Origin of the sequence: Methylohalomonas lacus (assembly GCF_024808875.1) — a bacterium.
Taxonomy (GTDB): Bacteria; Pseudomonadota; Gammaproteobacteria; order Methylohalomonadales; family Methylohalomonadaceae; genus Methylohalomonas; species Methylohalomonas lacus.
Genome location: NZ_JANUCT010000002.1, coordinates 172,830 through 213,659, shown reverse-complemented (window position 1 = coordinate 213,659; position 40,830 = coordinate 172,830). Strand labels below are relative to the sequence as shown.

Genomic DNA, 40,830 nt, shown 5'->3' with positions numbered 1-40,830 from the left:
CCCGCCGACTGGAGCACCGCACCGGCCGTGCCGGCCTCGGTCACCAAGCCGTAGCTCACCGTCGAGACACTGTCGCGCGCGCTCACCACGAGGGCGCCGTTGTTGACCGTCACCACCTGGGCATCACTGCCCGTCGCCGCACTCACAATGCCGGCCTCGTTACCCGTGTTGGCCGAGTCGGCCGCACCCTGCACCGTCAGACCGGCAGCACCTAATTGATTCAGATTCTGGACAACTACCTGCTGCTCGCCAGCAGTATCATTAGTACTCACCAGGGCGCTGGCACCTTGGCCCTCACCACCCGTGATTGTCATATATTCACGCGCATTAATGTCCTGCGCCAACGAGGGAGAGCCGGAGCCCACTCCATCCGCTGTAATAGCTGCATACTGCCCCGTACCTAGGCCGCCGGTGACTTCAATAAAGCCCTCGACATCAATGAACTGACTGGCTGCGCCGGCGTTATCGGCGAGGATTTCAGCATAAGCGTCGGTTGCCGCCGTGGCGGTATCGGCCTCGACGGTCAGATTGCCGCCGACCAGGATGGACTGCGCCAGATCGGCGCCGGCATCCACGCCGTTGGACGTGATTTCAGCGTAGGCGGAGTCATCATTGCTGAGACCGCTGCCACCAAGGATGTCCAGGTTACCGGTAACGTCGACGGACTGGCGGCTCACCGAAGTGACTTCGGCATAGGCGTCACTACCCGTGCCGCCACCAACTTCCATGTTTGCGCCGACGAGGATGTCCTGGAGGGCGCCCGAGGTGATCGCAGCATACGTGGACTCGGCGGCGATGCCGCCGTCGGCGCCACTGCCCCCGAGGACATCGAGCTCGCGCCCGACATCGATATCCTGATTGCCGGTCGAGGTCACTTCGGCAAAGGCGTCGACACCAGTACCACCCTGCACTTCCATATCGCGGTCGGCATCGAGGTCCTGCGTGCCTCCGGAAGCCACGAAGGCCTCGGCGGTATCGGCACCGCCGGTCACGAACAGGTCACCGGCATCACCGGTCGACGGATCGCTGTCGCCGTCGACAATATCAATGGACTGCTGGCCGGTGCCGGTCAGCTCGATATTGGCAATACCGCCGTCGGCCGTGGTCGAGCCGAGTACGTGCAGGCTACCGTTATTGAGCGTAACAGCTTGGCCGTTGGGCGTGGTATTCGAAGCGCTGCGGATAAAGGCGTCGCCGTCGCTACCGCCGGTGCCGCCGGCCACCACGACATTGCCTGTCGTCGTGGTGATGGTCTGGGTACTGCCGCCATCGGTCTGCTCAATGTAAGCATCACCGCCGTCAGTACCGTCGCTGCCACCTTCCAGACCCAACGAAATGTTATTGATACCGGCGAAGGTCAACGTACTGTTGCCGCTGATGAATATGCCCTGCGTATCCACGGAGCTGATGAAGGCGTCCGCAGTCTGACCCGAACCGCCAGCCAGGGTTAGATAGCCGTCGATCGGCGTACCCACTGTGCCAATACTCTGGGAGCTGGCAGATTCGATAATGGCCTGGGTATCCAGAACCGTACCACCATCCAGGGTCAGATTACCGTTCTGCACCAGGACTTGCTGGTTATCATCGCCACTCATCGATACGAGTGCGCGGCTACCGGCCACGTCGCCGCCATCGATATCGAAATTGCCGTCCGCCACGTCGATGGACTGGTTACCCGCGGACTGGATCACCGAACCAACGGTGACACTGCCGGTGCCGTACGTCCGGGCATTGGAGACACTGTCGATACCCGCCAGCACCAGATTGCCCTGGTTGACGGTGATGCTCTGGCCATTGGCAGATGTCGAATTGCTGACGATGCCGGCTTCGTTATCGTCGGTGACGGTGCCGGTAGCCCCGGAAATGATCAGGGCATCGGTGGCGGCATTACCGCTAGTGTTCTGCACTTCGATGTCCTGTTCGCCGTCATTAATGGTACGCACCAGGGCATAGGAACCGTCGCCCGTACCACCTCTGACGGTCATAACTTCACCGACAGTAATGTTCTGGGCATCGACGCCTGTGGCAGTGCTTTCTGTCAGTGCAAAGGCATCTATACCTGCGCCACCAATCACATCATAGTTATTGGCGACGTTGATGGTTTGATTACCGCGAATAAGCGCGTAGTTGCCACTGCCGGCGACACCGTTGGTGCCACCCTCAACCAGCAGGTTACCGCTGGCTACGTTATTCGGATCGTCCAGGACGTCGATATTCTGCTCACCCTGCGAGACCAGTTCTGCAAAGGCATTACCGTTAGTAGCATTACCACCAAGCACAGTCAGGGCATTTGTCTCGACATCCATTAGCTCAGCCGAATTTACCGACACACTGGCGCCATCAGCATCACCACCGAGCACGTCGATAACGCCGCTGTTAGCGGTCGCCGTCATGTTGACGTTGCCAGCAGCTCCACCAGCTTGGATCAAGGTATCGGATGTCGCAGTGCCATCACTGGCGGTAATAAGGATACCGTCAATACCATCCCCCGTGTTTGCATTCGCGGCCGTCAGATTAATGGCGCCGTTATTAGTGGTTATTTCGGTACCGGTTAAGGTTGTCTGGCCATCGCCGATATTAAGGTCATCAGCAGCAACCATTTCGATAAAGGCATCGCCACCGGTCGTGCCGAGTGTCTCAACCACTGTATCTATCGCGATAATATCGCCGGAATCAGCGCCGGCCGCGTCGTTGCGAATGCGGATAGCACCCTGATCAACGGCATCGGCGGTGTTTCTGCCGCCGGAGACCGTGCCTAGCGGCGTATTAACGCCGGCACCGGCACTAAATAGGTCCATAACATCGGTAACGGTGATATTACCCGTACCGGTAACGGTGCCCACCCCTGTATTCAGGATGTTGATGTTGCCGCTAGCTACTTGGTTACTGAAGCCGCTGAGCGTGGCAGAAAGATCATCGTTAGCTACCGCGAGATCGTAATTGCCTGTAGTCCGGATCGGGCTGGCCAATGAGCCGATGCCCTGATTGGCTGCTAAAAGCAAGTTGCCGCCGTTCATGTTCAGCGTGGCAGCCGCACCGCCGCCTTGGAGAATGGCACCGTTATCAGCGATTAGCAGAATATCCTGACCAGCAACTGGGGCGAGCTGGCTATTAACCTGGATATTGCTGGTGCCGAGATTGGCTGTATTTCGGATACGGATATCACCATTGCTACTGGAGTTCACCGAAACGCCCTGCAGATTAAGACTAGTGCCGCTGGGATTCTCTTGGGTATCAGCAATAGTGATGGTGCCAGCACCGAAGACATCGGTAGTATTGGTCAAATAGAACCCGCGGGTCGCGTTTGAATCGGCGTCGACAATTTCGGCGCCGAGGTTAAAGGAGCCACTAGTTAGCAAGGCATTGTCGATCTCACCGATACCATCTTCCGCCTGCAGGATCAGCTGACCTCCGGACATGGCGATAACCCCATTGCCACTACCGCCTTGAATAATACGGCCGCCACTTGCAACGTCATTGGCAACAAGAACCACGTTCTGCTGATTCTGGTTAACCTCAATAATATTATCGACTGTAATATTCCCGCCCAGATTATCTATGCGGATATTCTTGGCATTACCAGAGTTAATGGTTGCCAGTTGCCGAACGCCGTCAAAAGTCCCCAGCACGTCATGGTCGCCAGCAAATGGATCTCCGGCGTGTTCAGGGGTATAAGCCTGCATGCTGCCAACGGTCACGTCACCATCGAAGCTTTGCACGAAGAATCCGCCAGTGCTGCCGCGGTTGGTACCGGCCAGGGTATAGGAACCGTTGGTCAAAACCGGTGCACTCAGACTGCCGACGCCCTGGCGTCCAACCAGCAACAGGTCACCGCCGGACATATTAATGATGCCCGAGTTTGAATTATTGATAGCCGAGAAGCCGGTCGTACTGTTACCGGCAATGAGATGTACATTGGAGTCCGTGCCGGCGTTAATGCCTGCATTGTCGATATTTAATGTCGCCGTGCTGGTATTGTCACCGGTGGAAACATTCAATGTGGCCGGACTAGATTGGCCGAAGGTACCGCCTACGGTGATGGAACTGCTTTCCCGGACGAATATATTGCCAGCATTTTTGTTAAAGCTCAGATTAGAGGCCTGGGAATAAATGCCGTCTGAAAGATTGTTACCGACATCACCGATGCCCTGCAGATCGATGGTATTGGCGGTAACCAGGGAAGTATTGCCGCTGGTCTGCAACAGGCCGTCGTGATTGTAGCTGACGGTACTGCTGGCGGTAATGGTCGACTGCATCAGGGCCTCGTTGAAGAAAAACTCGACGTTCTGGCCCGTGATGGCAGCACTGGATGTCTGTGTCAGATCCTGTCCGCCCGAGGAACCCAGATTGATGGCGACCGTCTGGGCGGCATCAATGGTGTCGTTAAGAGCCAGATTGATTGACCCATCGTAACGAAAACTGCCGGAATTGGCGTCCACCGCGCCAAAGGCTTGTACCTGGTTACCGGGATTGTTCAGGGTAATGGAACCGGTGCTAGTAAAGAGGCGAACTTCCGAGTCCTCTTTCTGAACATTCAGGGTTGATGCACCCTGGGTCAGACTCCCCGGGGTAGTCGTATTGACGTCAAGATCACCGAACACCGTACCTTCCAGCGTAGTGCCGGAATCACGCTCGGTCAGGTAAACCGGAGATAAATCGTTGCCGCCTGGATCCACCTTATTGAAAATGACCCGCAGCGATTCAATGTTGATCTTGTCAGGCGCCGTGGAAGCGGCGCCGACCTGGCCGGTGCTGCCAAAAGTGATATTGCCCTGGACACCCGAACCGGTTGCGCGGATGCGTCGCTGGGCAACGCTGTTGTCCTGGGTCAGGATGCCGCGGTTATTCAGGAAAACATTATTGCCGTTGATATTCTCGTTCAGGCGGAAATTGCTATCGCCGGTAGAGCCACCGGTACGGCTATTAAGAGTCAGATCGCCACCGGCGTCGATGACCACGGTCGGCGTTCCCCTCTGGGCGAGCACAACGCCATTACCAATACCGCCGCCCAGTCCTGCGGCACCGTTGAGGTAAGTGCCGTCCGTAGTTAGTAGGCTGGAGCCTTCAATTGTTATGTTGCCGGTTCCAACACCTGACGAGGCCGTGGTAATACTGCCCGAATCAGTCAGAAGGAAACCACCGGTGTTGTTCTGATCATTATCGGAGATAAAGTTGAAGCTGGCGCCGGAGATACCACTGACGTCACCTGTCACAATGATGTCGCCGTCTGCGGTAAATGTGGTGTTACTAGCATAAGTGCCCCCGGCGATGACATTCTCCTCAAGACCACCGTCCAGGAAAGCAGTCGTGCCCGTACCAGCCGCTACCGACCCATTGTTCTGCACGCCACCGCCAATAACTACCGTACCACCGGTACCGGCCCCGGCCTGCACGGTCACGCCACCGTTGACCACCAGTGTCGGGCCCGGATTTGCCGAATCATCTACAGTAATGTTTACGTTGCCGGAACCAGTAACATTATTGGCCAGCGTGATGGAGGGGGAACCAGAACTGGTACTGGAAATATCCACGGCATTGGCCGCTGATACACCCGTAGTCGTGACACTATCCAACGTGATAGAGCCGACCGTAAACGGCGTATCCTCATTGCGATAATTCACCAAGCCGCCGGCGGCGTTAATGGCCACAGTGCCAATGTCCTGCGTGACAAACGGGACACCGGTATCGCCGACACGGGAGCCCGCCCTGAGTGCCAGAGCGGTGGTACCGTCACCGGCGCCGACCACGGCAAATGGCGTAGAACCTTCGATAAAGGTGGACGAGCGGAGCAGCATAGTGGCGTCGCTACCGGTTTGGGTAATGCCGTCGAGGGTCAGCGAGGTGCCGGCACTAACGGCATTGTTGTAGCCCAGGTCGCCATTAACCGTACCGGAGACGGTGGAGCTAATCAGGTTCTGCATAAAATGCATGCCGGCAATAGTCTTATTGAATGCGACATTACCAGACGAGGATATGAAAGGATCTGCCTGGGATACGCCGATGTTTCCATCGCCGCCCAGCGTCAGCGTGCCTGCGGCAGTAGTCTGGGCGATACCGCCGTTGGAGTCGAGAACACCGTCATGAACGAGGTCCACCGAAGCGGTGGTGTTGGAACCAACATTGGCCACCAAGGTTATACCGCCACTGCTGTCAAGGGTGATGCCACCCGTACCGGTTATGCCATTGTTAACAATGAAATCGCCGCCCCTATTGACCAGTTCAACGGTATTGCCGGCACTGGCCGTGACCCCGGCGGTCGCCGTGCCCGGCGCCGCGATGTTTCCAACCGTGATGTCACCGGGTGTGGCGGAATTTTCGATAAAGATACTGCCGTTGGCGGCGTTGGCCGCGAAGGTATACGCCCCGCCAGTGATAATCGGGTTCGAGTCTGTCCCAAGGGCGTCAGCTCGCAGCTTGAGTTGTCCCCCGTTCATGGTAATTGCCTGGCCGTTGCTACTGGTCAGTGACTGCCCGGCAGCCAGCTCTATATTGACATCGCCGCCGCCAGCCGTGACTCCGCTAACACTGCCCAAGGCATCGATATCCAGCGAAGTTCCGTTACGGATATCCAGATTCAGAGTTGACGAGGCATCCCCGAGGTCCGAAGCAAGCGCACCGATTGCGTTGCCAATCTGGGTGATATCGAAGTTACTGGTGGCGGCGCCAGCGTTCAACTGCCTCAGAAGCAAGCCGCCGGCAGTAATCGAACCACCGGTCTGCGCGACATTACCCCCCGTAACACCCACCTCGACAAAACCGCCGGCGTCAATGGTGCCGATGGCATCAAAACCGTCGGACTCGTGCAGACGGAAGTTGCCAGTCACACTGACGGTATCAAGATCATTGATAGTGTTGGCCGCGTTGGTCAGTTCGGCATTGCCGGCAAGGGTTTCCACATCCAGCTGATTCGCCTGGATCGAGGTGTCGGCATCCTGAGTAATGGTATCGGCCGATGTAATATCGAAATCGCCGGTGCCCAGCGCCACATCTCCGAGCAGCGTAACCTGATTATTGTTGAGCGTTGCATTACCGCCATTGGTGGTTAGCTCCACCGCGCCTGTCAGTTCGTGATCCTCGTCGAGAACAATGGTATCGGCGGCCATTGTCGTTTCGAACGAGGAGGTTCCTGTTACGGTCAGCACGCCACTGTCAACGATAGGTCCAGTTGAAGATACTGTCAGATTATTGCTGATCGTCGACGTGCCGAGATTCGTGGTCCCGGTGTTTGCCAGGCTGACATCGGTGCCCTCAAGCTGGATAACGCCGGACAGCGTGTTCGAATTCACGCCGTTGGCCAGATTGACGAGATCGAAAGGCGTCTGGCTCGTGGCATCGTCGATCGAGCGGAACGTAGCCGTACCGCCTACCGTGATATCGCTACTCTGGGTGATTTCGGCCGAGCCGGCAGGCGTAGTGGTGAAGTCTGCACCACCGCCCGTATTGATCACCAGACCACCACCGAAACTGTTCCCGGTATTGCTCAGGTCCAGTGCTGCTGTGCCGCCGGGATCGGGAGCAGCCGAATCGAATTCATCGCCCTCGGCCAGCGCGATCACCGTAAGGCTTCCGGTGGTGTTGACCGCCCCGCCGCCGAGTTCGGCATTAATATCGACGTCACCGACGCGACGCAGGACGATGGAATTGTCGGAGGCGCTGAAAGTCCCGTCAAAAATGTTGCCGGCGTTATCCATCGTGGTCGAGCCGCTGGCGTTAGATGTGAAGTTGCCATTGACCAGAACGGGATCAGTTTGGCTCACCGAGCCATCGGTCCCGACCACCAGGTTACCGTCGATCAAGCTGGTGCCGCTCGAGGGCGCCCCGTCACCGAAAACGATCGAGGCAATGCTGAAAATCTCGGCATCGCCGATGTTTTCGTTGTTATTGGTCAGGCGAGTTATGCCGGATACCGTGATATCGCCCGACATGTTCTGGAGTATCTGGCCACTGGCAGTGTCCTCCTGAACGACCGTCAAATCGCCATTGACTACGCTGGACAAGCCACTAAAGGTAATGGTGCCGTTGTTCCTAAGGGTCACATCACCATCGGTTCCGGCCGTCGTCAAGGTAATACCGCCGCTGATAGTGTTGCCGGTATTGTCCAGGGTTATGGCCTGATCATTGTTGAGCGTTTCGAATGCCGTGGCGCCGGTCGCCGTAACCGTCGTACCGCCGGCCTGGGTAATCGCATTATCCGAGGTCACCGTCAGCGAACCGGCGCTGATATCGCCCAGCGTGGTGCCGCCGGCGACAGAGTTGCGGAAGGCTGTCGCGGCACCGGTCATGGTCACCGTGCCGGTGATCGCGTTCGACGCGTTATTCAGGGTGATGGCATTGGTACCGGCGTTAGCATCCACCGCAAGGTCGGTGACGTTCGTGATGGCGTTCGCCTGGGTGACATCGCCGCCGGCCGTGATCGTGAAGGGATTACCACCGAGGTTAACGCCGGAGGTAATCCCAACCGTACCGATCGATACGGCCCCGAGTGTCTGCAGATCGACGGCCCCGCTGGTGCTGCTGGCGAAGGTGTTGATGTCGTGGGCAGCACCGTCCAGAGTCACCGGGCCGCTGCCGCGGGTGGCAAGGCCGCCGACTGTAATCGCGTTGCCGTTGTCGTTGATGTTGGTACCGGAACCCAGCACCAGCTCATCGGCATTAGCCGGATTGATAGCCGTAGAAAGGCTGAGAGCGCCGGTATCAGCATTGCCGACGCGGATCACGTCGGCGGTAATTTGATCCAGTTCAGTATCAGTAAGGCCCAGTGTACCAGGCGCATCAGGGCCGCCGAGATTGATTTGCACGCCGTTTGTAAACTGCCGCAGCAACACCAATTCACCGGCTGCGCTGACCGTAGCACCGAGATTAATGTTATCGCCGATCAGACTCACCGTGTCGACCGCGGTCAGACCGGCAGCAATATCGATCGAGTCAGTGCCTGCCTGGCCGGTGAGGCTCAGGATGCCGGTGTCTGTCTCCACTGAAGCATCGACATCAATTTGATCGCCTGCATTTGCCATCAGTGCATTAAATACCGACCCACCCGTCAGGAACTGGATATCGGAATCGGCAGTGGTATTGAGTTCGACGGTGCCGACGTTATCACTGTTCGCAGCGGTAATGCCGTCAACGAAAATCCCTGTACCACCACCGGTCAAGGCTGAATTCAGGGTCAGTGTATTAGCGGTAATTAAACCCAGCTCGGTATCATCCAATGTCACATCGCCAGCGGAGGCGCCTAAGCCAATGGTCTGGGCACCGGCATTAACCGTAATAGCATCGAAATCCAGACCGGCATTGACGTCCAGGTCGTTGCCGACATTCAAAATCAGTCCGCCGCTCCCGGCATTGTTGACGGCAGCGTTGACTATAATGTCACCGGCAGAGGCCGTGCTCAGAGTCAGGGCATGTACAGTATCGTAAGCACCCGGACCATGGCTTTCTGTAATCGTTATATTGCCTGGTTCACCGGGGCTAATGACAGCATTAACCGTAGTCACTTCGACGTCTGCGATGTCCAGTGCCGCAAGCAGCGTCGCCCAGGTTAATACACTGGGACCACCACCAGTTGGCTCAAATGGGTCACTGTCTATGTTGTTATCAGGACCGGTATTGTTGATTTCAATATCCGCCGGATCGAGCAACAGCGTACCCACGATGCCTTCCGGCGCGGTCAGATCGACCATGCCGCGGAAGTCGAGGAAGTCTTTGCCGGAAACCTCGGCGAAGCCGCCGTCGCCGCCTTCCGTGCCGCCGGTGGCGCTAATCTTGCCCGTGAAACGGGTGTCGCCGTCGGCCCAGACGATCACCTCGCCGCCATCACCCTCGGTTACAGCGTCGGCCTTGATTTCAGCGTCCGAACCAACATGGGTGCGTTCGGCATTCTGGATATCCGCATCGTTACCCTGGAAGCCACCACCGATGTTGACCTGGCCACCGCCGGTGTCACCGGAGGCATCGACGAGGGCGTCGCCGATCAGGGCGACGCGATCGCCGGTGATCTCGACGCTGCCGCCGGTCGCGCCGTCGGCATAGCCGGAGGCATCCACCGTGCCACTGTTCATGACAGTGGCGGTGTTGTCGTCATTTGAACCGGCGGCGATTTCGATCTCGCCACCGCTGCCGTCGGCATTCTGCGCGGCGATGGTACCGCTGTTTTCGATATTGCCGCCGCCGGCGGTCAGGCGCACGCGGCCATTGGAGGTATCGGCGCCAGTGGCACGCACGGTGCCCTCGTTATTGATGGCAACGGAATACATGGAACCGGTGGCATCGAGCGTGGCCCTGGCGGCTTCGACGTCACCGCTGTTCTTGATGGCCGCACCGTCTTCGATGCTGTCATTGCTGGTACCGACGAGCACCGCACCGCGGTTATCGCCTTCGGCACGCAACAGAACCTCGGTGCCCGCGAGCAGGCCGGCTTCCCCGGCCGCGCTGATGCTGCCGCTGTTGTCGATCTTGCGTGCGATCAGATACACATCACCGCCGTTCGCGGTAATCGTGCCCAGATTCTGGATGGCGGCCTGGGATTCACCGAGGAATGTGAGATCGCCGCCTTCCATGAAGGCCTCGTTGGAGACATCCAGCGTCGAGGCCAGGAAACTGTGGGTATCAATGACGGCGTCGGCGCCGACCAGAATGCCGTTCTGGTTGATGAGGAAAATGTTGCCGTTAGCAGCGAGGGTGCCGAGGATTTCCGAGGGATTATTACTTATGACGCGGTTCAGGGTAGAAGACGAACTATCGGGCTGCAGGAACTGGGTCAGTTCATCGGCACCGATGGAGAAATCCTGCCAATTGATGACTGCGCGATTGCTCCCCTGGGTAATGATCAGGTCGTTGCCGGATCGCTCGAACTGGACATCGCCGGCAGCGACCTGCTCACCGCTTGGGTTGGCCCAGACAACGCCGGTAGGCGCGAGAAACTGGAGTGTGAGTAAAACAGCGCAGAAACGAGCCTGCAATCGCTGTGCCAAGCGACTTTGAGCGGTCAACATATCAATTTTCCCCTGACTAACCGATCTCGGGCTGGATGCGTGTGGCCGCGCCGCCGATAATCCGGTTATAGACTAACAATTCCCCCGGCAATCCATAGCACCGAGCATGAATCCTGTTTGTGGCTTACAACTTTATTTACAGCTTGCCAAACTGCGCGATGACTGTGGCCTCAGGCGCAACTGGTTCATTTCCCCGTTACAGTTGACTTTACGGTCCCAGGCCCTCACCCGGCACCGTAGAGCGTCATACAATGCATGACGCTCAAATCAACTCCACATGGATAATCCGTTGCCTGTTCCCGAATCTCAATACATCGGCATCACTGGCCGGGACATCCTACATGTGGCTCTTGGATATTGGCCGATTGGGGATAAGGCTGTCAAGCCAAATCACCAATCACCCGTTACCAAAGAGATTTTTAGCTGCCGCTGTTCACGGTGCGATCCTGGACAAATCCGGTGCCGCAGCCTGTCCACAGATGACCGGACTCAACGGATCAATTGTTGATGCCGGACTTCAGCGCCTGCCACCATGCATCGATCTCACTGTCCTCGGGCATGAAGGCATGTGCCTCCATGGCACGCTCGCTGACTGCCTGACGGAATTCCTGCCGCGCCCGATTCTGTAGGGTCTGGCGAATACGCGGCTCGACTTCATCAAGGCTCAACTGGCGGCCCTCAAGCGTGCGTCCTTTTTTCAGGATGTGCCAGCCATCTTCGCTTTGTATGCGCGTCATTTCATCTTCACCGACATCGGCAAGGGCCTCCGCCACTTCAGGCTTGAGCTGGCCGGTCGGTACGGCGCCCATATAGCCATCATTCTGGCGGCTGGTGGCGTGCGCTGAATGCTCGACCGCGGCGTCGGCGAAACTCAGCTCGCCGGCCTTGATCTGGTCAAACAGGGTCCTGGAGCGTGCCTCGGCCTCGTCAGCCGTCAGCCCTTCCTCACTGACCGGCAGGAATATCTGCCAAACCTGGATGCGGTCACTGGCCCGGAAGCTGTCGCGGTTGTCGTCGTAGAATTCGCTGACCTGCTCTTCGGTGGGAAAATCATCCGCCAACTGCTCATTCATAAGCGTATTCAAATAGGCCTCACGCAAGACATTGTTGGCAGCACGCTGCATGAGGAAACGCACGTTATCGTTTGCCGTCATGTTGTTGTCATGAGCAGCTGCGGTGACTGAATGATTGCGGGCCTCCTGTTCAACCAGGTTTACAAACAGGGCCTTTTCATCAAGTATCCGCTCTCTCTCTGCGGCACCGAGGTTGGCAACCACGCGGCGTACATGTTCTTCGCCCAGTTTGTCACTTGTTGTGGATCCTGCTGCCCAATTATTGCTTGAATCTTGCGCGGCAGACTCGCTGCTCGCCTGAGCATCAGCGCTGGTTTGTGTTTCTTCCGCGGCCGGAGCGTCCTCACCAGAAATAACAGCATCCGGATTCGCTATCATCAATCCGATGATAATGCCCAGGCCCAGAATTGCTGCGCCGATAGTCAAGGAAGTAATTGATTTCATGATAGTTCCATTTAGTAAAAAAGCGGGTTTGAAGCCCAATGTTCAATAGAGGTTCAGCACACACAGGAATGAGGGCGACCTTAACCAACAGGTTGAAGGCCGTGAATCTGATATCCCCCTGACCATAGAAAGCTATGGTTGAATATTCGGTCAGTCTATATTAATAGCTCCAGAACCTTCAATACTCCTGCACCTAGGCTGGCGCGAGTCGAGTACAACCGGCGCTGAATGCAACCCGCTAACTGCATAGCTGCCTGTTCTGATTTGGCGATCGAAACCCTGCTCACCGCACATTTATAATGTGTGGCTCATCCATAGCCATCGGTGTCGACACGCCACCCCCGGGCTACGGCTGGCTGTAGCGCAGGAACATCGCCGCATTCTTGGAACGCGGGTTCCAACATTTCATCGAGGCCAACCCACTGCCGTTCAGGCGCGCCCGGCAACGGCGCACCAGGCGCCACTGAACAACCCGGTCCCGACCCCGCCGGGATTACCTCCTAGGAGGTATAGATTTTCAGCTTATTTGCTACACTTGTCTTGTGCACCATTTTTGTGCAACTGCGGTAGCCCGGCCGGGCACCGTTGTACCCGCCGGGCCATGGCCATTTCCACACTTATAAGAGCTAACAGCAACAGGCGGGGTAGCATGGCACTCATAGGCAAATGGGCTTTTATTGCCGGTCTGGTGATCGCCGTACTTGCGGGCTTTGGCCTGGACTACAGTTGGGTCACCTGGGTACTGGCCATCCTCGGACTCGTCGTCGGCTTTCTCAATGTCGGCGAACAGGAAACGCAAACCTTTCTGCTGGCCGCCATCGGTATGTTGATGTCGGCGTCGGCCATCAGTGTCATTCCCTATATCGGTGATATCGGCACGGCCATCATCGCCAATGTCGTCGCTTTCATCTCGGCGGCGATCCTGGTCGTGACACTGCGCTCGCTGTTTGTTACCGCGCGTCATTAAGGCGCTTCCTGGTGTTCCGGCGACGCCCGCTGAGACGGACGTCGCTGGTCTTTATAGAGCCACCCTGCCCTGTACCTCTTGAATGACGCCATTGTGTTCCTGTTTCAAATTGAATGGCATCCATAGAGCCCGGTTCACGTGATTAATATCAGAAGATCAATAGATTGAGCTTGAAATATCTTGAACTCTGTCGATCTTTAGTGAATCCGCACATGCGGGTCGGCCCAGATAGTAGCCCTGATAAGCATCACACCCCATAGCCTGCAGCAACTGATACTGCTCTCGAGTCTCGACACCCTCGGCGATCACTGATTTATGCAGATTGTGCGACAAATCGATAATCGAGCGCACGATTTCGAGATCGCTTGGATCGCTGTTCAGATCTCTGACAAACGAGCGGTCGATCTTGATTTCAGTGATGGGGAGTGTCTTCAAATGGTATAAGGAGGAGAAGCCGGTCCCGAAATCGTCGAGGGATAAAATCACGCCCAGATCGCTCAAACGGGCCATTTTCTGGATGATCTGCTCAATATGGTCAAGCATGAGATTCTCGGTCAGCTCCAGTTTCAAAAGCCAGGGACTCAATCCGCTGTTATTGAGGGCCATAGCCACGGACTGAACAAAGTTCGGGGAATGGAACTGCCGTGGGCTGATATTCACCGAAACCCGGATCACCTCACGCGGATACGTTCGCATCCATTTACTCGCCTGCTCACAAGCCCGGCGTAATGCCCACTCACCCATTTTGACAATAAGGTTGTTCTCCTCGGCCACTTCGATGAACTCGCTAGGGCCGAGATACCCGCGGACTGGATGTTGCCAGCGGATCAATGCCTCATAGCCGAACAGTGCACCGCTCGCGTGGAATTGAGGCTGGTAATAAAGTTCGAACTCATCGCGTGCAAGTGCTCTGCGCAGTTCAGACTCAAGCCGTAGACGCTGGGATATCTGCTGCTCCATATCCGGGTCAAAGAATCGCACCGCATTCTTGCCCGTCGCTTTGGCAGCATACATGGCCATATCAGCTTGCTTCAGGATTTGCTCAGGGCAGATTCCGGTTGTCGGTTCTATGATTGTCATGCCGATACTCGGCGTCAGAAATATCTCGATGCCGCTGATCAGATACGGTTCATTACAATGGTCAACAATCTTGTTGGCGACGCGTCCGGCCCGCTCAACCACCGTTGTCTGATCCTGTCCCAAGGACTCCAGTAGTACAACGAATTCATCACCGCCGATACGGGCGACTTGGTCACTGTCGCGCACAGCCCCCATTAGCCGTTTTGCCATCTCGATGAGCAGATCATCGCCCACAGTGTGACCGAAGGTATCATTGACTCGCTTGAAATCATCAAAGTCGATGAACAGCAACGCACTGGACTGTACGTTGCCTGTGGCGGACACGATCTCCCCCAGCCGATTCTGTAGATACCGCCGGTTGGGCAGATGGGTCAGGGCGTCGTAAAAAGCCAGATCGTGGGCCTGACGTTCAGCCTGTTTCTGCGCCTGGATATCCTTCTTGATAGCTATCCAGTAACGGATGACACCGCTGTCATCGGCAACGGGGCAAAATCGCGATGCCACCCAGAATGGCTCACCGCTGCGCGTATAATTGACAATCTCGAAATCAATGGGCTGGCCGGCGTGCATCGCCTGCCATATACGCTCGACAGTGCTTGGATCAGAGGCCTCACCGAGCAGCCGGGATACTGGGGCGCCCAGCAACTCGTCCCGGGCAAAGCCGGTGCGCTCGGTCACGGCTTCGTTGACGTATACGATCAACGGACCCGGTGGCGCCATCGGACTCGCCTCGGTGATGATGACCATATCCTGAAGGTGCCCCATCACGGCCTGCAGTAACGAGTTCAGCAGGCTGTCATCCGGCAGAGCTCCGGATGACAGTGACGCTACCGGTTCACACGGATCTACCGGTGCTTGCCCGGTTGTTAGGGACTGCTGCTCACCATTTCTGTTGGTGTGTTGTTGGTGTGGGCCGCCGTTTGCCAATCTTCACGATCTGCCATGGCAGCAATATTGTGCGTTTAACACAGCTCCTCCCCAGCATCATCGTTAAGACGCCATTCTACCCTTGAATAGATTAGCATGAGATTGTGAACTATCACATACATACCTTCTTCACCATATAACCGCTATTTTGTTATTCTGCGGTCGCTTGACCACCTGATGACGGCTTATTGACCATGGCAATGACACTTGCATTCGATGTATACGGAACCCTGTTTGATACTAGGAGCATCATTGGCGCTCTGGCTCGGGAAGGCATCGATGGACCTGCGGATCTAGCCCACTTGTGGCGACAGAAACAGCTCGAGTTCGCTTTCAGACGCGGACTGATGCGTATGTACATGCCGTTTGATGCCTGTATCCGCGATGCGCTGAAATTCAGCTGCTATACCCGGGGACTGGATCTGGACGATGATCGGGTTGAAGCCCTGTGCGAGCAGTACCGCCGTTTGGACAAGTATGAGGATGTCGACGCGGCACTTAAGGCCTTGGCCGCATCAGGTTACCGGCTCGTCGTCCTGTCGAATGGCACCCCCGATGATCTGGCTATCCTGCTTGACCATGGCGGCATCCGCCACTATTTCGAGCAGATACTGAGCGTCGATGCGGTAAAAAGCTACAAGCCCAACCCGGAAGTCTACGAGCTACTTCTGCGGGAGACCGGCTCCAGGCCATCAGAGACCTGGATGATATCCGGCAACAGTTTCGATTTCATTGGCGCGCTAAACCACGATCTGAACGCCGCCTACATACGTCGCGGCCCGGATTTTGACAGTGATTTCTGGGAAATGACGCCGACGCTGACGCTCGATCAGCTCACCGAGCTTATCAATCTGCTGCCCAATCGCTGAGGTTGCTTAATAGACTAAGTCTAAACATGGACTCGCTAACATCATGTATATTAAGTACTGGACATGTCTAACACCCCCTGTAAGCATGTCCTGACTGTTATGCTGGTTACGGCGAGTATGAGCAAAAATATTTGACTATCTTGGTTTGGTAATACTAGGTTACCCAAAATAACGATAAGTTAAGTAAAACATGCCAGTCGATCCTTAATCTTGGATGCGTATGCAACCTATTCGCACAAATATAGGGGATCTTGGGCAAGCACAGACTGACCCTGACCTCCCATGACTGCATCGCCTCACACCCCGGGCAGCTGGCTTATTGCGGTACTCGTTCTGCTACTGATCCGCCCGCCACCTGTCAGCGCTGACAATTCTTCGACCATGCGCCTGTCCGGCGTGGATTACCTCGGTGATCTCCCGACCCTAATCGCTGATCGCAATGGTCACTTCCAGCAAAGCGGCCTGGCGATTGAAGTTCAATATACGGATTCTGGCAAGGCCAACCTTCAGCGGTTAAGAAATGGCCGGGTCGATTACGCCCTGATGGCCCTCACTCCGCTGGTTATAGACACCCTGGAGGACAACACTCCGGGCGAGCCCAATGACCCCGTGATTCTTGCAAGTCTCGTTCACGCCTCCCATTTCAACCATGTTGTTACCCTCGCCGAGCGGATCCAGACGGCGCGGGCCCTGCAGGGCGGCCGTGTCGGTATGGCCAAGGGCACGAACGCCGAACTGGTCTGGTGGCTGTTTTCGGCCTATCACAAGCTGGATAAATCCGCGATTACACTGGTTGATTACCCCATCGATAAACTCCCCCAGGCGTTGCTTAACGGGGCCATAGACGCTGCGGTCATGTGGCAACCCTGGGTGGCGAAACTGAGCGCCCAGGCGGACACTGGCCTGCTGAAACTGCCTGGTAGCAATGTCTACACCGCCAAATGGTTGCTCGTCAGCCGGCGCGAGGTGGTTGACCAGCACCCTGAGGTGACCCGGACGCTGCTCAATGCCTACCAGGCGGCGATTGACGATATCGCGCGAAATCCCGACGCCGTACTGCAACAGTATGCCGATCGGGCAGGCATTGATGCCCAGCACTTTGCTGACAGCTGGCAGAATCTAGCTTATGCCCTAAATCTGGACTGGTCTCTGATTACCACGTTCCAGCAACAGCAGGCCTGGGCCTATCAGATGGGATATGGTGATGGCCATCCGTCCGGCCCCTCTCGAATTCTGCCATTGCTGGCACCCGCGGCACTGCGCAGCATTGCACCGTCGGCGGTTGGTCTGCCACTCAATATGACCTGGCAACGATCCCTGGCCCCCGAATGAGACTGGTCAGGCTGTCAACCTACAGCATCGTGGCCAGTTTCATAGGTCTGGTCGCTCTGCTGGCGCTCAGTATCTATAGCTACCAGTCCATGCGCAGTAACCAGCGCGAAGTGGATACGCTGCTTGAACTGAAGCAGCGGGTCGACAATTTTTCAGTCGCCAGTGACAGCCTGCTGCTGTTTGGCGCCGATCCCAAGCTCTGGCAGGTCATCCAGCAGGAAGGCCGTAGCATCCGGGCCGCGCTGGAATCTCTCAGTGAAAAAGAGGAAACGGGTACCGGACGAGTCGCCCATCATATCGACATCATTCTGCGGGAACTGGAGTCAGCCATACGCCCCGACCAATGGAATGAACGGCTGCCGTCAGTCGAAAGCGAGCAGGGCCCCGGTGGCCCTCTGAACCTGAGCGAACGTAATCAAATTATCCTGAACCAGATTGCCAGTCACGGCATTGCCCTGGATTCAGCTCTCGCCCGTGCTATGCATGCCCAGCAGCAGGCGCGCACTCAGCAAGTCGTGGTTACAACGGTTGCCTTCGCCGCTACCGCCCTGCTGTTCGGCGCCTTGTGTGTGGCAACCTTTGGGCTGATACACCGGCGCCTGAATCGCCCTACACGGCAACTGGTCAACACCATTGAACGTGTGCGCAACGGCGACATATATGCCCGCGTTGTCACAAATGGCGACGACGAACTGGCCAGCCTAGGCCAGGCCTTCAACGATCTTCTCGACGAACAGCAAAGGACTTACAGCCAGCTGTTGGAACACGAGCAGATTCTGCAGCGCTCCAAGGACGAGCTGGCGTACGCCCTCGACCTGCGCCAGACCCTGATCAATTCCCTGTCCGCCCATATAGCGCTGCTCGACCAGGACGGCACGGTCATCGACGTCAACGATCAGTGGCGGCACTTTGGCCAGGAGAACGACTATAAGGACAACCAGTTTGGCATCGGCCAGAACTATATCAGTGTGTGCGAGACGGCCCATGGCGATTGCGCCAAGGACGCACAACGGGTTGCCGAGGGGCTGCGTGCCATACTCGCCGGCGAACAGGATATCTTTGCACTGGAATACGCCTGTCATTCGCCACAGGAGCAGCGCTGGTTCCGGGTGATGATCAACCGGCTGACGCCGGGACAAACGGATTCATCGGTCTACGGCGCCGTCGTCATGCACGTCGACATCACCGAACGCAAACTGGCCGAGCTCGAACTGAACCGGCTGGCCTTCGAGGATGCGCTGACCCACCTCTGGTCACGCACCGGCTTTATCAACCATCTTGCCGAACACTTCCAGACGCAGGGCTGGCAATTCGGTGGCCGGGTTGTGCTGCTTGATATCGTACAACTGCACGACATCAATGACGCCTACGGCTACAGCACCGGCGATCTGATGCTCAACAGCATCGCCAGGCGGCTGCAGGCGCGTGTCGGTGATCAGGGTTTCGTCGGCCGTACCGGCGGTGACGAATTCGTGGTCTACCTGCAAGGGGGTGCCAATCCGGCAGACGGCTGGGAACGCCAGTTGCTGAACAGCGTATTTGCCGAACCGTTTCATGTGGAGCATGCACCGATTTACGTGGAAGCCCAGTTCGGTTTTACGCGACTGGAGACTCAGCCTCGCTCCGCTGAAAATCTGGTACGCGAAGCGGAACTGGCACTGTTTTACTGCCGACGTCGCGGACTGGGGGACAACTGGGCAGCGTACAACCACACGCTTGACAGCGAGTCCCAGGATCGTCTGCGTCTGACCCGTGAACTGCGCCTAGCGCTCGACAACGACGAGTTCGAACTGCACTTTCAGCCGAAGGTGTCACTGGCCAATGGGGCCATCATCGGCTGTGAAGCCCTGTTGCGCTGGCATCACCCGGAACGCGGTCTGCAGCCGCCGGCCAGCTTTATACCCGTTGCCGAGAAAAGCCAGCTGATACGGCCGATCGGCCGCTGGGTCCTCAACGAGGCCTGCCGTTACCTGAGCGTATGGCGCGACGCCGGTCTGGGTATCGTCAATGTTTCCCTCAACGTTTCCATGGTGCAGTTTACCGAGAGCAATTTCAGCCGAACCGTGGCCGAGGCACTGGCAGCGCATGACGTGCCGCCGCAGTCGCTGACCCTGGAAATTACCGAGAGCGTATTCGACCAGGAGTCCGAACAGCTGCGCGAGGAAATCATCAGGCTGCATGAACTCGGCGTCAACCTGTCACTGGACGACTTCGGTACCGGCTATTCCTCGCTGCGCTATCTGCAACAGTATCCGTTTGACGAGATCAAGATCGACCAGAGCTTTACCCGCAAACTGCTCGACGATGCCTATAGCGAATGCATTGTTAATGCCATTCTCGACATCGCCAAGGCACTGGGTGCCGAGGCTGTGGCCGAAGGTGTCGAAAATGAACAGATGCGGAGCGGACTGATGGCACTCGGCTGCCGAAACGGCCAGGGCTACTACTATAGCGTGCCGCTGGAAGTGGAAGATTTTCGCTGGCTGCTGGACAAGCGACGTACACTGCCTTTGGCCGCGCATCATTCTAACTCGAGCATTGAATTGAGCCGGGGCTGATTCTCCCCTTGTTTCCACGAACCGAGAGGATTACATGACTGAAACTGCAACTCGCATGGGCAAACGCGCAACCGGCATAACCGGCCTGGATGAAGTCACGCGTGGCGGTCTGCCCAGCGTCGGCGCCACCCTGGTCGCCGGTCAGCCCGGTGCCGGCAAGACCGTGTTATGCCAGCAGATCCTCGCCAACGCGATCCATGCCGGCCAGGGCGGCGTGTTCGTCTCTTTCGAGGAGTCATCGCAACAGATCCGCCGCGACGCAAGCTCGTTCAACTGGGGCCACCTGCTGAAAGACGGCGATCGGCTGCAAATCATTGATGCGCGCCCGCAGCCTGGCATGGAAGCAGCCGGCAGCTTCGATATTGATGGACTGCTGGCGGCCATCGGCGCCCGCAGCCAATCCAGCAATGCCAGCTGGATCGTGCTCGACGGTATTGACCGTCTGCTGCGCCTGCAACCCAGTGCCGGTCAGGCCGTGGAACAGATCGCCACGCTCGATGCCTGGTGCCAGCAACACCAGCTGTCGCTGTTACTGACTGCCAAACTATACACCAGCGACAACGAGCAACAGGCCTACCTGGAAGAGATTGAGTACCTGCTCGACACCGTGCTCATGCTGTCCACCGACCTGGTCGGGCGCAGATTGAACCGCCGTTTCCGCATCGCCAAGTACCGCGGCTCGTCTCATGTCACCGATGAACTGCCCATGGTCATGGACGATAACGGCCTGCACGTTCCGTTCGGCGAGGCCCAGGCCAGCGCGACAGTACCGGTCAGCCAGGAGCGCCTCGGCACCGGCATTCAGCGGCTGGACAAGGTGCTCGGCGGCGGCATACATCGCGGTTCCACGACGCTGATTTCGGGCCTGCCCGGCACGTCCAAGACTACGCTGGCCGCCAGTTTTGCCTGCGCGGCCGCAGCACGGGGCGAACTGGCGCTGTATCTCAGCTTCGACGAACTGGCCGACCGCATCGTCCGCAACGTCGCCTCGGTCGGCATCGATCTGGCCCGCCATCTCGACAGTGGCCATCTGCGGATCGTCTCGCGCGAAGCCTGGCGCTCACTGGTTGAGGTCCATTTCATCGAGGTCCTGCGCCTGCTCGACGAATTCAAGCCGGACGTTCTGGTGATTGACCCGGTGTCGGCACTGCTCAAGGCAGCCAGCGCCGAAACGCCCTATGTCGCCGTCGAACGGTTGCTGGGCATGGCCCGCGCGCGCGGCATCACGTCGGTGATCACTTCCCTGAGCGAAGGTGACGCGCCGGAGAGCGAATCAACGCTCAGTCATACCTCGACCCTGGCCGATACCTGGATATCGCTGGGCTATGACATCCGCGGCGGCGAACGCAATCGCTCGCTGTCCGTGGTCAAATCACGTGGCACGGCACATTCCAACCAGGTGCGCGAACTGTTGCTGACCAACGAAGGCATCGACCTGGCCGACGTCTATCAGTTCGGCAGCGAAGTGCTCATGGGCACCGCCCGCATGCAAAAGGAGAGCGAGGAGGCCTCGCTCAAACGACAAAGACAACAGGAACAGTCTCGTCGCGAGCACGAATTGCAGCGTGAACTGGAACAGGCCCGTTCACGCCTCAACAATGCCCAGAGTGAGGCACAACGGCTGGAACAGGAACTCGAGATCGAACGCCAGGCCACCACTGACTCGCAACAGGAAAACAAACAGCATCACGACCATATTCTGCAACGCCGTGATTCAGGCAAACGCAGCGACGGAGACAAGCAGTGAACACACAGTCACAGACGGATAACGGCCTACGATCCCAACTGGTCCTGTTCACCACTGGTGATTCGCCGCGTTCCATGCGCGCCCGCTCCAACCTTAAGCAGGCACTGAAATGCCTGGATGTCGAGGATATCAAGGCCGAAGAGATCGATTTGATCCGAAACCCGGACAAGGTATTGGAACATGGCGTTTTCGCCACCCCGGCATTGGTCAATACTAGTGACTCCGGCCAGAGCAACGTCCTTTACGGTGACTTCTCCGACCTGGACAAGCTGAAGGAGTTTCTGCGCAACATCATCAATGCCGATCAGGTGGAACAGCCAGACCACTGCACACAACCATAGCCGCGTAGATGGAAACAATCATGTCGTCATTGCGAGGGAGCCGTCAGGCGACCGCGGCAATCTTGCTGGATTGCTTTCCCCGGCTCAAGGCCGGGGTCGCAATGAAGGAATGAAGATGGCGTCCCCAAGGGGATTCGAACCCCTGTTGCCGCCGTGAAAGGGCGGTGTCCTAGGCCTCTAGACGATGGGGACTAATGGTCGATTCGTGAATAGTGTCGGGTGAATGGCGGGATGCTGCTGGTGCGCTTGTATTCTGCCATGTACCACTATTCACAAGTCACTGTTCACCAGTCACTTGTAAATTTGGTGGAGCCAGGCGGGATCGAACCGCCGACCTCCTGCATGCCATGCAGGCGCTCTCCCAGCTGAGCTATGGCCCCGAAAATCGTTGTTTTGCGGGCTGTGGATACGGCTGTATCTCAACCCTGAAAGACGCGAGAATTTACGCGACAGACGCGCCCCTGTCAAGTTGAACAGCGCGCTTGTTATTCACGGATGTGATTGATCGCCCGGGTGATTCTGTCCAGGGTCCGGTTTTGCCCCAGCAATTCCAGGGTCGCGTCGATCGATGGCGACACGGCGGTACCGCAGAGCGCGACCCGCAGCGGTTGGGCCACTTTGCCCATCTTCAGTTCCAGCGCCTCGGCGCTGGCTTTGATCACCCCGTGCAACGTTTCCTGGCGCCAGTCGGACAGCTGCGCCAGCTGCCCGTGCAGGTATTCGAGCACCGGCCGGGCATCGGCCCCCATGTGTTTGTCGACTGCCTTGGCGTCGTAGTCCTCGAACTCCTCGAAAAATACGCGGCTGGCCGCGGCCATGGCCTTCAGGGTTTCACAGCGTTCGCGCTGGACTTCCGCAAGGCGCCCCAGATCCGGGCCATTGCCGGGATCGACGCCGAGGGCGCGCAGCTGCGCCTCCAGGGGACGCACCAGTTCCGCCGGCGCGGTGTTTTTCAGATAGTGCTGGTTGAGCCAGTTGAGCTTTTCGGTATCGAAGCGCGCCGCCGATTTATTGACGTCGCTGATATCGAACTTGTGGATCATTTCGTCGAGGGCGAACACTTCCTGGTCGCCGTGCGCCCAGCCGAGCCGCACCAGGTAATTCAGCAGCGCCTGCGGCAAATAACCCGCGTCGCGGTACTGCAGCACGTTGGTCGCGCCGTGGCGCTTCGACAGGCGCTTGCCGTCCGGCCCCAGGATCAGCGGCACGTGGGCGTAGCGCGGCGGTTCGTGGCCGAGCGCCGTCATGATGTTCATCTGCCGGGGCGTATTGTTGAGATGATCGTCACCGCGGATGACGTCAGTGATTTTCATGTCCAGATCGTCGACGACGACGGTCAGGTTGTAGGTCGGCGTATTGTCGGAGCGGGCGATGATCAGGTCGTCGAGTTCGCTGTTGTCGTAGACCACGCGCCCCTGGATGCGGTCGTCGACCACGGTCTGGCCAGCCTCGGGGCTGCGGAAACGAATCACCGGATGCACACCGGGCGGGGTATCTTCGCGATCCCGGCAGCGACCGTCATATTTCGGCTTTTCACCGCGGGCCATCGCCTGCTCGCGCATGGCCTCGAGTTCCTCGCGGCTGCAGTAGCAGCGATAGGCCTGGCCCGCGGCCAGCAACTGATCGATGACTTCCTGGTAGCGATCGCTGTTCTGCGTCTGGTAGTAAGGTCCTTCGTCGTAATCCAGGCCAAGCCAGTCCAAGCCCTCGAGGATCGCGTCGACGGCTTCCTGGGTCGAGCGCTCACGGTCGGTGTCCTCGATACGCAGTACGAAACGGCCATTCAGCTTGCGCGCCTGCAGCCAGGAAAACAGCGCGGTGCGGACGCCGCCGATGTGCAGGTAACCGGTCGGGCTGGGGGCAAAACGGGTTCGGACGGTCATGATTATCTCTTTAATTTCAATATATTAACGATTTTTCTACTGAATTTCCGGCATTTGTATATATGTTATAACATATGTACTACAATTGGTTGAAACGCTAGGAGACAACCATGAGCAACCATGCTGCCCTTAAGATACGCAAAATCGGTAATTCCTACGGTCTCATATTGAACCGGGAGCTACTCGACTCATTAGGCGTTGCAGAAGGTGACGAATTGTACGCGATTCAGACTCCCGAAGGGGTACAACTGACACCCTACGATCCCGATTTCGCCGCTGTCATGGACTCGAATCGCGACTACATGCGCCGGCACCGGAATGCCCTGCATGAACTGTCAAAAAGATGACAGAACCCAAATGGCTGACCCGGCAAATGGCTCTGGCCATTCATGCCGAGGCCATCTGGCATTTTGGCGGTCTCAGCGGCATACGCGATAACGCACTTCTGGAGAGCGCCCTCAACCGGCCCATTAATACATTTCACTACAATAAGGGCGCGGACCTTTTCGACCTGGCGGCTTCACTTTGCCACGGCATCATAAAAAACCACCCGTTTAACGATGGCAACAAGCGAACAGCCCTGCTTGGGAGCCGTGCTTTCCTGTTTCTCAATGGCAAGGCCTTGGAACCTGCTGAAACCGAAGAAGTGGAAAGCATGGTTGCCGTCGCTGCCGGCAATATGAGTGAAACGGTACTGGCAGCCTGGCTGCGTACCAATTCTGCGTCCCTGGATTGACCGAGACACGCAGTCTGCATACAATTTACCGCCCTATCACTCAGGATAGGTGCAAAATCTGATATTGGTCAGTAGCGGGCGATTAGCTCAGCGGGAGAGCGCTGCCTTCACACGGCAGAGGTCGCTGGTTCGAAACCAGCATCGCCCACCATTTATCCCTCGATCCCACTACCCTTCCCGGCCGCTATGGCGGGCGTTGCTTTCAGCCGGAACCTGATGAACGGGCAGGCAGGCGTGTCCAGCATCTATTTATAGGTGGAAATCAATATAACGCCTGAAAGAATAAATCCGATACCCAGCCATTGTCGCCAGCTCATGGGTTCATGCAGAAATATCTTTGCCAGAACGACCGTAACGGCACTGAAGCTGGAACCAATCACGACGGTCATCTGCGCACCGATGCCCATACTGCCATAAAGCAGTGACACATAGGCCGTAGCATCCAGTACACCCTGGACGGTCAGTACCGGCCACCAGCGAATCGGCATGGTTGGGGCCTCGCCACGAATCACGAACAGGCACGCAATTGCAACAAAACCAACCCAACGGGCGAGCCATATGGTCTGCAATTCGCCATAGGTTTCCATGGCCTGCTGCGCGGCCGCAACGGTCAAGGCAAAGCCGATGGATGAGATGATCGCGATGATGATCGTTTTGGTGATCTCGGAACGATCATGCTCTTCGTCTTCCTCCGCCACTTCGATCTCGGCACAAGCGGCCACCACGATTACGCCGAGCATCACCAGGCCCATCGCGACCCATTGCCACAGGGAGGGTCTGACGCCCGTCACGACTGCAAAGAGCAGATTGAAGGCGGGATAGGCACCGACAATAGGCGCCACGACCGTGACGGGACCGCGTTCCAGACCCCAGTACAGAAACAGCGTCGCCAGCATGATGCCGACACCGCTCAGGACTATCTGCCACCAGGCCGAGACGTCGGTCACCAGTTCAATATCGGCAAACCACACGACCAGGGTCAGCACGACGGCACTGATGCCAAGCATCCCCATCAACGCACTGTGATGGCCTATAGCCCGACCGGTAAAGCGGGCAATAAAGTCAGCGCAGCCCCAACCCAGCGCCGTTGTCGAGCCAAATAATACGGAACTCAGCATGTTCCTGTTATCCCCCGAGTTGTATTGGTATGGATCCAGTCCGTATTAATAGGTGCCGCACAGACGGGAACAACATGCATCCTACTGGTCAATCGCAACTGCCCATATATATAAAACGAGGTACTTGCAGACTGACAGTCAGATCAGATGCCAGATAATAGCTTACTGGATCGTATCAGCCGGAGCCGGCTGGCTGTTGGCAAGCGTTTCCATCCGATCGGCCAGATAGCGCGCAAAGGAAAAAGCACATGTGAAGGCCGGTGATACCGCGTTCAAAACATGTAACGAACGGTCATCGCCTTCAACCCTAAAGTCCATTTCCAGCACCTTGTCCCGGGTATTCACCAGCTGCGCCCGGATACCGGCATTGCCCCATTTCGCGAATCCCATCGCCGGCACACCATCCAGCATCCGGGCGGCACATTCAACCATGTATTTGCGCCGGTTTTTCCTGAGCTCCCGCAGCGCCAAGGCGCGGAAATCAAAGCGGTTAAAGGCAAACAGCTCGGCTTCCCGGGCGAATATTTCAAAAAACTCATTCAAGCTGAAATTCTGTAACCCTTGGTAATTTTCCCGCCACAGCGCTGGCACCGCGGTAGGCCCTATCTTGGTCTCCCCATCCACGGTGACCGTGAAATGCACACCCAGAAACGGATGCCTGAGATCCGGCACGGGATAGATATTGGTTGCCGGTCGGTAACTGCCTGCCCCGGGAGACAGGTACAGCCCCTTGAAGGGAATGATTCGATGATCCCTGGAAAAACCGAAATGGCCGGCCACGCGATCGGCATGGAGTCCGGCTGCATTGACGATGTATCCGGCGGAATAGGTTTGTCGGGAAGACCCTAGTTTGCCTGTTTCCGGATCGTACTTGATGAACGCTTCATCCAGGCGCAACTGTATGTCCTGATCGCGCACATCGTCGACCAGCGAATCCATAATGGCTGCCGGATCAACCGAGGACGTGGTTGGTGACCAGATCGCTTGCTCATGCGTTTTTACACGCGGCTCAATGTCACTGGCCTGTTTTGCGCTGACAAGTTCCAGTTCGACATTATTATCCTGGCCGCGCTGCATCAACTCATGCAGTCCTGCCCGATCATGCTCATCATGCGCAACCACCAGTTTGCCGCAATGATTGATCCTGAGACCCTTTATCTCACAATAGGCACGCCACTCGCGGTTACCGTCCCGGGTCAGTCGCGCCTTCAGACTGTCGCTGGAATAGTAAAAGCCGGCATGTAGCACGCCACTATTGCGACCGCTGGCATGGCAGCCACTGGCCGGCTCCTTTTCCAGGACCACGATTTTTGCAGCGGGATGACGACGCTTGAGTTCAAGCGCGATGGTCAGGCCTATGACACCGCCACCGATCACCAGGAAGTCACAGGTTATGGCATCTGCTGGCATTGCCGTTATCTGCTTTTGTTTCAGGGCGTATTCAGACTTAACAGGCCTGATCTTCTGATCCCGGCTTGCTGAATACAAGCCGAATCGAACCAGAGCCCGAGCTGATTAATCACTGATTTGTGTTCCGCCGGGTTTATGAAACAATGCGACACTCTTGCTGACGATTATCAGCCGCCAACCAAAGCGCATAGCAATCCATTCCAGTGTCTCCTGTTCGTAAAAGCAGACGTGCGTCGGATCGCGGATGTAATGCCAGCTGGCGAACGGTCGTTGCGGGTCGCGGCGCATGGTCATCAGACCGAGCCAGCCACCGGGGCGCAGCAACGCGTTCAGTCGTTCGAATTCCCGGCCTGGCCGGAAGAAGTGTTCGGCCGTCTCGGTGCAGGTGATGAAGTCATAGTCACGTTCCAGAACGTCTGTATCCGGGACATAGATGGGATCGTAATTCGTGACACTGAAGCCCTGCTCGCCCAGCATGACCGACAGCGTCGGCCCGGGCCCGGCACCATAGTCGAGGCCTGTTGCCCCGGGCCTGAGCTTCGGCACCAGCGGCTCGACCAGCCGGTAGAGAAACTTGCGGTAGCCCGGATCGGCCGGGTCGTTATCATGGGTATCGTAGTGGGCTTTTTCCGCCGTCGGATCCGGCCGCTGTGACGGGTCGAGATGAATCAGCCAGCAGACGTTGCACTGATAATACAGGCGCTGTTGTGCTTTATGCTTGACCTCGGCAAATAACGTTAACTGCCGATCCGCACACAACGGACAGTGGCGCGCCGGGGTAGCTGTTTCAGCAGACTGAACTCCGCTATTAGCGCTCATCCTGGTCGGATTTCACGATCCGGTCGCTCGATTCACCATCGGACAGGAATTCAATTTCCTGTATAAATGCCTTGGCACTACCCTGGGTGTCGTTGGTATTCATCTGAATGCCGACACTGCTCACGGGCATAGAGGTGCTGATATCAAACTGTTCTGTAAGTACCTCGTCGAAGTTGAAGACCGTGGTAATCGTTTCGCCGGGCTCGGGATTACAGGGTTGACAGAAATAGCGTCCGCCCTCGTGATAGTAATTGGCCTTGTAGGCGTGACCTTCCTGTTCTTTTTCGCCCAGGAACAGTCCCACGAAGTAGGGAACGTCCGGCACAAACATCGAACCGCTATCAATTTCCTTGTCGCCGAATGAGATCATCACGGCGATCGGAACACGATAGACGCCCGCTGCCCAGTCGGCGCCCTCGGGATACTCATTGACGCCCCAGGTGATACGTACCCGGTCCACATCCTCGATGTTGACTTCCCGGGCAATCAGGCCAGCGCGTTGACTGTCCGTTTCCAGCACCAGCCCGTCGCCGGAAAATTGCAGGTCGAGCCCCTCGGCGTCGAGCTTGAATTCATAGCCTTGATCCCGAAGCGTATCGGATGCATCAGCATCCGGTGAGTCAGTAAAAGTAAACCGCTCTATCACCTGCGAGGATCCGGTCTCTGCAGCCATGCCAGGCGCAGCGCCTCCCATAAGCAGCAATGCCAGTAATGCCCTGCCCATACCGGGATGATCTGAATAAGTCTTTCCAAACAATAAGCTCATTTTTCATCAGACAGGTGTGGGCCTTACAGGTTCATAATAAAGACAGCCTAGGCCTGCCGATCGGGGAACAACCAGGGAGCCTGCTGTGTGCGCTTTGCTTCATAACGGCGTATGGCGTCGGCCGCCTCGGTCAACGTTACGCCGATATCGTCCAGTCCCCTGAGCAGACGGTCCTTGAGGCCGGCATCGATCTCGAAGGCATGGCTGTCGCCGGCTTGTGTGATCACCTGTTGGTTCTCGAGATCAACAGTCAGACGATAGCCTTCATTGGCGTGAACCTGTTGAAACAGCGTATCGACCACCTGCTCCGGCAACTGCACGGGCAGGAAACCGTTCTTGAAGCTGTTGCTGTAGAAAATATCGGCAAAGCTCGGCGCGATGGCCGCGCGAAAACCGTAGTCGGTCAGCGCCCAGACGGCGTGTTCACGCGACGAGCCGCAGCCGAAATTCTTGCGCGCCAACAGGATCCCGGCGCCCTGATAGCGCGGCTGGTTCAGTACGAAATCCGGGTTCAGACGCCGTTTACTGTGATCGTCGCCTGGCTCGCCCGGGTCCAGGTAGCGCCAGTCGTCGAACAGGTTCGGCCCGAAACCGGTACGATAGATCGATTTCAGGTACTGCTTCGGGATGATCGCATCGGTATCGACGTTGGAACGGTCGATCGGGGCGACGAGCCCGGTGAATGTTTTGAATGGTTCCATTTAAGTAATTGGTAACTGGTTATTGGTGAATGGTTTCAACTCTTCAATTTTCTGATCAATGCATTCAGCATCCGGGTGATTACCAGGTTTTGATCCTTTGCCTATTTAATCTTTCCCTGTTCAGCCATATTTGGCCGCTTTGCAATTTCGAGAAGGGTATCAAGCTCACTGCTCGAAGCTCTTGCATAATAAAGAAACTGTAGAAATTCCTTTCGCGTATTCCTTGCCCCAACTTCTGCAAGGTTGGCACTAATTGAAACCGCAGACCGGCGAATCTGTGAAACCAGACCGTAGATTTCCTGATTTGGAAATTCTCGCGTTAACACATAGATATTTTCAGCAAGCTCTATGGCAATGTGCCAGACATCCAAATCCCTGTGGGTTTTCATCGGAGCGCTCCATGCTCGGGTATCCTTTATCTAATTACTAATCACTGATCACTTCATAGCGCCGCCGCCTCGGTATTTTCCTCGACGAATTTCCGGACGTCGACGAAGTGACCGGCGATTGCGGCTGCCGCGGCCATGGCCGGGCTGACGAGGTGCGTGCGGCCGCCGGCACCCTGGCGACCCTCGAAGTTGCGGTTCGAGGTCGAGGCGCAGCGTTCGCCGGGGCTCAGGCGATCCGGGTTCATGCCGAGGCACATGGAGCAACCGGGATCGCGCCACTGGAAGCCGGCGTCCTGGAATATTTTGTCGAGGCCTTCCTTTTCCGCCTGCCATTTGACCAGGCCGGAACCGGGTACGACCATCGCTTCCTTGATATTCACGGCGATGCGGTTACCGCGCACGACGGCGGCTGCGGCACGCAAATCTTCAATGCGGGCGTTGGTGCACGAGCCGATGAATATCTTGTCGAGCTTGATGTCCGTGATCGGCGTGCCCGCTTCCAGTGCCATGTATTTCAGCGCATGCTGCATGCCCTCGCGTTTGCTGGTATCCGCCTCGTCGGCCGGATCCGGTACGCACGCACCGACCGGTACGACCATTTCCGGCGACGTCCCCCAGGTGACCTGTGGCTGGATGTCTTCGGCGTCGAGCACCACTTCCTTGTCGAATACGGCGTCAGCGTCGCTGACCAGCTCGCGCCAGGCGGCTGCGGCCTGATCCCAGAGTTCGCCGGATGGCGCCATCGGCCGGCCTTTCACATAATCGATGGTGCGATCGTCGACGGCCACCAGGCCGGCACGGCCGCCGGCCTCGATACTCATGTTGCAGACGGTCATGCGGCCTTCCATGGACAGATCCTGGATGGCCTCGCCGGCGAACTCCATGGTATAGCCGGTGGCGCCGGCGGTACCGATCTTGCCGATGATCGCCAGCATGATGTCCTTGGCGGTGATGCCGGTACCGACGTGGCCACGCACGGTGACGCGCATGTTCTTCGCCTTGCGCAGGATCAGCGTCTGCGTGGCGAGCGCGTGCTCGACTTCGGACGTGCCGATGCCGAACGCCAGCGCACCCAGCGCGCCGTTAGTGGAAGTGTGTGAATCACCGCAGACAATGGTCATGCCCGGCAAACAGGCACCCTGCTCCGGGCCGATAACATGGACGATGCCCTGGCGGCGATCCAGCATCTCGATCTTGGTAATGCCGAAGTCGGTGCAGTTCTGGTCCAGCGTCTGCAGCTGCAGACGTGACACCGGATCCTCGATGTTCTCGCGGTTGCGCGTCGGCACGTTGTGATCCGGTACCGCCAGGTTGGCGGCCAGGCGCCAGGGCTGGCGCCCGGCCAGCTTCAGGCCCTCGAACGCCTGCGGCGAGGTCACCTCGTGGATGAGCTGCCGGTCGATGTAAATCAACGCCGTGTCGTCGCCGTAGTCCTCGACGACGTGCGCGTCCCAGATCTTGTCGTAAAGTGTCTTGCCTGCCATGTCTCAACGATAGTAGTTGGTGATTCGCTCCGCCTCTAGCGGGCGGACTGGAAAAACGCCTATTTTATCGCACCGCGGCAAACATTGCGCGTCCGGGCACGGCCCCGGTAGTAGGCCCGACCACGGGCCGAAGAGAACGCCGATTATGGCGGAGATTTGACCATTCTTCGCGGCGGGGGCGCCGCTCCTGCAATGGGTTGGTGGACGCCAGCGCTACCGCAGTCATTCACCGGCGATTTTCACCAGAGTCCGGCCCGAGGTCTTGCCGGCCAGCATGTCGTCGAAAACCTGCGGCAGATCGGCGAGTTCTACCTCGCGGCTAACAATGCGCTCGAGATGACGCGGCTTCAGGTCGGTCGCCAGGCGCTGCCAGAGCCGGTGGCGCAGGGCCGTCGGGCAGCCCGAGGACGTTACCCCGAGCAGCGCGACGCCACGGAGGATAAAAGGCATCACGGTCGTCTTGAGCTCGGTGCCGCCGGCCAGACCGACCGCGGTGATGTTGCCCCATGGCTGGGTGGTGCGCGTCAGCCAGGTCAGAATCTCGCCGCCGACATTGTCGACCGCACCGGCCCACAGCGCCTTTTCCATCGGCTTGCTGCCGGTATCCAGGCTGGTGCGGTCAAGGATATCGGCCGCACCCAGCGATTTCAGATAGTCGTGTTCGCTGTCCTTGCCGGTCAGCGCGGTAACCCGGTAACCGAGCCCGGCGAGCATGTCGATGGCAAAGCTGCCGACGCCGCCGCTGGCGCCGGTGACCACGATCGACCCTTGATGCGGCGCCTGGCCGTTGGTTTCCATGCGCTGGATACAGATCGCGGCTGTCAGGCCGGCAGTGCCGAGAATCATGGCCTCGCGCAGGCCGAGCCCGTCCGGCAGCGGCACCACCCACTCGGCCGGTACGCGGCAGTACTCGGCATAGCCGCCGTCGTGGTCGACGCCGAAGTCATAGCCGGTCACCAGCACCGCGTCGCCGGGGCGGAAGCGGCTGTCGTCCGAGCTGTGTACTGTGCCGGCGACATCGATACCGGCGATGCGCGGAAATTGGCGTATGATGCGGCCCTTGCCGGTCGCCGCCAGGGCATCCTTGTAATTGACGCTCGACCAAGCCGCGCGGATGACGACCTCGCCGGCCGAGAGCGATTCCAGCACAACCGGCTCCAGTGCGCCGCGCACCTCGCCATCCTGCTCGTGGACTCTGAAAGCGGAGAATTCCGTCATGGCAGTTACCTGTCGAATAGGGTCAATATTTACTTTCGCCGGTGGCGATGAAACAATTTTGCGCCTGCCGGGACTAATCAGGCGTAACCACTACAAAAATCGGCTGCCCGGCGCCCGGTCACCGGCCGGACAAACGATTTTAATGAAGTCCATTTTCAAGACCAACCTATAACAGGGATTATCCCATGAAAAAGATTGTTTACGGTCTAGTGCTGTTCTTTTCGCTGAATATGTCCGCGTGGGCGGATTTCAACCAGGGGGTTGTGGCCTATCTGATGGGTGAATACGACAAGGCATTTACCACCATGCAGTCACTCTCGGAAACCGCTGACCATGGCTACGCGCAGTATTACCTGGGCATGATGTATCTCAAAGGCCAGGGTACGAGCCAGGACGTCGAAGAAGCCAGCAAATGGTTGCGCAAGTCGGCCGAGCAAGGCATTCCCCAGGCCCAGTACAACCTGGCCCGGCTGTACATGAAGGGTGAAGGCGTACCGCGTGATTATGAGCGTGCCTATGTCTGGTACAAGACCGGCGCCTCGCACAAGCATGCCGCTTCCGCCAACGGCATCGAGTCCGCCAAAAGCAACCTGAACGAGGAACAGCTGTCGGAAGCCGAGAAGCTCAGCGCGGAATACATCGACAAGTACGGTCCCAAGGAAGGCGAAACCGGCCAGGCCAAGAGTATTCCCAACGAGTAGATGAAACCCCGGTCCGACCGGGGTTTTTATCAGCTTAATCGCAGCTTAACGTGACACTCTGACGAGAGGCGGTAGCGCCAACGAGTTACAGTCGGTTTGATACGACACGGCCGAAACCAAGCCCTGCGCGAGGCGAGGCAGCCATTCTTCATGTAGCTGGGTCCAAATTGCCGAAAGGTCGAGGCCATGGACATGAACTCCGCCTTCGACCTCGAGTTCCAGGCGCACTATGCTACGCCGATATCGTCTACAACCTGTTCCACGTCATCGCCATGTTCGGCCACGAGCTCATCGACCAGGCCAACCAGCTGCGCCATGACAGGCCGCCCGCCGAGTCATCAAGCAGACGCTGGCTGCTACTGTACAACCGCAACTGACCTGGCGACCATAAGGCCGTGATCCTCGACGGACTGCTGGCCGACAGTCAGACCCTGCACATAACCAACCTGCTCAAGGACCTGCTCAAAAGCCTGTGGCGTGCACCGGAGGTCCAAAGCGCCGAACGGCGCTGGACAGTAGCACCTCGAAGGCATGAACAACCACATCAAGGTCATCAAGCGCATGGCCTATGGCTATCGCAACAACGACTGCTTCTTCCCGAAGATCCAGGCCGCCTTTCCCGGTAAAGCGTGAAGTACACTAATTGACTGGCTATATCAACATTCATCACTCGGCCAATGAGAAACAGGGCCTTTTATTGCCCTGAGCAAGACCGGCCACGACATGTCCGTATGCATGGCGCAAGGCACAATCGATAGACCATCGATTCCGAACGCCGGTCCTGTAGCCAACCGGCTGATGACTTGGCGGAGATGAATGGCTATAGTAAGGCAGTTGACACGGGTCGTGCACTCGAGCGCGACCCTGTCAATGTGGGGGAACGGGGCAATTCGAAGCGCACGGGTAACGAGCATACGCTGACCGGGTCAGTTGAGGCCAGCCATGCATGACCTGCTTCCGCTGCCCTGGCGCGAGGGAACTGGCAGCGGCAGACTTAATTCATCGACAACACAATCAGCATGGCCCCGACAACGACGAACATAGCCATTCTTTTTGCCGATATAAGCGGCAGCACCACGCTTTATGAAGTGTTGGGCGACTCGACGGCCCAGTCCCTCATCACCACAACGCTTGATACGATTGCCGGCGTTACCAGGCGCTTCAACGGCACTGTCATCAAGACCATCGGTGACGAAATCATGTGTACGTTTGACAGCGCCGCCGATGCTGCTACAGCAGCCTGCGAGATGCACGAGATTCTTGAAGACGAAACGGATGCCAATAGTGATCCGATCACCATCCGCATCGGCATGCATTTCGGTCCCGCACTCAGCGAATCCGGTGATATCTTCGGCGATGCCGTAAATACCGCTGCGCGCATGACCGCCCTGGCCAAGGCGCGGCAGATCATGACGACCAAGAGTACCATCGATCTACTGCCGTCGGTCATGCAGGCCGGTACGCGCTTCGTCGATCACGCCTCCCTGAAGGGCAAGCAGGGTGGCGTCGACATTTACGAGATCATCTGGCAGCAGGACGACGTCACGCGCATGGCCGCCGGGATGCTGCCGGACGACAAGAAACCATCGCAGGTCAAACTGCATCTTAACTATAACGGCCAGGTCATCGTGCTGGATCACGATCGTTCATCGATCGTGATCGGCCGTAGCCAGGGCTGTGACCTGTCCATCAATGAAAAACTCGCCTCGCGCCAGCATGTGCGCATCGAACTGCGACGCGAGAAATTCATCATTATCGACCAGAGCACCAATGGTACGCATGTACGCATCAATGATAACGGCGATGCTTTCCTGCGACGCGAAGAGATGCCGCTGTCGGGGACCGGCTGTATCAGTCTCGGTCGGGCATTCAACGATAAACCCACCGAGGTTGTACATTTCAGTCATGAATACAGCTAGGAAACTTCAGCAGCATCGCGACCGCCAGGTCAAAGCCAGCTGAGTCGACAGTCAAGGCACAGAAATGGATATCGGATTCAATAAAGGCATCGCAGTGATCGAACCGAAGCACAACGAACCATCCACCGCCAAGGAACTGCACTGGCGCTCAGCCGGACTGACACATGTCGGCAAGATCCGTAGGCACAACGAGGATTCCTTTCTCGAACGCAGCGATATTGGACTCTGGGCGGTAGCCGATGGCATGGGTGGACATTCCGCCGGCGATGTTGCCAGTCAGATGATCGTCGACAGCCTCAATCAGGTAACAGACGAAGATTCGCTGCCCCAGCGCATCAGCCAGATCGAGGACCAGTTGCTACAGGTTAACCAGCACCTCATCGAAAAGGCCACAGAAGGGGGGCAGCGCCTGACCATCGGCAGCACGGTGGTCGCATTGCTCACCTACCGTGATCTAGGCGTTTTCATCTGGGCCGGTGACAGCCGTATTTACCGGCATCGCGAGGACCAGCTGCAGCAGCTGTCCGCCGATCATTCGCAGGTAGAGCTATACGTCGAGCAGGGCCTGATCTCACGCGAGGAAGCAAGCCATCACCCGCACGCCAACATGATCACGCGCGCGGTCGGCGCCGCGGACGAGCTGTTTCTGGACATGGACATGTGCAACCTGCGCTCAGGTGATCGCTTTCTGTTATGCAGCGACGGCCTGACCAAGCATGTCACCGATCTGGAAATTCGCGACCTCCTTGCCGATGGTGATACCGGGGCGGCCGCCAATAATCTGGTCGACCTGTCGCTGACACGCAAAGCTGCCGACAACATCACTGTCGTCGTGGTCGATATTTTCTGAAAGATCATGACGAGTTTGGAAGCAACCGGACTGCGACAACTCGCCAGGCAGTATGCCGAGGGCCAGCTCGACCGGCAAAGCTATCGCGAGGCGCGCACGAACTACCTGGAAGCAATTCTCCGCGGTGAGTCGCCGGAACCGGTCACGCAAGCCAATTATACCACGCCCAGGGCGGCGGCCGGCGAGGAAGCGATCAGCGCCAAAACCTTTCGCAATAACCAGACCGTGATGCTGAACCGCATGGATGCCGGCGAACTGTTACACCGGCAGGCCCAGCCCATCAAGTTAAGCGGAACCTCGTTATGGCCGCGCCTCGCCATCATAGCGGCACTGGTTATCGCACTGATCGTAGTGGTGATGCTGCTCGCCGGGTGACCGGCGGGCGCAGCCCGCAGTGCCGACAATCATGTGAAAGGAACCCGCCGGCCAATAGCCGGCGGGGATAAGCGTTTTCTATTCGTCCTGCGCGCCGTCCAGGTCATCTTGGCCAAAGGTTTCATCGTAACCCGGGTACATCATCGAACCTTCACCCTCGGCGTCATCGTTGATCTGGTTCTCGCGCCGCTCGAAGTAGGCGGTTTTGACGAAATCGTATTCATCCAGTGCGGCTTCACTCAGCAGATCACGCGTGCGCATCATATCGGCCTTGACGTCGATAAAGCCCAGTGCGATCAGGCTGTACTGCCAGGCATCGTCGTCGATGTAGGCGATCGGGTTGAGAAAACCGTCCGCCACCAGGCCGCCGGTATCGCGCACGCTGCTCGGTCCGAGCAGCGGCAGCACCACGTAGGGGCCGGAGCCGACGCCCCAGTAACCCAGGGTCTGGCCGAAATCCTCCTTATAGCGCGGAATCCCGGCTTCGCCGGCAACATCGAAGAAACCGCCGATGCCGATGGTTGTGTTGATCATGAAACGGCTCACGGTCATGATCGAGCCTTCAACCTTGAACTGCAGCAGGTTGTTGACGAAATTGACGATCTCACCCAGGTTACCAAAGAAGTTGGTCACGCCATCATCGACGATTTCCGGGGTAACGGTCTTGTAGCCGCGGGCGATCGGGTGGATCACGTATTCATCCGCACCCTCGTTGAACTGGTAAACACCGCGGTTGAAACCTTCCAGCGGGTCACGCGGGTCGCCCGAACTGGCGCAACCGGCCAGCAGCACGAGCAAGCCCAAACCGGCCAGCAGGCGCATCATTCTTGTTGTTGGCAGCCTTCTATTCATTCCCTTTCGCCCTTAGTATTTTTTACGTTGTGCTTCTATATGCAGCCAGCGCTATCCAGCGTACATGTATCAGCGTCCTCCACGCTGCAAAATCTACCTTAAGCAGGCGTAAAAATCCATGCCTGTCGCGGCTGATCCATTTAGCCACCAGCCCGCCTTCGCGGGTACAATGAGCGTTTTTGAACCCGGTGATGAGAAACTGGTACCACCAGCCATGACAACAGAGGCAGACAATCCAACCCAGGCGCCTGCGGCCGCCACGCCGTTCGCCCGCCATGCCGACGACTGGTGGGACAGTGACGGCGCGCTGCGCACCCTGCATGTCATCAATCCGATCCGGCTCGAATACATCGATGCGCGTTGTCAGCTGGCCGGCAAGCAAGTACTGGATCTGGGCTGCGGCGGCGGTCTGTTATGCGAGGCCATGGCCGCGCGCGGCGCACACGTTACCGGTGTCGATGTGGCCGACGAACTCATCGCGGTTGCCCGCGATCACGCCCGCCAGCAATCACTGGCGATCGACTACATTCACGGCAGCAGCGCCGATCTGCTGGCGGACGGTGAGACGCGCTTTGACGTGATCACCTGCCTGGAGATGCTCGAACATGTCGAGACGCCGGGCCAGATCATCGCCGACTGCGCCCGGCTGCTCAAGCCGGGCGGCGACCTGGTGTTGTCGACCCTGAACCGCAGCGCCGCCGCCTACGCCTTCGCCATCATCGGCGCGGAATACGTCACCGGTCTGCTGCCGCGCGGGACCCACGACTACAGCTATTTCATCCGCCCCGCTGAGCTCGCCGCCGGCTGCCGGCAGCAACAGTTGCAGGTCCGCGACATCAGCGGCCTGACCTACCTGCCGGGGCTCAACCGCGCCTACATCGGCCGCTCGACCGCAATTAATTACCTGCTGCACGCGCGGCGCGAACACTGACTTAAACTGCCAAGATGACCGTCCGCAACCTGCAACTCGACGGGGTCCTGTTCGATCTCGATGGCACCCTGGTCGACACGGCACCCGGCCTGGCGGCCGCCCTGAACAGCCTGTGCCAGCTCAAGGGCCGGGCACCGCCGGACTACACGGCGGTACGACCGATCGTCTCCCAGGGCGGCGCGGCACTCATCGCGCTGGCCTTTGCCGATTGCGACAGTGCCGAGCGCGAACAGCTGCGGCGCGAATTTCTCGACATCTACGCCCGGCTGCTTAACGAGCAGCCCGGGGCATCACCGCTGTTTGCCGGCATGGCCGGACTGCTCGACAACATCGAGGCACGCGGCTGGCGCTGGGGGATCGTCACCAACAAGCCGCTGTGGCTGAGTGAACCATTGCTCGCGGCAATCGGGCTGGATCGCCGCAGCGCCTGCCTGGTCTGCGGCGACCAGGTCCAACAGCCGAAACCGGCGCCCGAAGCCCTGTTGCTGGCCTGCGAACAGCTCGGCTGTGCGCCGGCGCGTGCGGTCTACATCGGCGACGCGCAGCGCGACATCGCCGCCGGTCAGGCCGCCGGGCTGTACACGCTCGCCGCGGCCTACGGTTACCTGGCCAGGGACGAGGATCCGACCGACTGGGGCGCCGATGCCATCGTGAGCAGCGTTGCCGACATCGACGCCTGGCTGCAAACCCATGCCCACGGCGGCTGACAACGCCAGCGGCGTCGACTACTTCATCGCCCAGGCCGCACCAACCGGTTCGGCGCTCTACTATGCCTGCCTGTTCAGTGATCCCGCGCGGCGGTCAGCCCTGCTCGCCTGGCACGCACTGGAACACGAACTGCTAAAAAGCCTGACGGACATCCAGGATCCGGGAGTCGCCCGGCTGCGCCTGCAATGGTGGGCCGAGGAAATGCAACGCGTCGCCGCGGGCCACGCCCGCCACCCGCTGGGCCAGGCGTTGCAACCGGCGTTCGGCCACGGCCGGCCGGCCATGATGGAAGTCATCGACGCGATTGCACGGCTGCAGGACGCGGTCAGTCTGCCCGACCGCGAACTGGCCAGCCAGCTGGATGCCGACTATCAACGCCATTTCGCGCCGCTGTGGCGACTGTCGGCGCAGCTCGGCGGCGTCGACAGCGACGCCGCACTGGACGCCGCCGCCGAACTCGGCCAGCGGCACCACGAACTGCGCGCCCTGCAGGCCCTGCCGCAGACCCTGGCCCAGGGCCTGTGCCGGCCACTGGCACGCGCCGATCTGGCGCATGCCGGGCTGGCCGAAACGACCGACTTGACCGCCCCGGACTGGCGCAACTTGCTGGCGCAAAAGTTCACGCAGCTGCGACAGCGGATCGAGCAACTGCGACTGGCCTACCCCGCCGCTGCGGCGCCGCACTTCCTGCACGGGCTGATCCTGGCGCGGCTGGACGCGGCGCTGGCCGGCGAAATCGTCAGGGACGGCTGCCACATCGGCAGCCGGCAGTATGCACTGACACCGATCCGGCGGCTGTGGCTGGCCTGGCGCACACGGCGGGCGTTGCGGAGGAGATTGGTGACAGGTGATAAGTGATTGGAAAGATTGCCCAATCAACCAGTTACCATTCACCTGTCACTGCTCAGCACCAGCCACCGGATGCCGCAACCACACACGCAGTCGGCGCAGGACCGCGGCGTTTTCGGTGGTGGCACAGAGCAGCACGCGGTGGCTGCCGTGTTCGCTGCGAAAGCGCAGCACCAGCAGTCGCGGGTGAATCAGGGCGTCGTCGCACAGCTGCGCCGGCAGCCAGTGGCCCGTGGCCAACCGCAGCCACCATCGCGCCGCCGTCGCGCGTTCCGGGCTATCCAGTCGTATCTCGGCTACCGCCCGCGGTCGCTGCGGCCGGTAGCGATACCACTGTATGCCGCCATGCAACAAAACCGCCGCGGCCAGGGCAACCGCCTGGCCGAATGACAACGACGTCAGCGGCAACAGCAGCAGCGCGATCGCATGAAGCAGGCCGATAAACCATTGCAGAGCCGCCTGGTTGCCGGTGCGCAGATGCAACGGCTGGAGCATGGAATTGTCCTGGAACATGGGTATTTTGCACCCGTAAAACGGCTGTTAAATAACTGTCTATCTTGCATTCACGGGCCGGAAAAAAGATACTAGCGCTTTTGCCCGGTCGCTGCAGTTATGTGTTTTCGGCGCGCCACGGTCGCAACAATAGCTTCAGATTAAGGTATCATTCAGCCCGCATCAGCAACCCGAACCGTTCGAGAGGCTCGTGATGTCAGACAACGCATCAATCGACAGGCAAACTCAACCGGCAACTAGGCCGGACACTGCCAAGCCCGACCGCAACGATGCCACACC

At 58.1% G+C, this 40,830-nt stretch carries 32 protein-coding genes and 3 tRNA genes (1 of these 35 cut by a window edge); 19 read left to right on the top strand and 16 right to left on the bottom strand.

The genetic code is table 11. The features are described 5' to 3' along the window. Positions 1–10,991: filamentous hemagglutinin N-terminal domain-containing protein (locus J2T55_RS02275; protein ID WP_259053979.1), on the bottom strand; the 10,991-nt coding region annotated here is incomplete at its 3' end. Between the two features lie 497 nt (positions 10,992–11,488). Further along, positions 11,489–12,547 (bottom strand): peptidylprolyl isomerase, encoded by a 1,059-nt coding sequence (locus J2T55_RS02270; RefSeq protein ID WP_259053978.1) that lies wholly within the window; start codon positions 12,545–12,547, stop codon positions 11,489–11,491. A 610-nt stretch (positions 12,548–13,157) separates the two neighbouring features. Here J2T55_RS02270 and J2T55_RS02265 point away from each other — a divergent pair. Then, a complete protein-coding gene (locus J2T55_RS02265; protein WP_259053977.1) occupies positions 13,158–13,475 on the top strand; it encodes a hypothetical protein in 318 nt (105 codons plus the stop codon). Positions 13,476–13,631: 156 nt separating this feature from the next. Here the strand turns inward: J2T55_RS02265 and J2T55_RS02260 are convergent, their stop codons facing one another. Beyond that, positions 13,632–15,482: a putative bifunctional diguanylate cyclase/phosphodiesterase gene (locus tag J2T55_RS02260; protein WP_259053976.1), complete on the bottom strand. Its 1,851-nt coding sequence runs from the start codon at positions 15,480–15,482 to the stop codon at positions 13,632–13,634. 194 nt (positions 15,483–15,676) lie between these two features. Here J2T55_RS02260 and J2T55_RS02255 point away from each other — a divergent pair, with 194 nt between their 5' ends. The 5 genes from J2T55_RS02255 to J2T55_RS02235 all read left to right on the top strand — a co-directional run bounded on the left by J2T55_RS02255 (position 15,677) and on the right by J2T55_RS02235 (position 22,329). Next, on the top strand, positions 15,677–16,351 hold the full coding sequence (locus tag J2T55_RS02255; protein ID WP_310521962.1) for a haloacid dehalogenase type II: 675 nt from the start codon (positions 15,677–15,679) through the stop codon (positions 16,349–16,351). A 282-nt stretch (positions 16,352–16,633) separates the two neighbouring features. Beyond that, positions 16,634–17,683, top strand: coding sequence for an ABC transporter substrate-binding protein (locus tag J2T55_RS02250; protein WP_259053975.1), 1,050 nt, complete (start codon positions 16,634–16,636; stop codon positions 17,681–17,683). Next, positions 17,680–20,241: an EAL domain-containing protein gene (locus tag J2T55_RS02245; protein WP_259053974.1), complete on the top strand. Its 2,562-nt coding sequence runs from the start codon at positions 17,680–17,682 to the stop codon at positions 20,239–20,241. The genes J2T55_RS02250 and J2T55_RS02245 overlap by 4 nt, the downstream gene beginning before the upstream one ends. Before the next feature lie 34 nt (positions 20,242–20,275). Continuing rightward, positions 20,276–21,988 (top strand): circadian clock protein KaiC, encoded by a 1,713-nt coding sequence (kaiC, locus tag J2T55_RS02240; protein ID WP_259053973.1) that lies wholly within the window; start codon positions 20,276–20,278, stop codon positions 21,986–21,988. Beyond that, a complete protein-coding gene (locus J2T55_RS02235) occupies positions 21,985–22,329 on the top strand; it encodes a thioredoxin domain-containing protein (RefSeq protein ID WP_259053972.1) in 345 nt (114 codons plus the stop codon). The genes kaiC and J2T55_RS02235 overlap by 4 nt, the downstream gene beginning before the upstream one ends. A gap of 116 nt (positions 22,330–22,445) precedes the next feature. Here the strand turns inward: J2T55_RS02235 and J2T55_RS02230 are convergent. The 3 genes from J2T55_RS02230 to gltX form a co-directional block, all read right to left on the bottom strand. After that, positions 22,446–22,521: transfer RNA gene (locus J2T55_RS02230), tRNA-Glu, on the bottom strand. 112 nt (positions 22,522–22,633) lie between these two features. Then, positions 22,634–22,709 (bottom strand) — tRNA-Ala (locus J2T55_RS02225). Between the two features lie 105 nt (positions 22,710–22,814). Continuing rightward, positions 22,815–24,212 (bottom strand): glutamate--tRNA ligase, encoded by a 1,398-nt coding sequence (gene gltX, locus J2T55_RS02220; protein ID WP_259053971.1) that lies wholly within the window; start codon positions 24,210–24,212, stop codon positions 22,815–22,817. 110 nt (positions 24,213–24,322) lie between these two features. Between gltX and J2T55_RS02215 the strand changes: the two genes are divergently transcribed. The 3 genes from J2T55_RS02215 (at position 24,323) to J2T55_RS02205 (ending at position 25,099) form a co-directional block, all read left to right on the top strand. Further along, entirely contained in the window at positions 24,323–24,559 is a 237-nt protein-coding gene (locus tag J2T55_RS02215) for an AbrB/MazE/SpoVT family DNA-binding domain-containing protein (RefSeq protein ID WP_259053970.1), read from the top strand. After that, on the top strand, positions 24,556–24,948 hold the full coding sequence (locus tag J2T55_RS02210) for a type II toxin-antitoxin system death-on-curing family toxin (RefSeq protein ID WP_259053968.1): 393 nt from the start codon (positions 24,556–24,558) through the stop codon (positions 24,946–24,948). The genes J2T55_RS02215 and J2T55_RS02210 overlap by 4 nt, the downstream gene beginning before the upstream one ends. A 76-nt stretch (positions 24,949–25,024) precedes the next feature. Next, a tRNA-Val gene (locus J2T55_RS02205) sits at positions 25,025–25,099 on the top strand. Positions 25,100–25,193: 94 nt separating this feature from the next. Here J2T55_RS02205 and J2T55_RS02200 read toward each other — a convergent pair. Both J2T55_RS02200 and J2T55_RS02195 read right to left on the bottom strand, forming a co-directional pair. After that, the gene (locus J2T55_RS02200; protein WP_259053966.1) at positions 25,194–26,066 is read right to left on the bottom strand and encodes a DMT family transporter; all 873 of its coding nucleotides are present in this window, start codon (positions 26,064–26,066) and stop codon (positions 25,194–25,196) included. A 162-nt stretch (positions 26,067–26,228) separates the two neighbouring features. Next, positions 26,229–27,413 carry an NAD(P)/FAD-dependent oxidoreductase gene (locus J2T55_RS02195; RefSeq protein ID WP_259053988.1) on the bottom strand — a complete coding sequence of 395 codons (1,185 nt, stop codon included), beginning with the start codon at positions 27,411–27,413 and terminating at the stop codon, positions 26,229–26,231. Here J2T55_RS02195 and J2T55_RS02190 point away from each other — a divergent pair. Next, on the top strand, positions 27,336–27,548 hold the full coding sequence (locus J2T55_RS02190; RefSeq protein WP_259053992.1) for a hypothetical protein: 213 nt from the start codon (positions 27,336–27,338) through the stop codon (positions 27,546–27,548). The two genes, J2T55_RS02195 and J2T55_RS02190, sit on opposite strands and share 78 nt — an antisense overlap. A 33-nt stretch (positions 27,549–27,581) precedes the next feature. Here J2T55_RS02190 and J2T55_RS02185 read toward each other — a convergent pair whose 3' ends face one another. The 6 genes from J2T55_RS02185 to J2T55_RS02160 all read right to left on the bottom strand — a co-directional run bounded on the left by J2T55_RS02185 (position 27,582) and on the right by J2T55_RS02160 (position 32,853). Next, the gene (locus J2T55_RS02185; RefSeq protein ID WP_259053964.1) at positions 27,582–28,295 is read right to left on the bottom strand and encodes a class I SAM-dependent methyltransferase; all 714 of its coding nucleotides are present in this window, start codon (positions 28,293–28,295) and stop codon (positions 27,582–27,584) included. After that, positions 28,285–29,061: a hypothetical protein gene (locus J2T55_RS02180; protein ID WP_259053962.1), complete on the bottom strand. Its 777-nt coding sequence runs from the start codon at positions 29,059–29,061 to the stop codon at positions 28,285–28,287. Before J2T55_RS02180 ends, J2T55_RS02185 begins: the two co-directional genes overlap by 11 nt. A gap of 47 nt (positions 29,062–29,108) precedes the next feature. Continuing rightward, entirely contained in the window at positions 29,109–29,762 is a 654-nt protein-coding gene (gene leuD / locus J2T55_RS02175; RefSeq protein ID WP_259053961.1) for a 3-isopropylmalate dehydratase small subunit, read from the bottom strand. Between the two features lie 101 nt (positions 29,763–29,863). After that, positions 29,864–30,151, bottom strand: coding sequence for a four helix bundle protein (locus J2T55_RS02170; protein WP_259053960.1), 288 nt, complete (start codon positions 30,149–30,151; stop codon positions 29,864–29,866). Between the two features lie 53 nt (positions 30,152–30,204). Beyond that, positions 30,205–31,635, bottom strand: coding sequence for a 3-isopropylmalate dehydratase large subunit (gene leuC / locus J2T55_RS02165; protein ID WP_259053959.1), 1,431 nt, complete (start codon positions 31,633–31,635; stop codon positions 30,205–30,207). 222 nt (positions 31,636–31,857) lie between these two features. Further along, positions 31,858–32,853, bottom strand: coding sequence for a YhdH/YhfP family quinone oxidoreductase (locus J2T55_RS02160; protein ID WP_259053958.1), 996 nt, complete (start codon positions 32,851–32,853; stop codon positions 31,858–31,860). Positions 32,854–33,038: 185 nt separating this feature from the next. Between J2T55_RS02160 and J2T55_RS02155 the strand changes: the two genes are divergently transcribed. The 5 genes from J2T55_RS02155 (at position 33,039) to J2T55_RS02135 (ending at position 36,698) form a co-directional block, all read left to right on the top strand. After that, on the top strand, positions 33,039–33,554 hold the full coding sequence (locus tag J2T55_RS02155) for a tetratricopeptide repeat protein (protein WP_259053957.1): 516 nt from the start codon (positions 33,039–33,041) through the stop codon (positions 33,552–33,554). 531 nt (positions 33,555–34,085) lie between these two features. Beyond that, complete coding sequence (locus J2T55_RS02150) at positions 34,086–34,187, top strand: transposase (protein WP_259053956.1); 102 nt, start codon at positions 34,086–34,088, stop codon at positions 34,185–34,187. Between the two features lie 386 nt (positions 34,188–34,573). After that, the gene (locus J2T55_RS02145) at positions 34,574–35,473 is read left to right on the top strand and encodes an adenylate/guanylate cyclase domain-containing protein (RefSeq protein ID WP_259053955.1); all 900 of its coding nucleotides are present in this window, start codon (positions 34,574–34,576) and stop codon (positions 35,471–35,473) included. 64 nt (positions 35,474–35,537) lie between these two features. Continuing rightward, positions 35,538–36,323: a PP2C family protein-serine/threonine phosphatase gene (locus J2T55_RS02140; protein ID WP_259053954.1), complete on the top strand. Its 786-nt coding sequence runs from the start codon at positions 35,538–35,540 to the stop codon at positions 36,321–36,323. A gap of 6 nt (positions 36,324–36,329) precedes the next feature. Beyond that, positions 36,330–36,698 carry a hypothetical protein gene (locus J2T55_RS02135; RefSeq protein ID WP_259053952.1) on the top strand — a complete coding sequence of 123 codons (369 nt, stop codon included), beginning with the start codon at positions 36,330–36,332 and terminating at the stop codon, positions 36,696–36,698. A gap of 78 nt (positions 36,699–36,776) precedes the next feature. On the opposite strand, the gene J2T55_RS02130 is transcribed toward J2T55_RS02135, so the two are convergent. Further along, positions 36,777–37,550, bottom strand: a complete 774-nt coding sequence (locus J2T55_RS02130; protein WP_259053951.1) for an MlaA family lipoprotein — start codon at positions 37,548–37,550, stop codon at positions 36,777–36,779. Between the two features lie 214 nt (positions 37,551–37,764). Between J2T55_RS02130 and ubiG the strand changes: the two genes are divergently transcribed. From ubiG to J2T55_RS02115, 3 genes are read left to right on the top strand one after another with little or no spacing between them, the layout of a single operon-like run. Then, a complete protein-coding gene (gene ubiG / locus J2T55_RS02125; RefSeq protein ID WP_259053949.1) occupies positions 37,765–38,481 on the top strand; it encodes a bifunctional 2-polyprenyl-6-hydroxyphenol methylase/3-demethylubiquinol 3-O-methyltransferase UbiG in 717 nt (238 codons plus the stop codon). A 14-nt stretch (positions 38,482–38,495) separates the two neighbouring features. Further along, the gene (locus J2T55_RS02120) at positions 38,496–39,188 is read left to right on the top strand and encodes an HAD family hydrolase (protein ID WP_259053947.1); all 693 of its coding nucleotides are present in this window, start codon (positions 38,496–38,498) and stop codon (positions 39,186–39,188) included. Next, the gene (locus J2T55_RS02115) at positions 39,172–40,047 is read left to right on the top strand and encodes a squalene/phytoene synthase family protein (RefSeq protein ID WP_259053945.1); all 876 of its coding nucleotides are present in this window, start codon (positions 39,172–39,174) and stop codon (positions 40,045–40,047) included. Before J2T55_RS02120 ends, J2T55_RS02115 begins: the two co-directional genes overlap by 17 nt. A gap of 39 nt (positions 40,048–40,086) precedes the next feature. Here J2T55_RS02115 and J2T55_RS02110 read toward each other — a convergent pair whose 3' ends face one another. After that, positions 40,087–40,551, bottom strand: a complete 465-nt coding sequence (locus tag J2T55_RS02110) for a hypothetical protein (RefSeq protein WP_259053943.1) — start codon at positions 40,549–40,551, stop codon at positions 40,087–40,089. Positions 40,552–40,744: 193 nt separating this feature from the next. Between J2T55_RS02110 and J2T55_RS02105 the strand changes: the two genes are divergently transcribed. Beyond that, on the top strand, positions 40,745–40,830 hold the 5' portion of the coding sequence (locus J2T55_RS02105; protein WP_259053942.1) for a DUF1674 domain-containing protein. 109 nt of this gene lie beyond the right edge of the window; 86 of the gene's 195 nt are visible here — the first part of the coding sequence; it begins with the start codon at positions 40,745–40,747; its stop codon lies off the right edge, out of view.

What these genes read in the sequence shown, in the direction of transcription:
- J2T55_RS02265 (WP_259053977.1), top strand. Translation starts at nt 13,158, where the DNA reads ATGGCACTCATAGGCAAATGGGCTTTTATTGCCGGTCTGGTGATCGCC.
- J2T55_RS02255 (WP_310521962.1), top strand. Translation starts at nt 15,677, where the DNA reads ATGGCAATGACACTTGCATTCGATGTATACGGAACCCTGTTTGATACT.
- J2T55_RS02250 (WP_259053975.1), top strand. Translation starts at nt 16,634, where the DNA reads ATGACTGCATCGCCTCACACCCCGGGCAGCTGGCTTATTGCGGTACTC.
- J2T55_RS02245 (WP_259053974.1), top strand. Translation starts at nt 17,680, where the DNA reads ATGAGACTGGTCAGGCTGTCAACCTACAGCATCGTGGCCAGTTTCATA.
- kaiC (WP_259053973.1), top strand. Translation starts at nt 20,276, where the DNA reads ATGACTGAAACTGCAACTCGCATGGGCAAACGCGCAACCGGCATAACC.
- gltX (WP_259053971.1), bottom strand. Translation starts at nt 24,212, where the DNA reads ATGACCGTCCGAACCCGTTTTGCCCCCAGCCCGACCGGTTACCTGCAC.
- J2T55_RS02215 (WP_259053970.1), top strand. Translation starts at nt 24,323, where the DNA reads ATGAGCAACCATGCTGCCCTTAAGATACGCAAAATCGGTAATTCCTAC.
- J2T55_RS02210 (WP_259053968.1), top strand. Translation starts at nt 24,556, where the DNA reads ATGACAGAACCCAAATGGCTGACCCGGCAAATGGCTCTGGCCATTCAT.
- J2T55_RS02200 (WP_259053966.1), bottom strand. Translation starts at nt 26,066, where the DNA reads ATGCTGAGTTCCGTATTATTTGGCTCGACAACGGCGCTGGGTTGGGGC.
- J2T55_RS02190 (WP_259053992.1), top strand. Translation starts at nt 27,336, where the DNA reads ATGGCAGCCACTGGCCGGCTCCTTTTCCAGGACCACGATTTTTGCAGC.
- J2T55_RS02185 (WP_259053964.1), bottom strand. Translation starts at nt 28,295, where the DNA reads ATGAGCGCTAATAGCGGAGTTCAGTCTGCTGAAACAGCTACCCCGGCG.
- J2T55_RS02180 (WP_259053962.1), bottom strand. Translation starts at nt 29,061, where the DNA reads ATGAGCTTATTGTTTGGAAAGACTTATTCAGATCATCCCGGTATGGGC.
- leuD (WP_259053961.1), bottom strand. Translation starts at nt 29,762, where the DNA reads ATGGAACCATTCAAAACATTCACCGGGCTCGTCGCCCCGATCGACCGT.
- J2T55_RS02170 (WP_259053960.1), bottom strand. Translation starts at nt 30,151, where the DNA reads ATGAAAACCCACAGGGATTTGGATGTCTGGCACATTGCCATAGAGCTT.
- leuC (WP_259053959.1), bottom strand. Translation starts at nt 31,635, where the DNA reads ATGGCAGGCAAGACACTTTACGACAAGATCTGGGACGCGCACGTCGTC.
- J2T55_RS02160 (WP_259053958.1), bottom strand. Translation starts at nt 32,853, where the DNA reads ATGACGGAATTCTCCGCTTTCAGAGTCCACGAGCAGGATGGCGAGGTG.
- J2T55_RS02155 (WP_259053957.1), top strand. Translation starts at nt 33,039, where the DNA reads ATGAAAAAGATTGTTTACGGTCTAGTGCTGTTCTTTTCGCTGAATATG.
- J2T55_RS02150 (WP_259053956.1), top strand. Translation starts at nt 34,086, where the DNA reads ATGAACAACCACATCAAGGTCATCAAGCGCATGGCCTATGGCTATCGC.
- J2T55_RS02145 (WP_259053955.1), top strand. Translation starts at nt 34,574, where the DNA reads ATGGCCCCGACAACGACGAACATAGCCATTCTTTTTGCCGATATAAGC.
- J2T55_RS02140 (WP_259053954.1), top strand. Translation starts at nt 35,538, where the DNA reads ATGGATATCGGATTCAATAAAGGCATCGCAGTGATCGAACCGAAGCAC.
- J2T55_RS02135 (WP_259053952.1), top strand. Translation starts at nt 36,330, where the DNA reads ATGACGAGTTTGGAAGCAACCGGACTGCGACAACTCGCCAGGCAGTAT.
- J2T55_RS02130 (WP_259053951.1), bottom strand. Translation starts at nt 37,550, where the DNA reads ATGAATAGAAGGCTGCCAACAACAAGAATGATGCGCCTGCTGGCCGGT.
- ubiG (WP_259053949.1), top strand. Translation starts at nt 37,765, where the DNA reads ATGACAACAGAGGCAGACAATCCAACCCAGGCGCCTGCGGCCGCCACG.
- J2T55_RS02120 (WP_259053947.1), top strand. Translation starts at nt 38,496, where the DNA reads ATGACCGTCCGCAACCTGCAACTCGACGGGGTCCTGTTCGATCTCGAT.
- J2T55_RS02115 (WP_259053945.1), top strand. Translation starts at nt 39,172, where the DNA reads ATGCCCACGGCGGCTGACAACGCCAGCGGCGTCGACTACTTCATCGCC.
- J2T55_RS02110 (WP_259053943.1), bottom strand. Translation starts at nt 40,551, where the DNA reads ATGTTCCAGGACAATTCCATGCTCCAGCCGTTGCATCTGCGCACCGGC.